The organism is Cytophaga sp. FL35 (assembly GCF_014349235.1).
Lineage (GTDB): Bacteria > Bacteroidota > Bacteroidia > Flavobacteriales > Flavobacteriaceae > Euzebyella.
Map to the genome: position 1 here is coordinate 1 of NZ_JACSOH010000008.1, position 57,671 is coordinate 57,671.

Consider the following 57,671-nt stretch of genomic DNA (forward strand, 5'->3'; position numbering starts at 1 on the left):
GCCGATGGTACTGCTACACCAAGTGGGAGAGTAGGTCGCCGCCTTTCTTACGAAAGCCCCTTCACATGTTGTGAAGGGGCTTTTTTTATGGGGTATACTTAGTAGGAAAGTGGTAATAGGTTGATCTTAATTGCCCCCTCACCATAAAACTTCTTTCTTCTTTATATATTATTGGGTCGCACAAAGTGCTTTTTTCTTATTTTTAACTAAAGTGTATTGAATACAATTCAATTTATACTTAGTTTTAAAGAAGAACAGACAACCAATGAATATAAATTTTGAATTAACCCCAAAGGACTTACTGGGTAAGTGCAATAACCTTTGGACATACTCCTCCCACAAGATTAAAAGCATGCATGCAGGATTACAGGGAAAGAAAGGTTCCCCTGTAGTTACTGTAAATGGTGTTTATGAGCCTAGAAGTTGGACAGATTGGACACAAGGGTTTCAGTATGGGTCCGAACTGTTTCAGTTTGATGCCACTGGCGATAGTTTCTTTCTCAATATTGCTATAGATAATATTAAGAACCAAATGACTTCACATGTAAGCCATTTTGGAGTTCATGACCATGGGTTCAATAATCTTAGTACTTATGGTAATTTATTACGACTACTAAATGAAGGAAAGGTAGATAAGAATGATTGGCTTAAAAATTATTGTCAGTTAGCATTAAAATTATCTGCATCAGTACAGGCCCAAAGATGGACCCACCTTCCGGATGGGGGGTTTATTTATTCCTTTAACGGACCGCATTCCTTGTTTGTTGATACGATAAGGACCATTCGAATATTAGTGGTGGGGAGAATGTTGGGACACGAATCCTCTTCGGAAAACGATGTTCATATCAACTTGTTGGAGCGTGCTTGTCTGCATGGTCTGGCAACTGCAAAATATTCCATATTTTATGGTGAAGGTAGAGATGAGTATGATGAGTGGGGTAGAACGGCGCATGAGGCTATATTTAATACCAATGATGGGAATTTTAGGTCCCCTTCCACGCAACAGGGATATAGCGGTTACTCTACTTGGACAAGGGGTCTGAGTTGGGCAATGCTCGGTTTTGCAGAGCAATTGGAGTTTTTGCAGAGTGTTGGTCAATTGGCAGAGCTCGAAGATATTGGGGGTAAGGACCTAATTATGGAAACGTATCTCAAGGCGGCCAAGGCCACTTGTGATTTTTATATTAAAAATACGGCTAAGGATGGAATTCCGTATTGGGATACAGGTGCTCCGGGTCTTTCTAATTTGAATGATTGGCAAAATGAGAATTCCCAGCCTTTTAATAAATATGAACCTGTTGATAGTTCTGCGGCAGCTATTGGAGCTCAGGGTCTCCTGCGGTTGGGCAACTATTTGAAGGATATAGATAAAGAGAATTCAAAAAGATATATTTCCGCAGGCTTAACAGTTGCCAACACCTTGTTTGACAAGCCTTTTTTGAGCTCTGATACGGGTCATCAAGGTTTATTGCTGCATACCATTTATCATAGGCCCAATGGCTGGGATCACATTCCCGAAGGTAGTAAAATTCCTAATGGAGAGGCGTGTATGTGGGGAGATTATCATGCTAGAGAGTTGGCTTATTATATTCAAGGAATGGCCACTGAATCATATTATTACACTTTTTACAAGGATATTATTTAAATGGCACAAAAAATAACAAGAATAGCCCAGCTCAAGACTACAAAAGACTTCCTTGAACATGCAGAAAGAATAAAGGCAGAACTTCCATTTAAAGAGACATTAGCCTCAAGCGGAACGTCTTCCTTGGGAGCATCAATAAAGACAGCTACAGGATTCAACATAGGCAATAGATTCTGTATCCTTCCTATGGAAGGTTGGGACGGAACCAAAGATGGACTACCTACCGATCATACTAGAAGAAGATGGCACAACTTTGCCATTAGTGGAGCCAAATTGTTATGGGGATGTGAAGCAGTCGCGGTTAGGCCAGACGGAAGGGCAAACCCTCATCAGTTAATAATAAACTCTCAAAATCTTCCGGCATTTAAAGAACTCTACAAAAATCTTCGCAATGACCATCGGGAAAAATTTGGTGATGATTCGGATTTGGTTATCGGATTGCAACTAACCCACTCGGGTAGGTTTTCAGTTCCTAATGAAGATAGGACCAGACAGCCCTGGACTTTGTATGATCACTCCATTTTGAATGACAAATTCAATTTGTCCAAAAACCATCTTCCTATGACGGATGATGAAATTGAAAACCTGATTCAAGATTTTATAAAGGCGGCACAATTAGCCAAGGAAGCCGGTTTCCAATTTGTAGATATTAAACATTGTCATGGATATTTGGGACACGAGTTTTTAAGTGCTAAAACAAGGAAGGGTAAATACGGTGGATCTTTGCAAAATCGACTTCGATTTTTAAGGAGTATAGTAGAAGGCATTAAAGAAACCTCTAATATTCCAGTTGGTGTGCGGTTAAGCGCTTTTGATTTCATTCCCTTTGAGAAGGATAAAGAAAATATTGGAATTCCTAAAACGGTTGAAGGTACCTATGAAGAAGGCTTTGGAGTTAATGGGGACGGTACCTACATTGACCTTACCGAGGTATTCGAGTTACTGGAAGAGTTTGAAAAAATGGGTATTGAAATGGTCTGTATTACCGCCGGAAGCCCTTATTATACCCCACACATCACTCGGCCGGCTATATTTCCGCCTTCCGATGGCTATTTACCGCCGGAAGATCCTTTGGTTGGTGTGGCCAGACAAATTAAAGTCACCGCAGAACTAAAGAAGAAATTCCCCAATATGGTAATCATCGGCTCTGCCTATTCTTATTTACAGGAATGGTTGCCTAATGTAGCCGAGGCGGTTATTGATAATGGCATGGCAGATTTTATAGGCCTGGGGAGAATGGTTCTTAGCTACCCTAATATGCCCGAGGATATTCTACAGGGAAAAACTTTGGTTAGAGGCAAAATTTGTAGAACATTTTCTGATTGCACAACTGCTCCAAGAAATGCAATGATATCCGGATGTTATCCGTTGGATGCCTATTATAAGAAAATGCCCGAAGCTCAAACTTTAAAGGAAATTAAAAAAGAAGTAAGGTTATGAGCAGAAATGTCCTGATTACAGGAGGTTCTCGTGGAATTGGCTTGGGTATAGCCAAAGAACTTGCCAAAAATGGATATCATTTGGCAATCAATGGGGTTAGGGAAGAACATTCCGTAATTGAAGTATTGGAAGATTTACGGCAATTTGGAAGCAAAATTATTTACTGCCAGGGCGATATTTCATCAAATGAAGATCGAATAAAAATTCTGCAACAAATAAAGAAAGATTTGGGTGTATTGCATGTGCTAATAAATAATGCAGGTGTTGCCCCGAGGGAGCGAAAAGATATTTTAGAAATGTCTGTTGATAGTTATGATCGTGTGATGGACATCAACCTTAAGGGCCCTTTTTTTCTTACTCAAGAAGTAGCAAATCAAATGCTGCAGAGTAAAAAAGAGAGGTCGGGTTTTAAGAGCTGTATCGTTAATGTGTCTTCTGTAAGCGCCCATACTGCTTCCATATTTCGTGGAGAATATTGCATGTCCAAGGCAGGCATGAGCATGATGACCAAATTGTTTGCAGTGCGATTAGGAAGGGAAGGTATTCCAGTTTATGAAGTGCAACCCGGGGTAATAGAGACGGATATGACCGCTGCTGTTTTGGAGAAATACCAACGAATGGTACAAGAAGGATTCACATTGATTCCTAGATTGGGTAGACCAGAGGATGTGGCTATAGCTGTAAAGGCTTTAGTAGAAGGTACTATTCCATACGCTACTGGGGAAACGATAAAAATTGATGGAGGAATGTCTATACGAACGCTATAAATATGGTTACTAAACGTAAACGACCACTTTTGATCTTGGATATTCTGGCGGGCTTGCTCTTTGTAGGCTCCTTTACGCCGTTGGTCATTCCCATGGGTAAAACGGAGCCAAACTTTTTGGGCATGCCCTATACGATGTGGATGGGTTTTTTGGTGAGTGTACTTTTCGTGCTATTGGCCTATGGTGTTTCTAGAATTCAAAAAAGAAACGACCATGCTGACTAATTTTTTAATTGCCAGTGCCATCTATTTGGTGGTCTTGATTTTCTTGGTAAGAAGAACCCGGATCAAGGATAAAACTACTTCCAACTATTTATTGGGAGGAGGAAATATTGGTTTTGTTATGGGGCTTTTTACTACGGCCGCTACCCTGTTCAGTGCTTTTACAGTAGTTGGTATGCCAGACTTCTTTAGGACTCATGGCGTTGGAGCATGGATATTTTTAGCGGTATCTGATACCATGATGGTTTACGGACTGATACGCGTGGGAGAGATTTTGAGGAAAAAAGCAAGACATCTTGATTTTAAGGGGATGTCAGGGTTAATGGTCTCTACTTACGGTTCGAAATTTGCGGGTTATGTGGCTTTTGGGGGTGCAGTCGTCTTTTTGATTCCTTATATAGCGGTTCAAATAAGTGGCATATCCATTTTTTTGAATGCAGCATTTCCTGATGTGGTGCCTGTTTGGGTATGGAGTCTTTCCATTGTCGCTGTGATGATAATATATAGTGAAACCGGTGGTTTGCGGGCTATAATGTATAACGATACGCTACAGGGAATCATGCTTTTTTTTACTATCTGGATTGTAGGTTATAATTGTATTGAGCATTTTGGAAGTATCGAAGCGATGTTCGAAAAAGTAGCGAGTGTGAACCAAGAACTTTTGTCCGTTCCCGGACCTAAAGGATTGTTTTCACCCCAGTTTTTTATTATTTCGGCTTTGGCAATTATTTGCCTTCCATTTACACAACCCCAGATTTCAACACGTGTTGTCATAATGAAAAGCAGCTCTTCCTTACGTAAAATGGCTATTGGATTAGGTGTGGTGGCTATATTGGTAATTCTTCCTACCTTATTTATGGGTATGTACGGAGCAGTACTATATCCTGAGGCTTCAACGCAAGATTTTATAGGTCATGTTTTGCTTTACGACCAAGCGGCCGGAATCGCAGCTTTAGGGCTTATTGGATTGGTGGCAGCCGCTATATCTACCTCGGATTCCCAAATTTTTGCATTGGGTAGTGAACTAAGGTCACTTATACACATAGAAGACAAAAAGGCCATATCGATTACTAGGGTTTTTATCGTGGTATTTGGCGTCTTGGCGTTGATTTTTAGTATTGTAAGTACAGAACATTTAGTTTTGTTGGCCCGTACCAGCTTTACGGGTACTGCGATGATGGCGCCCATGATTCTAACGGGTATCCTCAGTTCCAAAAAGCTGTCTCTTCTGATGCCAATATCCACCTTTGCGGCATTGTTATTCTTTGTTTTTTCCAAGTTGGGATGGTTGCCCAGTTCAGTTTTAGGTCTTCAAATCGAACTTGTTCTATTTGGTATTTTGGTTTTGGCGGTAGTTCTTGAAAATTTGGTATTTGGTAAAAAGTTCGCCCCTAAATAAAAAACAACCCTCGGTCGAAACCGAAGGTTGTCCTCACTATTAACTAACTACTCATGTGTAGATGAGTGTTTTTCTAAATTCCTTTGGAATTTAATATCCAGAATTTTGAACTAGATTAGGATTGTTCTGCATCTCCGATGTTGGAATCGGGAATAACAATTCGCGTTCTGATAATGCTTTATTGGGTAAATACGTATAAGTATGACCTACAAAATCTTCCAGCATATTGGTAACAGGGTTATATGCTTTTCTCCATCGGGCCATGTCAAACCAGGTCTTGTTCTCAAAGCTTAGTTCATGAATCCTTTCAATACGAACGGCTTCTCTAAAGGTGTCTTGAGTTAAACCGGCCAAGTCCGGAACTTCCGCACGTTGTCTAACTAAGTTTACAGCCTCGTAAGCATCGGCACTTGGGCCTGAACCGGCTTCATTGGAAGCTTCGGCATACATCAAAAGCACATCGGCATAGCGGTAGATACACCAATTTAAATCAGATTGCGCCGATTCTTCATTGGCTGCAATATCAAAGTGTTTGAATAAATAGGGAGCTCCCAGATTGATACTGTCATTTCTATCCGCCTCTAAAGAATAACTCCTGAAATAGAATTCCTTTTCGTCCGCTCTTTTGTCACCATCCTCATAGGAATCCGCAAATTCGTTGGTAGAGAAAATTCCACCGGTTTGAGCAGAGTATGCAGAAATACCCAGGTTATAAGGCAAAATACCCGGTTGCCAGTTACCGGACTGGATGTTGGCAGCGAATTGAGTCATAAATATGTATTCTCCAGTATTCTTTGTTGCTGGATTATGAAGGTCATCGTAGGAATCGAAAAGCGAAAATACACCGGAATCGATTACTTCTTTCGCCTTATTTGCAGCGAGCTGATAGTTCTCAGTCTGTTGCAATGGATAGCCAGCCATTGTTAGATAGACATCGGCTAATAGTGTTTTGACCGCTCCCATGGATACCCTTCCAGATTCATCCCTCCAAGGTAAGGTAGAGTTTTCCGCCTCGGTAAGGTCGGCCACGATTAAATCGTAAACAGCTTCAGCAGTTGCTTGTTCTGGATACAGATTTTCCGATGTTAAATCAACTGAGCTTGTTATAATAGGAATATTGCCGAACATTCTTACCAGACCAAAGTAATAATAAGCCCTAAAGAATTTAGCTTCTGCCAGATAGTTCTGTTTTTCCGCCTCATCCATATTAATTTCCGGAATTTTCTCAATGGCCAAATTAGCTCTGGAGATTCCTGTATAGTATTCGTTCCAAAAGCTATTTCCGTAGCCATTATCAGAAGTATTGATCAAATCTTTGACCAAATAGATATTAGTGGCTTGTCCTAAAGCGGTATTGGCCAAACCAGTGGCAAATTCTAACATCATCCATGTGCCTCCTCCAAAGCCACTGCTGGTAATAGGAACCAATGGTTCATAAATACCGTTTACAGCACTTTCGGCATGTTCAGCCTTGGTAAAATAGGTGTCACTGGTGAAGTTAGACTCGTCTTCTTCATCTAAAAAGTCACTACAGGCCACAAAGCTGGAAACAGCGGTAAGTACGGCCATAGTTTTTATGAGATTGCTATAAATTTTCATTGTTTTTTCTTTTAATAAATTATAGTCCAACATTTAGTCCTACCATAAATGTTCTTGGTCTTGGATAATCATATAGAGAAAATCCTTGGTCAAAGGCACCACCTCCATTGGAACTTTCTGGGTCGTAACCAGGAAATTTGGTAGATACAAAAAAGTTCTGAACAGATGTGTAAAGTCTTAGACGGTTAAGGTGCAGGCGCTTCACTAACTCGGGTTCAAAAACGTACGACAACATTAGGTTTCTACCTCTTAAGAAAGAAGCATCCTTTAGTTTGCCAGAGTCATTATTGGTATCGTACCCAGCGGCAATTGGTCTTATTTGTGCAATGTCCGTGTCTTGATTGTCCGGCGTCCACGCATTCAGAACGGTAGCGAAGCTATTGGCTATGGTCTGGCGATCTTCCGCAGAGTGCTCATCCCTATACATAATACTGTTACCATATTGGAATTGAAGGTCTACCAATAATTCCAAGTTACCATATCTAAAAGTATTGGAGAACGTACCAAAGCCATCCGGAATACCTTTGCCAATAATGGCCCGATCTTCACTATTGATTGCGCCGTCGTTATTCAGGTCACGATATTTGATATCACCAGGTAAACGGTCATAAATAGCCGCTTGGTCTGCTTCATCGGTATTCCAAGTTCCCTCATCAATATACCCAAAGAATGTACTTAATGATTCACCCTCACGTATTAGAGTAGACCCTAAGAAAATATCGGAACCACCGGAAAGGGCAATCACTTCATTTTTGTTGATTGAAATATTAAAATTAGTATTCCATCCAAATAGTTCGTTGTCCACATTTATGGTATTCAAGTTGATTTCAATACCCTTGTTTTCCATACTTCCAACGTTTCTAAAGACGTTACTAAACCCGCTGGTTGATGGTACAGGTGCGTTTAAAAGCATGTCCGTAGTCAGTTTTCTGTACAAATCAAGTTCAAGAGCTATCCTATTTTGAAATAGTCCCAATTCAAGTCCGGCATCAACTTGCTCCGTACGTTCCCATTTTAGGTCTGGATTGGCCATACGTTCTGGAATGGTATAGGAAGCCCGATCGCCGCTAAAAATTACGGTGCCATTGGTTAAACCGGCCAATGCTCGGTAGGCTGGAATCTCCGAGTTTCCGGTGGCCCCATAACTTGCCCTGACCTTAAGATTGGATATGGTCTCATTTTGAGATAGGAAATCTTCACCTGAAACCCTCCATGCCAACGCTGCCGATGGAAAGAAAGCAAATTGGTTCTCCGGACCAAACTTTGAGGAACCGTCTGCCCTTCCGGTAAGGGTCAATAAATATTTGTTTTTATAATTATAGTTTACCCTTCCAAAGTAGGAATTAAGGCCGTAGGCTATCTTTTCGGAGGTAGGTGTCTGCGGGTTAGATCCTGCTCCCAGATTATTGAATCCGTAAAAATCATCTGCAAAACCTCTGGTTGAGGCAAGTGCAGTAAATTCGTCAATATGCTGCCAAGAAAGCCCTAGCATTGCCGTTAGGGAATTATCGGCATTAAAGTCCTTATTATAGGTTAGGTAATTTTCAAACTGCCAAGAGTTATATCTGCTATTTTCAACATGGGCGGCACCATCGGGTCTTGCAATGTAGCGCAGCTCCCTTCCCCCATAGTAATCATTTCTTTGATTGATAATATTGGTGCCAACAGTGGTTCTTAACTGTAAGTTTTTGTGAAGGGAAATATTACTGTAAAAATTTCCCAATACGGTCTGTGTCTTTAAAAAATACCTACGATCGTTAGCAACCGCCACGGGGCTACCCCCACCTTCCATACCTGGGTAGTCAATATTTGAGCCCCATGAACCGTCTTCGTAGCGTACTGGAATGATAGGCAAAGCCTCGAATACTTGGCGCATGGTGGTAATGCCACCACCTCCTAGTTGGTCAATTTGTTTTTCATTCTGGTCGTTGTAGCTCAAACTACCACCAACTTTTAGCCAGTCGGTAACTTCGGTATCCAAGGTAAATCTGCCTGAATATCTCTTCAACCAAGATTCTACGATAAGACCTTCTTCATCTCTAAAACCCATGAACAGACCATAATTGCCTTTTTGGGTTCCTCCGGTAAAGGAAAGCTGGTGGTTTTGGGTAAAGGAAGTTCTTATGGCTTCGTCCTGCCAATCAGTATCGTAAAGAGGATTTCCTTCCGAATCGAATAACCTTGGGTCCGTTCTTTTGGTGGTTGGGTCTGTATAAGCACCACCAGCCCAACCCGCTGGATCGTATTTTTCGGCATTGGCGTAGGCAATCTCTTCCACTCTTAAGAATTCTTCAGAATTCAATAAGTCTAACTTTTTAGGAAGTGTACCAATGCTAAAATCTACATCGTAATTTAAACGGGTAGACCCAGTTGAAGTACCTCTTTTAGTAGTGACCAAGATAACACCGTTGGCCCCTCTAGCGCCATAAATTGCCGTAGCTGAAGCATCTTTCAATACTTCAATACTTTCAATGTCATTAGGGTTCATATAGTCGATGGGGGTACTGCCGTTAGGGAGATCTACAGCATTTAAGATAACGCCATCGATTACATAAAGGGGCGTATTTGCGATACTTACGGAAGTATTACCACGAATACGAACCACCGTTCTACCACCTGGTCTACCAGATCCCGAGGTAATGTTGACACCGGCTACTTTACCGGCCATTGCCTGGTTTAAGGAAGCCGCAGGTCTTTCTGCCAGTTCTTCTGACTTGACAGAACCAACAGCTCCTGTCAAATCACTTTTCTTTTGGGTTCCATAACCAATGACCACTACTTCATCTAAGTGTGCGGCATCTTCTTGTAATGATACATTTATGGATGGTTGTCCGTCCAAGGCTATTTCTTGACTGGCAAAACCAATATAGGATATCACTAAGGTGGCGTTGGCCGTGCTGATTTCCAGCTCAAAATTTCCGTCAAAATCTGTTTGGGTTCCGTTGGAGGTTCCCTTTTCGATAACGCTTGCGCCGGGGAGTGGCTGACCGTTATTGTCAAGAACGGTACCCGTAATGGTACTTTCTTGATAAAGAACGGAGGTCTCCGAACTCTTTTTCTTGCTCATGGAGGCCACGTTCAAAGACGGGGAGTTTCCATAAGAGGCAGTACACAGGGCCAATGTATATAGGCTCAGGTAATGCTTTTTTAATAGTAGTCTCTTCATAATGTTTAGGATTGAGTTAAATGACTTTGTCAAATAATAATGACAATCCCAAAGTTATATTCGTACACTACCTGAGTCTACCTCTTACATTGCAAATAGTTCTATTTTTTTATCATTGAATTGTAGGAATGTTAAAATATGAATGACAAAAAAGTGTTGTTCGTAAAAATTTAAACTAAAAATTAAGGCATTATTTAAATGGATGTTCTTTTAACAATTCGTCAGATGTATAGAATCCTTGTTTATCCTTTATCTTTTCCCGAACTTTTTTAACCATATCGGGAGTGATTACGGATGCTTCATTACCAAATGAGTTTCTAACAAATGTTAGTACAGAAGCCACTTCTTCATCATTGAGCATACCTCCGAATGGCGTCATAGGAACCTGTCCCGGAAATTTTTTTCCGTTTACCTCAATAGGTCCTATCATTCCTTTAAGTGTCAGTTTTATCAACCTGTCCTGGTTGCCGGTTACCCATTCTGATGCCGCTAAAGGAGGGAAACCTGAACTTTCCAAGCCTTTACCATCTGGTTGATGGCAAGTGGCACAAAATCCTTCACGTTCGTAAATCTCTTGACCTGCTAGCAACAGTTCCAACTCCTTACCTTTTAAACTGGTTTCAATGGTTTCCTTTGGTTCTTCGCCTAAGTTATGATCGTTTAAGTGGGCTAATGCCGCCTCATAGGGTCTTTTCATCCACTGGTCCAATCCTTTTTTACCGGCCTCGGTCACAATAGGAATTCCATCTTCCTTATCCATCCATGAGGCAGCAACAAGAGTAGCCAAACGTACCCTAGGATGGTCATCTTTTGCAGATTGCATTAATAATTTGGCTTTGTTGGGTACTTGGTTTCCACTAAATCTTAAAACGCCAACAGCTGCTGCCCTTGCTTTAAAATCGTCGGCCTCTAATAGAGTCTCCAACAGATTTTGGTCAATATCGTTCAAGCCCCAAGTAACCCAAAGGGCCTCTAAAAGATGATGCTCATATTTTTCATTTTCTTTATCAAGCTTGCTCACCCATTCTCCTAATTTGGTAAGCACTTCGTTTTTATCCCTAGCCCTCAATTCCCTTCGGGTTCTATATCTTGTCCTGTATTCTGGAAGTTTAAGATTTTCCAAAAGTTCTTCTATAGTGGCGCCATCAACCTTGGCAGGAGTAACCAAAGGTTTGGACGGATAGGTCACACGGTATACCCTACCGTGAGCATGATCTCTAAGTGGATCACGGGCATTGTGTTGCATGTGCCCAATGAGTACATTGCTCCAGTCAATAAAGTACAGTGAGCCATCTGGGGCAAACTCCATATCCACCGGTCTAAAATTCTTATCGTCGGAGAAAACCAAGTCCTGTCTGTGCTTGCTTAAATAACCAGCCGAATTAGGGTCATCAACCATGGTGTGTTGTTTGGTTCCCAAGAAACCTATGGTGTTGTTGATCAAAAGGTCTCCTTGAATATTCTCTGGAAAATGACTGCTGGAAACAAACTCTAAACCGGAAGTTGGCCGTACCCTATGCTTGTCCTCAATCAGGTTTTGAGGGTTAGGTGAGGCTTGGCCATATCTAGGTAAGATCGCCCCGGGCATCATCCAAGTCATATCTGGACCACTGGTGTGTGCAAAAAAGTATTGACCCCAGTCATCAAATGCTATACCCCAAGGGTTGGGGATGGACAATTGTGCCGTTCTTTCCAGACGATGTTGTTGGGGACTATAGCGATAAAAACCACCGTTAGTAGCCCTGACCGGGCCGTATGCGGTTTCTACATTTGTGTGTAGAAAAACTCCTTCTCCCATGTAAATGGCCCCGGACGGATCCGTTGTAAACGCGCTGATAGCGTGATGGGTGTCATGATCATCAAAACCGCTAAGGATAACTTCGGTTTCATCTGCTTTGTCATCACCGTCCGTATCTTTTAGAAGTACCAAATTGGTGCCTTGGGATACATAAACCCCCTCCGGGGCAAATTCAAAACCGATGGTCAAGTGTAGTCCATCTGCAAAAACCGTTTGTTTGTCCGCTTTATTGTCACCATTCGTATCTTCAAGGATCAAAAGTTTATCATCCGGTTTGGAATCTCCTGGTTTATAATGGGGGTAGCTGGGCATGACTCCTACCCAAAGCCTTCCTTTGTTGTCAAAGGAAATTTGGACAGGATTGGCCAAATCTGGAAAATCTTGCTCAGAGGCAAACATTTCTACCTTATAACCGGGAGCTACATTAATTTTGGCGAGGGCATCATCCCCATATAGATATTCAGGGGTCCCATTTTTATCGCTTACCTTGTAATTGGTTTCCACTGGAGGAAGTTCCCTGGTCTTGGAATCGGCTGCTGCCAAATCCATTTTTTTGCCATTAAGTGCCTGCCAAATAGCAGTGTCCCTAATAGCGGTCATTTGCTTTATTTTCTCAATTTCATAGGGATAATTATCGGGACCAAAGGGGTCATAACGTCTACCATAGGCATGAACCCCGTTTGGAATCTTAAAATCATTATGCCAGAACCAGTTTTTTTCGTTGACAGCATCCTGTACTAATTTTTTATTGCTATTGGAAGCTTTGTCCGCTCCAAAAATTTCATCGACCAATAAATTAGCCAATTTTTTATAACCAAAATCATTTAATTGAAATCCGTCATTTGTAATATGTTGTTCTGCCGTAGCTATCCAATTTTTACTTGGCTCAAAAGCGTCTACAAACAATACACTATCTTGGGCGGCGACCTCTCTCATGGCATCCGTGTACAGCTTTAGGTTTTTGTTTTCATCTACGCCATTAGGGAGGTCCATTTCATCCGATAAATCTTCAAAAGCAATGGGGGATACCAGGGCTAGTTGAGGTGCGCTTCTGCCATTGTATTTTTGATTTTTGGTATGCTCAATAAAAGCTTGTAATTCCTTCTTGTAATTCTCCAACCCATCTGGGCCGTTAAAAGATTCACTGTATCCAAAAAATGCAATGATAACATCAGCTTCCAGCTCCGTTAGCCATTCATCTTCGGTTGGAAAATGTCCCACACTATTGGAATTGTTCGAAAGTTCGTTTTGGTGGAATTTTTCCGCACCTGGGAATGCCCAAGGCGATTTTCTGGAAGAATGCGGTCTAAAACCTGGGGTATTACCCCCATCTCCCATATTTCTAATGAATAGGGAGTCATGTGGGTAACGCAATTGCATTTCTGTTTCAAAATGACCAAAATGGATCATTCTTGATGCAAGGTTGTTTCCTATTAAGACAATGTGAGAGTTGGGTTCAATTTCAAGCCTAGGACCTTTGTCTGTTTCGCAACTTTGCAAAAAAACAAGGGTCAACACTAAAATTGGGAGTAATCTCGCGGTAAGGAATCTACTTAAAATTTTCATTATTGTTCGGTAACGGTAAAGAGGTTAGAATTAGATTTTTGGTTAGTTTGGTTTCGTTCAATAATGCGGTTTTCGATTAAACTAGGTGCTGTGCTGGACTTGAATTGAAGTATTCTTAAAATCGATAAATTTTCAAACGTTATAGTTGTAAAATTCGCAATCAATAGCTTCAAAAATCACCATATTATTGATTCAAGTTGTAAATTTAAAACACTTTTTCAAAAAAGTTTTGCCTTTTTTTGCTAAAAGGTGGTATTTTTTTGTCATATATTTATCCGAATTTCAATTTTAAGAGAAATTTATGAGTACTCCAAGCATTGAAAAAACACTTACGGCAAAAGAGACTTTTATTTTTAAAGATTTGATAGGCCCTCATTTTAATCCTATTTGGCATTTTCATCCCGAGTTTCAAATTTCTTACATAGCCAAAGGACAAGGAACCCGGTTTGTAGGTGATCATGTGCATAACTTTGTGGAAGGAGATTTGGTGATGACAGGTCCTAACCTACCTCATTTATGGAGGAGTTATGACCCTTATTTTGAACCGGACAGTAACCTGTCCACAAGGGGGCTGGTGATTTATTTTGATCATGATTTATTGAGCAAATCGCTCTTAGGGAGGGAGGAATTTTATACAATTAACAAACTTGTTGAAAATTCTTTTAGGGGTATAGAGTTTTATGGGGCAACCCCCGGCAAAATTTATAAACTACTGATGGAGATTTCCCAAGAGAAGGGGTTTAAGAGAATTCTAAAACTACTTGAAATATTGGACATTTTGGCCCATTGTGCCGATTACTCATTATTGTCCAGCCCTAGTTACGTAAACTCCTTTAAAGGAGGTGATTCTGAAAAAATGAGTATGGTATACGATTATGTCATGAGTAATTTTAGGGAAAAGATCGCTTTGGACGAAGTAGCGGACATGTTGAATATGACCACTTCTTCCTTCTGTAGATATTTCAAGCCAAGAGCCAACAAAACCTTTACAAGGTTTGTAAACGAAATACGAATTGGACATGCCCGAAAGTTACTCTTGGAAGACAATTTTAATATTTCACAAATCAGCTACGAATGTGGTTTTAATGCCCTGTCCAATTTTAATAGACAATTCAAGGCAATTACAGGTTTGAGCCCCCATGAATACAGGAATATGTTCTTAAATATGCAAAACAACGAAAACGATTGAGATGAAAAATAAGGGTGGTCTTTGATAAAATATAGGAACTCTATAAAATTGTTAAACTTTAGATTTGTAAAATTCCCTTAGTTTAGAATAACCATTAAACTTGTTAGGTCAAGGTTCGTGATTTCAGTCCAAGGGAGATTGAAGAAACTGAGACTTTTCAAACGTAATTTTTTATGAAAATAGGAATGAACATGCTTCTTTGGACCAACCATGTTACTGAAGAGCATTTTGGAATAATAGATACTTTAAAGGAAACAGGTTTTAATGGCATAGAGCTATTTTTAGGGGAGGGTGAGGAGCCCCACTACACCAAGCTGGGCAACCATTTTACGGATATTGACATGGGAGTGACAGCTGTAGGTTCCTTATCCCCTGAGCAGAATATTGCAAGTGACAACAAAAGCTATCGTGAGGCGGGTCTGGAAAGGTTAAAATGGACCATAGATGTTGCGGCGGCTGCCAACGTGGAGGTCATTTGCGGTCCATTTCATTCCACTTTTGCATTCTTTACAAGAAAGCCGCCTACCATGGACGAAAAGAAGTGGAGTGCAGAGATGCTTCGCAAAGCAGCCGAATATGCATCTGGGTCAAACATAATTTTGGCGCCGGAGGCCGTCAATAGATTTGAGTGTTACCTGTATAATACCATGCAAGATTTAAAGACCATGGTAGAATTGGTGGATCATCCCAATTTGGGAGCTATGTATGATACACATCACTCCAATATTGAAGAAAAAAATCAAGAACAGGCTATAAAGACCATTGCACCCTACCTTAAACATGTTCACATAAGTGAAAATGATAGAGGTACTCCTGGCAGTGGTCAAGTTGATTTTAATTCGGCATTCAAAGGATTACGGGATATTAATTATGACGGTTGGCTTACCATAGAAGCGTTTAGTACCGTTATTCCAGAATTTGCCAATGCTATCAATGTTTGGAGGGATTATTCCCCTTCAGAGGAAATTTACACCAAGGGCTTCCAACTGATTAAGGAAGGAATGAAAAAATAATACAAACCAAAACCAAAATATACCATGAAGAAGTTATTACCCCTTTTTATATGCATTCTTATGTTCGCCTGTAAGGAGGAAAAAAAAGAACAGGCCCAAGTAGATGAACAGGAAGAGGTAAATGATGGTCCTATTCAATGGCTCACATTTAATGGGGAAACTAATGGAAAAAATGTAGTTCTCATTTCAGGGGATGAAGAATATAGGTCAGAGGAGTCTATGCCACAATTGGCAAAAATTTTGGCTGAACATCATGGTTTTAATTGTACGGTCCTTTTTGCTCAAGACCCTGAACAGCCAGGGTTGGTCAATGCCAATTATGTGAATCATATCCCGGGGCTGGAAGCTCTTGATGACGCCGATTTAATGATAATTTCGACCCGTTTTAGAGCTCTTCCAGATGAGCAAATGAAACATATTGATAATTACCTAATGGCTGGTAAGCCGGTTATAGGTCTAAGAACGGCCACCCACGCCTTTAATTTTAAGGAGGAGGACGTGTCTTCCTATAAGCACTATGGCAACTATTATGAGGGAGAGAAAACCGAATGGGAAGGCGGTTTTGGTAGGTTGGTGTTAGGTGAAAACTGGAGGTTTCACCATGGACATCATAAACATCAAAGTACATTGGGTGTTGTTGTGGATGAGGCTAAATCCACAGGTCTTCTCAACGGAATTTCTGACGGGGACGTTTGGGCCTCTGCAGACGTATATGGTGTTCGATTGCCCTTACCGGGAGATTCCCAACCTGTGGTCTTGGGAAAGGTAATGGACCGCAAGGGAGAATTTGATGAAAATGATATGTTTTTTGGGATGAAACCTTCGGATGATGAGGTAGCCAAAACAAATAATAACGGAGACGATGTGAGTGCTCCTCTAATGCCCGTTGCTTGGACTAAAAGTTATCAACTTCCGGGAGGCAAGAAAGGTAAATCCTTTACTTCAACAGCTTTTTCTGCAGTTGATTTGACCATTGAGGGCACACGAAGACTGGTAGTAAACGCTGCCTTTTGGGCTCTTGACCTACCGGTTCCAAATAATGCTAAAGTGGATATAGTGGGCAGTTATAAGCCAACACAGTTTGAGTTTAGAAAGGATGAATATTGGCCACAAACCAACTTAAGGGTAGAAGACCTAAAATAAAATGGTAAATGGGTGTCAAGCTACGTATTGTAAATCGTTTGCTAATACTAAATTGCCTTGTTTTTGCTTTTTCCTGTAGCGAAAAAATAGAGAGGGAAGTAAAAGAAGTAAAACCAAATGTATTGTTCATTTTGGTTGACGATTTGGGTTTGAAGGACCTAAGTGTTACGGGAAGTTCTTTTTATGAAACCCCAAATGTCGATTCCATTGCAAAAGACGGCATGGAATTCACACAAGGGTATGCCGCAAGTAGGGTTTGCAGCCCATCGCGAGCCAGTATCATGACGGGTAAATTTACTGCAAGACATGGCATTACAGATTGGATAGGTGCCAAAACCGGTACAGCTTGGCGGGAGCACGGGCGACATGATCAATTATTGCCGGCTGAATATGTTCATGCGCTGCCAAAAGAAGATATTTCCATTGCTGAAGCCTTCAAGGTCAATGGCTATAGAACCTTTTTTTCAGGAAAATGGCACTTGGGCGATAAAGGAAACTATCCTGAAGACCACGGTTTTGATATTAATGTTGCAGGTTGGGACAAAGGAAGCCCAATGGGAGGTTATTTCTCACCTTGGAACAACCCTAAGCTCCCCATTAAAAAGGATGGCGAAAATCTTTCGATGAGACTTGCACGGGAGACAGCGGATTTCATAGGGCAAAATAAAGACGTCCCATTTTTTGCATTTCTATCCTTCTATGCGGTCCACGGGCCCATTCAAACTACGCAACCAAAATGGAAAAAATATAGGGATAAGGCCCATAAGCAAGGGATAGCTAAGGAGGGGTACGAAATGGAAAGGGTATTGCCCATTAGAACAGTTCAAGATAACCCCATTTATGCAGGCTTGGTTGAAAGTATGGATGACGCCGTGGGAGTGGTTTTGGAATCACTCAAAACTAACGGTGTAGCTGATAATACTATTGTGGTTTTCACTTCAGACAATGGAGGGGTGGCTTCAGGAGATGCCTTCTCCACTTCAAATTTACCGCTAAGAGGGGGTAAGGGGTACCAGTGGGAAGGAGGGATTAGAGAACCTTTTTTCATAAAGGTACCGTGGTTGGCAATCAAAAGCAAGAAAAGTGATTTCCCTGTTACCGGAGCCGATTTTTTCCCAACCCTTTTGGATTTAGCTCAATTGGAACAGTTGCCTGATCAGCACAAAGACGGGGTGAGCCTTAAACCTATTTTAGAAGGAAAAACACTCAACCTAGAACGTCCCCTATATTGGCATTATCCCCATTATGGCAATCAAGGAGGAAACCCATCCTCCATCATACGGTTGGGAGATTGGAAGTTGATTCATTACTGGGAAAACGATTTTGAAGAACTTTATAATTTGAGGGAAGATCCTAGCGAACAAAATAATGTCATAGGGCAGCATAAGAAAGTGGCACAAAAGTTAAGTAGTCAACTTTTAAACTGGTTGAAAGAGGTAGGTGCCCGACTACCTGAGAAAGACAAAGAGTATAATGCAAATTTGGCGGCCAAGCGCCATCAAAATATGGTGAAAGAAAAAATGCCAGCGTTGGAGAAACAACGAATGGATTTCTTATCCGAAGATTTTCAACCAAATGCGGATTGGTGGGGAAGCATGATTACAGAAGATTAATTTAACAACCATTAAAATTCCTAAAACTTTGAAATCGTTTTTTTACTTAATCACAGTTTTACCTCTACTATTTCTAAGTTGTAAAGAGGAATCTAAACTATCAACTGATTCAAAAGAGGTGTCCAAACCCAATTTTGTATTCCTTTTTGCGGATGACCAAACTTTTGAGAGTATCAATGCCTTGGGGTTTGATGAAGTGTATACGCCTAATCTGGATCGATTGGTGAACAATGGCTCTTCCTTTAGCCATGCCTATAATATGGGCGGTTGGAACGGGGCTATATGCGTAGCTTCTAGAGCAATGATTATTTCCGGTTCCTATATTTGGAACGCCCAAGAGAAAAGCCAAAAATGGGGACAAGGTGATTCCCTTGCAATGAACCAGACATGGAGTCGTTTATTGGAAAAGGAAGGATATGATACTTATATGACCGGGAAATGGCATGTTGAGGCTCCGGCAAAAACCATATTCAACGATGCAAGGCATATTAGGCCCGGAATGCCAGGGGATAGAAGAGGTGAACTGGGAGCCGCAATTAAGAAATGGAAAGAAGAATCCGGGGATATGAAGGATTGGAATGATTATATGCCCATTGGTTATGGCAGACCAACTGGTCCGGAAGATAAGGATTGGTCTCCTACGGATACCCTTCAAGGTGGTTTTTGGGAAGGTGGTACCCATTGGAGTGAGGTCGTAAAGAACGATGCGCTTTCCTTTTTGGACATTGCCAAGGACAAGGACAATCCGTTTTTCATGTACCTGGCTTTTAATGCAACCCATGATCCAAGGCAGGCTCCACAACGTTTTATGGACATGTACCCATTGGAAAATATTAGGGTTCCCGAGAATTTCCTGCCGGAATATCCTTGGAAAGAAGAGATAGGAAACGAGCCCGGGCTAAGGGACGAGGCGCTGGCCCCTTTCCCAAGAACGGAATATGCAGTAAAGGTGCATCGTCAAGAATACTATGCGCTTATAAGCCATATGGATGAGCAAATCGGAAAAATTTTGGATGCCTTGGAAGCAAGCGGAAAAATGGACAATACTTATATCTTTTTTGGAGCCGATCATGGACTATCCGTAGGGCATCATGGATTGATAGGTAAACAAAGTCTGTTTGACCATAGCGTACGTATTCCCATGATGGTCATGGGTCCCAATGTGCCCAAAGGAAAGGTATTTGATCAAGATGTTTACCTTCAGGATATCATGGCCACTACTTTAGAGTTGGCAGAGGTTAAAAAACCGGACTATGTTCAGTTCCATAGTTTTATGGATGTGCTCCAGGGCGATAATACAAAAGGTCATTATTCAGATGGGGTCTATGGCGCTTACACTCAGGTTCAGCGTATGATCAGGAAGGATGGTTATAAGTTATTGGTATTTCCCACGATGGAAAAGGTGCTTCTATTCGATATGAAAAACGACCCCAATGAAATGAATGATTTGTCATCGAGCAAAGAATATTCTAAAAAAGTTGAAAGTTTGTTATCTGATTTGATAGAACTTCAAAAGAAGTACAATGACCCTTTATCCCTTAAATCCATATTGGATAAAGTAAAAATAGAATCTTAAAGTTATGAGGTGTATCGTCTTTTTTATTATGCTTAGCCTGTTTGGCTGTATTGAAGTTGATAAACCAAATAAAACAGAAACTCTAAAACCTAATATACTGTTTATACTGGTAGATGACTTAGGTAAGGAATGGATAAGTGCTTATGGTGCCGAAGATATTGAAACCCCGAATATAGATGCACTAGCAAAAAAGGGAATTAAATTTCATAATGCTTATTCAATGCCACAATGCACCCCTTCGAGAGTAACCCTATTGACCGGACAGTATCCGTTTAGACATGGTTGGGTGAATCACTGGGACGTACCACGCTGGGGAGGAGGAGCGCATTTTGATGAAAAATTGAATCCCTCCCTAGTCAAAAAACTTAGAGATCAGGGCTATAGAACTTGTGTCGCCGGTAAATGGCAAATTGACGACTTTCGAGTAGAACCTGATGCGCTCGTTAAAGTAGGATTTGATGATTTTTGTATGTGGACCGGTTACGAAGCGGGAATCAAAGCGAGTGCTGAACGATATTGGAACCCCTATGTTTTTACAAAAGATGGGAGTAAGACCTATAAAGATGCTTTTGGCCCTGATGTTTTTCGTGATTTTATAATTGATTTCTTAAAGGAAGATACAGTAAAGCCAAGTTTTGTATACTACCCAATGGTCTTGACCCATACTCCCTTTGTAAACACCCCTGATGAAACGGCCGATGATAAGATCGGTAAACACAAGGCCATGGTGCGGTACACCGATAAGATTTTGGGCCAGTTAATTCAATCCCTAAAAGAAAATAATATTTTCCAGAATACCCTGATTGTTTTTACAACCGATAACGGAACCACTAAGACTATTACCGGCGGTTACAAGGGGCGAAAGGTAAGAGGGGGCAAAGCTACCACTGCTGAAGCAGGAATTTGTCAGCCTTTTATAGTAAGCTGGCCTAAAAATATTAAAGGTGGGCAAGAATCCAACGCCCTGGTAGATTTTACTGATTTACTACCAACTTTTATTGACGTAGCAGGTGGTGCGCCGGATGTAGATGGTAAGCATGTAATTGATGGAAAGTCTTTTAAGAGCGTTTTGTTAGAAGGTAGGGATACTTCTCGAGAATGGATTTTAGGTATGGGCGGGGGCAACTTTGCTCGCCTTACCGAAAACGGAGTGGAAAACCAATACAAATTTAGAGATAGAGTTTTAAGGAACAGAGAATACAAGTTATACCTTGATTCTAAGGGTGAAGTAATGAAGTTCTATGATTTAGAAGCAGACCCATTTGAAGAGAATAATATAATTGAAGAGTTAAATACTAAAGCTAGAATTACCAATTTTAATATGTTGAAAAGCGTTGCCGAATCTTTTCCGGATAAGGACAATGACCCTAAATACAATCCTAATCCCGGTCAAGATTGGGATGTTAATATTACCGCAAAAAGCGATTTCTGGAAGTTATAGTTCAACTCGAACAAAAAGTTAAGCCCTATATTTTGACTTATAAACAACATTGGCCACCAAGCCTGAAACAATCAAGAGAATTCCTATGAGGCTGTACATAGTGTATACTTCTCCCAACCACAGAAAGCCTAATATACCGGTAAACAAAACCTCTAGGTATTTTAATGGGGCCACTAAATTGTTGGCTCCAATTTGAAACGCCTTGGTCATAAAATATTGACCAATAAACCCAAATACACCTAAAACCATAAAAAGGGCCCAATCGAGACCAACGGGGTTTTTCCAATAGGGTATGGCCATTAATCCTCCAAATACCGTGGCTGTCAACATAAAATAGTTGATAATGATTAGAGAATGGTCTTGAGTGCCTATTTTACTTATGCTTATATATACCAGTCCGGTAATTACCGCCGCCGCTAGAATCAGCGTCAATCCTATATTGTTGACGTTAGTGTCTAGGCCCTTGAGTATAACAACACCGGTAAAGGATATTAGAAAAAAGAACCATTGAGGTAGCTTTATTTTTTCCCTTAGGAAATAAATGGCGAAAATGGCGGAGAAAATAGGGGCTAGATATCTAAGTGAAACCGCAGTTGCAGCTGAAAGATATTTCATTGAAGCAAAGAATAGGGTCATGGATAGGGTACCGGTAAGTGCCCTGAATATCAATAGTTTTTTCTTGTTCCCTAAAATTGGCAGCTTCATTTTATAAATTAATGCCATTGTGATAATCAAGGAGCCCAATCCCCTAAAGAAAACAACTTGGTATACATCATACTTCAGCAAGTGTTTTACCATAGTGTTCATTATGGTAAAAGCAAGTGTACCAAGGGTCATATACAGCAAAACTTTTTTTAATATCATGAATTTGTGTTCTATATCCTGTTTAAAATAAAATATCCAACCCGAGGTACGGGTTGGATATCAAATATTACTAATGAATATTAAAAAGATTAAACCCCTGGTAGGTCTCCCTCTCCTTTTAAAGGAAGTGAAGAGCTGCCCATTAGATATTTATCCACGTGGTGAGCTGCTTGCCTTCCTTCGGAAATAGCCCAAACAATAAGGGACTGCCCTCTTCTTTGGTCTCCAGCGGCAAATACACCGGGTACATTTGTCTTGTAATCATTTTCAGATGCCTCAATGTTGGTTCTAGCGTCATGCTTGATGCCCAATTGATCAGAAATAGTAGTTTCCGAACCGGTAAATCCGAGGGCCAATAAGGCTAATTCACATTTCCACTCTTTTTCTGTGCCTTCAACCTCAATTAATTGTGGTCTTTGGCCGGGAACTGTTTTCCATTCCACACGAACGGTTTTAAGTGCGGTAAGTTTTCCATTTTCATCGGTTATAAACTCCTTGGTGTTGATCAACCAATTACGTTCTACCCCTTCTTTGTGGGAGCTGGATGTTTTTAGCTGTAAGGGCCAATAGGGCCAAGGTGTGCTTGGTGACCTGTCTCCCGGGGGTTTGGGCATAATTTCAAAATTCACCACGGATTTGGCACCATGTCTATTTGAGGTTCCAATACAATCTGAACCAGTATCACCCCCACCAATAACAATTACATTCTTATCGGTTGCCATTACTTGGTTTTCTACCTTTTTTCCTAGAACCACTTTGGTCTGCTGGGTTAGAAAATCCATTGCCTGAACCACACCATCCGCATCAATACCGGGAATAGGTAATGATCTTCTTTTTGTAGCGCCTCCGGCTAAAACAACCGCATCATAACCCTTAATTTCCTCCACAGGAACATTTTCACCTACATGGGAGTTGACTTTAAACTGAATTCCTTCTTCTTTTAGGATATCCACCCTACGGTCAATAATGCTTTTTTCCATTTTAAAGTTTGGAATTCCATAACGCAAAAGCCCACCGATTTCATCGTCCCTTTCGTATACCGTTACCAGATGCCCAGCTCTGTTCAACTGCTGTGCAGCCGCCAAACCGGCAGGTCCTGAGCCTACAATGGCAACTGTTTTTCCCGTACGTTTTTTGGGAGGAACAGCTTTGATCCAACCTTCGGAAAAGGCCTTTTCAACAATGTTTTTCTCTATATTTTCAATGGATACGGGGTCTTCAATAATTCCCAATACACAAGACTGTTCGCAAGGTGCAGGGCATAACCTACCCGTAAATTCAGGAAAATTATTGGTAGAATGAAGAATAAGGGACGCCTTATGCCATTCTCCTTGGTGAACCATATGGTTAAAGTCAGGAATCAGATTCCCAAGCGGGCATCCACTATGGCAAAAGGGAATACCGCAATCCATACATCTGGAGCCTTGTAAACCTATTTCTTTTTCATTCATAGGTATAGTGAACTCCTTGTAGTGGCCAACTCTTTCTTTTACAGGTGTATAAGCCTCATCCTGTCTTTCGTATTCTTTAAATCCGGTAATCTTTCCCATAATTATGCTATCTGTAATTCTTCAACCATTGGTTCTTCGTTGGCAATACGCTCAAGTGCAGCCTTATATTCCCTTGGCATTACTTTCACAAACTTTTTCAAATTTTCTTCCCAATTTTCAAGAACCTCTTTTCCTCTGTTACTACTTGTATAAAGAACATGATTTTCAATCAAGCCCTTCAATTCTTCTTTGTCTTCTTCTGTAAGTGGATCAAAGTCGACTGTTTCTTCGTTGCAAAGTCCGTTTTTGAACAAGCCTTTTTCATCAAAGACGTAGGCGTAACCGCCGCTCATACCAGCTGCAAAGTTTCTTCCTGTTTTACCTAGAATAACGACTTTACCTCCGGTCATGTACTCACAGCCATGGTCTCCAACTCCTTCTACTACGGCAGTGGCCCCTGAGTTTCTAACGGCAAATCGTTCTCCGGCAATACCGTTGATGTAAGCCTGGCCTTTAACCGCCCCAAAAAGGCAAACATTACCCACAATTATATTTTCCTCCGCCTTGAAATCCGCGGCTTCTGGTTTTTTTACAATAATCTTTGCTCCAGAAAGCCCTTTACCAAGGTAGTCATTAGAATTTCCATGGATGGTGTATGTGATACCGTTAGCACCAAAAACCCCAAAACTCTGGCCGGCAGAACCGGTGAAAGTTAAATTAAGGGTGTCGTCCGGTAGACCCAAATGTCCGTAAATTTTGGATATTTCGTTCGAAACGATTGCTCCTACGGAACGGTCCGTATTATTTATTTTGTAGTCCAAAGAAGTTACCACCTTTCTGAAGATGGCCATGTGAGCATCTTTCAAAATTTGAAAATCAATTACTTCATCCAGATTATGATCCTGTTTTTCTGTATTTCTTAGAACAAGGTTTTCGTAACCTTCCGGTTGGTATAAAATTCCGGAAAGGTCAAGTCCTTTCGCCTTGTAATGGTCCAATACCTTTCTTGCATTTAATTTGTTGGCCTGACCAATCATTTCGTCCATGGTTCTAAAACCAAGTTGCGCCATAATGGACCTAAGCTCATTTGCAACAAAATAGAAGAAGTTGATTACGTGTTCCGGCGTACCCTTAAAGTTCTTTCTTAGCTCTTTATCCTGAGTAGCAATACCTACGGGACACGTATTTAAATGACATTTACGCATCATAATACAACCAGAAGCTACAAGAGGAGCCGTTGCAAAACCAAATTCTTCCGCACCCAGTAGGGCAGCAATTGCCACATCCCTACCAGTTTTCATTTGGCCATCGCATTCTACCACGATTCTAGACCTAAGATTATTGAGAACGAGAGTTTGCTGTGCTTCGGCAAGACCAAGCTCCCATGGTAAGCCCGCGTGCTTTAATGAGGTGAGGGGAGAAGCTCCCGTTCCTCCATCGTATCCGGAGATAAGAACTACATCTGCCTTGGCTTTTGCAACACCGGCTGCAATAGTACCAACACCAACCTCGGAAACCAGTTTTACATTGACCCGCGCTTCTCTGTTGGCATTTTTAAGGTCATAGATCAATTGGGCCAAATCCTCAATAGAATAAATATCATGATGAGGTGGAGGTGAAACCAAACCTACAAAAGGAGTGGAGTTTCTTGCCGAGGCTATCCAAGGTAATACCTTATGACCAGGAAGTTGCCCTCCTTCACCAGGCTTGGCGCCTTGTGCCATTTTTATCTGAATTTCCTTCGCAGAAGATAAATAATGCGATGTTACCCCAAACCTACCAGAAGCAACCTGTTTGATGGCGGAGTTCTTATTATCTCCGTTGGCATCTGGTTGAAAACGTCTTCTGTCTTCACCACCTTCACCGGAGTTGGACTTACCGCCCAAACGGTTCATGGCAATGGCCAGATTTTCGTGTGCTTCCCTGGAAATGGAACCGTAAGACATTGCGCCTGTTTTAAAACGCTTTACAATCTCCGTCCATGGCTCTACTTCCTCCAGAGGAATAGGGTCTAGGTTACTAAACTCGAACAAGCCCCTAATGGTAAGCATTCGCTTAGACTGGTCATTAATGGCCTGTGCATAGATATCATATGATTTTTGGTCACTTAACCTAACGGATTGCTGTAGTTTTGCAATAGTGGTCGGGTTAAACATATGCCTTTCACCATGACGTCTCCATCTATATTCCCCACCAATATTTAAGGCGAGATTTTTGTCAATTTTAGTCTCCGGATAGGCATTTTTGTACCTATGGTTAATTTCTTTTTCAATTTCGTACAATCCCACACCTTCAATTCTTGAGGTAGTATAAGGGAAATATTTCTCCACGAAATCTGAGTTGAATCCTACGATTTCAAAAATTTGAGAACCTCTATAGGAATGTAAGGTAGAAATACCAATTTTATTCATGATCTTAAGAAGACCCTTTCCTATGGCTTTGTTGAAATTGTTTACGGCAACCTGCTCTTCAAGCTCTATAAAGCCATCCTTCACCTGTTGTCTAATAATTTCATTAACCATGTACGGATTAATGGCCGAAGCTCCATAACCGAACAAAGTGGCAAAATGATGTGGTTCCCGAGGTTCCGCGGATTCTATAATAATATCAAAGTAGGAACGCTTTCTTAACCTGTTCATTTGGTGATGAACAAAGGAGCATGCCAACAGACAAGGGATGGGGGCTAAACCTTTTTTGGCTCCCCTATCAGAAAGAATGATAATATTCACACCTTTTTCAACAGCATCGGTAACTTGCTCAATAATTTGGTCCAGACCTTCTTCCAAACCGTTCATTCCGCGCTCTACTTCATAGAGCATACCAATAGTTTCCGCCTTAAACCCGCTAATTCCTATACTTCTGATTTTTTCCAAATCGTCATTGGAAATAACCGGATTTTGGATTCTAAGTTTGGAACATTGCTCTGGAGTAATGTCAAAAATATTCTTATCGTGACCAAGTGCTAGACTGATATCCGTAACCACTTCTTCCCTAATACCATCTAACGGAGGGTTGGTAACTTGGGCAAACAATTGCTTAAAGTAATTGGGAAGTAATTGTGGTAAATCTGAAAGTACCGCAATAGGAGTATCGATACCCATGGATCCCAAAGCTTCTTTTCCGTTTTGGGCCATTGGCACAATTACTTCTTGAATGTCTTCAATAGTATAGTTGTAAAGTCTTTGCCTTGTGTTTACATCAATGGTTTCAATAGGGCAGGTATCATTGGTGTAATCTACATCTTTAAGTTGCAAACTTTTTTCCTTCAACCATTTACGGTAAGGTCTTTCCGAAACTATTTTTGCTTTTATTTCTTCATCGTCTATGATGCGACCTTCATTCATGTCCACCAGGAACATTTTTCCTGGTTCCAATCTACCGTGATACGCAATATCTGAAGGGTCCAGGTCCACTACACCAACTTCAGAAGACATAATCAACTTTCCGCTTTTGGTAACCGTATATCTTGAAGGTCTAAGTCCATTACGGTCTAGTAGTGCCCCAATATAATCCCCATCTGTAAAGGGTACGGAGGCTGGTCCGTCCCAAGGTTCCATAATACAGGAATTGTATTCATAGAAAGCCTTTCTTTCATCAGACATAGTAGCATGTTTCTCCCAAGCTTCCGGAATGGTCATCATCATTACCTCTGGTAGCGAACGCCCTGTTAGGGTCAATAATTCCACGGACATGTCCATGGAGGCCGAATCTGATTTTCCAGGTAGGATAATAGGAAATAGTTTTTCCATATCCTCTCCAAAAATTTCAGACTTCATAATTTCTTCACGAACCCGCATTCTGGAAACGTTTCCTCTTAAGGTATTGATTTCCCCATTTTGACATAAAAACCTAAAAGGTTGTGCCAGCTCCCATGAAGGCATGGTGTTGGTTGAGAACCTCTGGTGTACCAACGCCAGTCTTGTTACAAGGTCCGGTTGTTGCAAATCCGTAAAATAAGGCCCAATATCTTCGGGCATGATGATACCCTTATATATTAAGGTTGTGTTGGAGAGACTACATACATAGAAATAATCTGCCAAAGAGATTTTAGATTTTCTAATATTGTGTTCGGCTATTTTTCTGGCAGCATAGAGCTTAGCCTTAAATACGTTTTCCTCAAGATCTTCTTGAGCAATAAAAACTTGTTGGATGAGAGGTTCGGAAGCGGCCGCAATTTCCCCTAATTGTGAAGAATCCACAGGAACTGTTCTCCAGCCCAGAATTTTCAGGCCTTGATTTTTTATTTCTTTTTCAAAAGTTTCCTTACAGTAAATAAATTGGTTTCCGTTTTTTGGAAAGAAAACCATACCTACGGCATATTGGCGTTGCTCAGGTAATTGAAAATCACAGACTCTTTTAAAATAATCATGCGGTATATCAATTAACAATCCTGCACCATCACCCGTTCTTCCATCTGCACTTACCCCTCCACGGTGTTCCAATTTCACAAGAATTTCAAGGGCATCGTGAATAATCTGGTTAGACTTTTCTCCCTTTAAATTACAAATGAATCCGGCACCGCAGTTTTCGTGCTCAAATTCCGGTAGGTACATACCTTGTCTCTTCATCGTCATATATTATCGTATTTCCTCAAAAATAACTTTTTTGATGCATTATTAATAGTGATTTTGGGGTAATCGAATAAAAATCCAACGTTTTGAATTAAACGTTAAATAATGTTTAAATATGGATTATCCACCCCCTAAAATTATCAGAATGGTAAATTTAGCTCAAAAGAGTTGGCTTTTAAAGTTTTTGAGGGGTGTGCTTGTCTAGAATTGTTCTTTTGTAACATATTGCCCTAAAATTATTAGGGTTATAATTTTTGAGATGTAGGTTAATGAGTAAAACACCCTCCTGTTGTGAGGGTGGGTAATTAAGAATCACTTTGTTTTGTCGCTAATTTCTGAGAATTGACCTTGAAATTACAATTTTCTGTATCTCTGAAGTACCTTCGTAGATCTGTGTGATTTTTGCGTCTCGCATGAGTCTTTCAACATGGTATTCCTTTACAAATCCGTTTCCTCCATGAATCTGCACGGCCTCAACCGAAGTTTCCATGGCTACTTGAGATGCGTAAAGTTTGGCCATTGCACCTGATAAATCATAGTTTTTTCCTTGATCTTTGTCCCAAGCGGCTTTGTATACCAGGTGTCTCGCTGCTTCTATTTGGGTATGCATATCTGCTAGTTTAAAGGCAATGGCTTGATGATTGGCTATTTCCGTTCCAAAAGCCTTCCTTTCTTTGGAGTATTTTAGAGCAAGTTCGTAAGCCCCTGCAGCTATACCAAGTGCTTGGGCAGCAATCCCAATACGCCCACCGGAGAGGGTTTTCATTGCAAATTTAAAACCAAAGCCGTCATCGCCTATTCTGTTTTCTTTAGGGACCTTAACATCATTAAAGTTTAAGGAATGCGTGTCGCTTCCTCTTATACCCAGCTTATTTTCTTTTGGGCCAATCTCAAACCCGGGCATGCCCTTTTCAACAATGAGCGCGTTGATTCCCTTGTGACCTTTTTCGCGATCTGTTTGAGCAATTACCAAATATACCTCGGCAGTACCTCCATTGGTAATCCAGTTTTTGGTTCCGTTTAGAATATAATGGTCGCCATGGTCAATGGCCGTGGTCTTTTGTGAAGTAGCGTCACTGCCCGCTTCAGGTTCAGATAGGCAAAATGCCCCTATAATTTCACCGGACGCTAGCCTGCTTAAATACTTTTCTTTGTGCTCTTTGGAGCCAAAGGTTTCCAATCCCCAACAAACCAAGGAATTGTTTACGGAAACCACCACAGAGGTAGAGGCATCGACCTTTGAAAGTTCTTCCATGGCAATTACATAAGAAAGGGTGTCCATTCCGCTGCCGTTGTATTCTGGGTCTGTCATCATTCCCATAAATCCAAGCTCGCCTAATTTTTTGATTTGTTCTTTGGGAAAAATTTGATTTTCGTCTCGTTCGATTACGCCGGGCAAAAGTTCATTTTGAGCAAAATCCCTTGCTGCTTGGCGAATCATTTCATGCTCTTCGGAAAGTGAAAAATCCATAGTTGTTGTTGAGTTTTAGGGGGTTGTAAAACTTGTGTTGAGACACTGGTATTGCGGGTATTTTTTACCCTGCTTTGAAATATACTGCTTTTTTAACAGTATTTGTTAAATATACGGAATACGCTGGCAAATTTTTATATTTGTCGGGCATCAATAAGAAATTGATTAAAAGAAAAATTATGAGACAGCATTAGCCCCGCAAGGGGGGATTTAAATTTTGGTTTCGCACGTTGATAATCAATATACATTGTCTTATAATTTTAAATCAATTAAATGAAAGAATTACTTCAAACCTACGAAAATAAATCGCCTGAAATTGTCTTTAACTGGAAGGACTCCTTAACCGAAGCTGAGGGGTGGACGGTTATTAATTCCCTTCGTGGCGGAGCTGCAGGAGGGGGCACAAGGATGCGGGAAGGCTTGGATATGAACGAGGTGCTGTCCTTGGCCAAGACTATGGAAGTAAAATTTACTGTATCGGGTCCACCCATTGGTGGGGCCAAGTCAGGCATAAACTTTGATCCCAATGACCCTCGAAAGAAAGGAGTTTTGGAAAGATGGTACCATGCCGTTTCCCCGCTTTTAAAAAGTTATTACGGAACCGGAGGGGATTTGAATGTGGATGAAATTCACGAAGTAATACCTATTACCGAAGATGCGGGGGTTTGGCATCCTCAAGAAGGTGTTTTTAATGGGCACTTTAGACCTACCGAAGCAGATAAAATTAACCGTATAGGCCAATTGCGGCTTGGGGTTATAAAACCTATAGAAAACAATACGTATTCGCCAGATACATCAAGAAAATATACGGTGGCCGATATGGTTACTGGATTCGGCGTTGCAGAAGCGGTACGTCATTATTATGATATCTACGGGGGCACGGTAGAAGGGAAACGTGCTGTTGTGCAAGGTTTTGGAAACGTTGGTGCTGCGGCAGCCTATTATTTGGCCCAAATGGGAGCAAAAGTGGTTGGAATTATTGACCGCGCAGGCGGCTTGATAAAGGAAGACGGTTTTTCTTTTGAGGAAATTAGGGCTCTTTATTTGAATAAGAAAGGCAATACCTTAAACCCGGTAGCGGGAGAACTATTGCCTTTTGAAGAGATAAACGAACGAATATGGAATTTGCCCACAGAGATTTTTGCACCATGTGCAGCCTCACGCCTCATAACCAAGCAGCAGATAGAATCTATGATTCAAAGTGGTTTGGAAGTAGTCTCCTGCGGAGCCAACGTCCCATTTGCGGACAAGGAAATATTCTTTGGTCCTATTATGGAATATGCAGACGGCAAAGTAAGTCTTATCCCGGATTTTATCTCTAATTGTGGTATGGCTCGAGTTTTTGCATACTTTATGGAAAAACGTGTGGCAATGGATGATGAAATGATATTTAATGATACCTCCAATACCATTAGGAAGGCAATTTTAAATATCTTTAGCCAAAATCCTTCGCCAAAAAATATAAGTAGAACAGCATTTGAAATTGCACTAAAACAACTAATATAAACCAAATAGAAAATGGAAACAATTCTCATCATTGTATTTATTGTGGGTTATCTGGCGATAACCATGGAACATAACCTAAAAATTGATAAACTCATACCCGCATTGGCAATGATGGCCCTGTTATGGGCGATAATCGCCTTGACACACATGGATGTGTTTGAGGTGAACACGGCGCTAAAGGAATTGGAGCCTACTCATATTGATGAAATATTGCTGCATCATTTAGGTAAAACCGCCGAAATTCTGGTATTCCTTTTAGGTGCCATGACTATTGTAGAAATCATAGATTATTTTGATGGTTTCGCCACCATCAAAGGCTATATCAGAACTAAGAGTAAGCGAAAGCTGTTGTGGCTGTTTGCTATTTTGGCATTTGTGTTGTCCGCTATTATCGATAACCTTACGGCTACCATTGTATTGGTTACTATCCTTCAAAAGGTCATTAAGGAACGCGATACCAGATTGTGGTTTGCCGGTTTGGTAATCATCGCCGCAAATGCTGGTGGGGCGTGGTCGCCCATTGGAGACGTTACCACTACGATGCTATGGATCGGTAATAAGGTAACTGCACCTTTATTGGTGGAACATGTGCTTCTTCCTTCTATTGTTTGTATGGTGGTACCTGTTTTACTTGCTAGTAGGTTTTCAGCTTTTAGCGGAGAAATTGTGACCGATGTAGAGGCTGAGGAAGAGCCAAAATCCAAATATGGTTCAATTATGTTGTATTTAGGGTTGGGCGCCATTGTATTTGTACCCTTCTTTAAGACCATTACCCATTTGCCTCCGTATGTGGGTATGATGCTTTCCTTGGCCGTTGTAGCAACCTTTGCCGAGATTTATAGTAATTCTAAATTCAGTCTTTCCACAGTAGATGGTGAGGGGCATGATACCCAAGGGCATCACAGTCCCGTTCATGCATCCTTATCTAAAATCGAGATGCCAAGTATTCTCTTTTTCTTAGGGATTTTAATGGCTGTTGCAGCCTTGGAGTCACTAGGTATGCTATTCCATTTTGCGGAAAGTTTAGAAGCTAACTTGCCAATGATGGGAACCGAATCTAAAGGTGAGTTGGTCTCGGATTTGGTAGTACTGATATTAGGTATAGGATCGGCCGTGATTGATAATGTTCCTTTAGTGGCAGCGAGTATGGGAATGTTCTCAGTTCCTGTAGATGACCCGGTTTGGCACTTTATCGCTTATTCTGCCGGTACAGGTGGTAGTATGTTGATTATTGGATCTGCTGCTGGAGTTGTTGCCATGGGAATGGAGAAAATTGATTTCTTTTGGTATTTGAAGAAGATTGCTTGGTTGGCATTTGTTGGATTTATCTCAGGAGCGATTGTTTTTGTGCTGATAAGAAATTTTATCCTACACGCATAATTTAATCGACAAAACATCGTTATAGAGGCAACTGTAATAACTAAGAATTCTATGATGCTATTTCAAGATGCGGCACAAGACCCCGCAATTGGTGATGCTATGTCTGAGGAGAAGACCTTGTCTGTAATAGATTTGATCTTTAATGGAGGTACGGGTAGTGTATTGATAATCACTGTGCTGTTTATTCTTCTCTTTGTGGCATTGTATATTTATTTTGAAAGATTGTTTGCAATTAAGGCGGCTTCCAAAATCGATAAGAATTTCATGAATCAAATCAGGGACCATGTTACCAATGGTAAGTTGGAAGCGGCTAAACTGCTATGTGCCCAGACAGATTCACCGGTAGCAAGATTAACCGAAAAAGGGGTTTCCAGAATTGGAAAACCCTTGGACGATATCAATACCGCCATTGAAAATGCCGGTACCTTGGAGGTTTATAAGTTGGAAAAAAATGTAAGTATACTTGCAACTGTTGCCGGTGCCGCTCCTATGATCGGTTTCTTGGGAACGGTAATCGGTATGATTTTGGCTTTTCATGAAATGGCTACAAGTGGCGGACAGGCAGAAATGGGTTCTTTGGCTTCAGGTATTTATACGGCCATGACTACTACAGTTGCAGGTCTTATTGTTGGTATTATAGCTTATATTGGATATAATCACTTGGTGAACCGTACTGATAAAGTAGTTCATAAAATGGAGGCCAATGCGGTAGAATTCTTGGATTTGTTGAACGAACCATTATAATTCGGCGGTATGAAGTTAAGGGGTAGAAATAAGGTAAGTCCTGATTTTAGCATGTCTTCAATGACAGATATTGTATTTCTGTTGTTGATATTCTTTATGCTAACCGCAAATTCTCCCAATGCCCTGGATTTATTACTGCCAAAGGCAAAAGGGAAATCTACCAACACACAGAATGTTTCCGTGAGTATTGATAAGAACTTACAATACTTTGTCAATAATGAACGGATCAACGGAGAATACATTGAAATTGAACTAAAAAAAGCACTGGAAGGGCAAGATAAACCTACAATTATCCTAAGGGCAGAAGAAAGCGTGGCCATTAAAGAGGCCGTAAACGTTATGGATATTGCCAATAGGAACAATTACAAGGTTATCTTGGCCGTGCGACCCAATTAATGTTCTTTCTAGACACGAGACACAAGAAGAAATCCTTTACGCTTACCACTTTTCTGCTAAGCGTGCTCCTACTTGTTATGTTTTATATTGGTCTTACCTATATGGATCCTCCTGAGGAGAATGGTATTACCGTAAATTTTGGAACGATGGAATTTGGCAGTGGAAACGTTCAGCCAAAAGAACCTATTCGCTCCGAACCTTTGGATACGCCTCCCGTTGAACCAACAGAACAAGAACAGGTTGTGGAAGAAGAGGTAATTGAAGAGGTAGCCGAAGAAGTACCGGAAGAAGCCATAGCAGAGGAAGCCCCTGCCGAAAAAGTCTTGACGCAAGATAACGAGGAAGCGATTCGTATGAAGAAAGCGGAGGAGGCTAAAAGAAAGGCTGAAGAGGCTGAAAAGCAAGCTAAAAACAAGGCAGCCGAGGCGGAGGCACGTAAAAAGGCCGAAGCGGAAAGAAAAGCTCGTGAGAAAAGGGAAGCTGAAGAAAAAGCCAGACAAGAACAAGAAGCGAAAAAGAAAAAATTGGATGCTCTTATAGGCGGTATCAGTAAATCTGAGGGAACCGCTTCGGGAAGTGAAGGGGATGATAGTAGGGCCGGAGATAAAGGTCAGCCGGGTGGTGACCCATATGCGACCAGCTATTATGGTGCACCAGGTTCCGGTAGTGGAACAGGTGGTTACGGGTTGAACGGACGCTCTTTAGTTAGCAAAGGCCAAGTAAAACAAGAGTGTAATGAAGAGGGTAGGGTAGTGGTTAAAATAGTGGTAGACCGTAATGGGAATGTGGTTAGCGCCACTCCGGGTGTCAAAGGTACCACCAATAACAGCCCTTGTCTTTTGGATCCCGCCAAAAAAACGGCCTTCAAGCATAAATGGAATCTCGATTCCAATGCACCCAGTCAACAAGTAGGTTTTGTAGTGGTGAACTTTAAATTGGGAGAGTGACCTATCAGGAGACCCTAGATTGGATGTTTGCGCAACTTCCAATGTATCAAAATCAGGGAACAAAAGCTTTTAATGCAAAACTAGAGGGAGTCTTATCCTTTTCTGATTACCTTGGTAATCCCCACACAGCTTTTAAAAGCATCCATGTGGCCGGTACCAATGGTAAGGGCTCTAGCAGTCACATGATAGCCTCCATACTTCAGGAGGCAGGTTATAAAGTTGGGTTGTACACATCGCCTCATTTAAAGGATTTCAGAGAACGTATTCGAATTAATGGGAACCCCGTTACAAAACAATTTGTGATTGATTTTATTGGTCGTAACCAGCCGTTTTTTGAAAATAAGCATTTATCCTTTTTTGAAATGACCGTGGGTATGGCATTTGATTATTTTGCTAAGGAAAAGGTAGATGTGGCAGTAATTGAAGTAGGGTTGGGAGGTAGGCTCGATTCCACAAATATCATTACTCCTTTAGTGTCCCTTATTACCAATATTGGCTATGATCATACAGATATGTTGGGCGATACATTGGAAAAGATAGCCTATGAAAAGGCAGGTATTATTAAAGAAGGAGTTCCGGTGGTAATCAGTGAGTTTCAAGAAGAAACCCGACCTGTTTTTGAAAAGGTGGCCAAAGACCGAAAGTCTCCTATTGTTTTTGCCGAAGAGTTAAAGTTACCCGATTACCGCACCTCCCTTCTTGGGGATTATCAAACCAAAAATATTAAGGGGGTGTTGGCCGTAGTTAAAATTTTAAAGGACACTCTCAAAATATCCGAAGCGCATATTAAAAACGGACTCGCAAGAGTTACAGAGAATACCGGGTTAATGGGGCGCTGGCAGGTTCTTTCGCAAGAGCCTATGGTCGTATGCGATACGGCACATAATAAGGAGGGACTAAGTATCATCATGAAGCAGATTGCAAAATACTCTTATAGTCATTTACACATGGTAATGGGTTTTGTGAAGGGAAAGGATTTAAACGGCATTCTTCCTTTACTACCCAAAAATGCCACCTATTATTGGTGTCGCCCTAATTTGGAAAGGGGACTTCCCGTGGACGAATTATTTACTCAATCTTTGAACTACAATTTAAATGGGAAGAAATTTTTATCTGTAGAAGATGCTTTTAATGATGCGGTAAGTTCTGCGAAAAACATTGATTTTGTGTACGTTGGAGGAAGTACTTTTACGGTAGCTGAAATTCTTTAAATTTTATTCTTTTTTTTCTTTGGGAATCAATAAAAGCATTTTATATTTGCACACCTTTTTAGGGCAATTAGCTCAGTTGGTTCAGAGCACCTCGTTTACACCGAGGGGGTCGGGGGTTCGAATCCCTCATTGCCCACCAGAAAAACCGGACTTTTTAAAGTCCGGTTTTTTTATTTTCTGGGCTTCTGTTTTTTAGTTTTCTCCCAAAATAACGTCTATATTTTCATTGGTTTTCGATAGTTCTGCGGCTTTTTCTTTGGACACCTGAGTTCCCCAGAGATACACCCTTTTTAAGCCAGCCATTTGTTTTAATGTCTCAATACTGCTATCGGTAACACCCTCATTATTATAGAGGTTTAGAGCTTCTAAGTGATTAAGGTTTTTTAATTGCGTTACTCCGGCATCCCCTACCGCTGTTTTTTCTAACTGAAGACGGGTCAAATTTTTAAATTTTCCCACTTCTGAGAGCATTTCGTTAGAGATATTGGTGTTGCCCAACGATAGCCAAGTGATATGGTCTTTAATGGGTTCTAACGAGTTTATTAACTCCGAACTTAGTTCGTTTCCTGAGTACTTAACATCCAAAAGATTGTTATCACCACCCAAAGATTTGATGGTAAATCCTTTTTTCGAAATATCAACTATGGCAAGGCTGTCTGCTGGTTGAACACTTACCTTTTCATAATAGGGTTTTGGGCTGGTGTCAATTCCGTAGGTACGTAAAAAAATTGCTGACATATCTTCGGAAATGTTCAATTGACTCAGTCTTCCGTCAAAATCTGCACCTTGGTCAATCCACCATTCCACCGTTTTAATCTCATCGTAGGATAACACTTTGTTCGTTGGGGGCATGAATTTTACACTGCTTTGTGGCAAGGTAATTCGCTTAAACAATTCGCTTTGCCCAACATTACCACCTTTAATGACCACTTCGTTATTGCCAATTTGCATCATAGAATCAGGATGGCTCATATTGAGCCCTCCGCGTTTGATATCGTCATTATGACAGGCAAAGCATTTTTCCTTAAAAATGGGTTCTATCAAATCGGCATATACCCTTATCGAATCTGTATTTAAGCTTAGTAGCTTTGTGTTATCAGCAGCCTCTTTTTGTAAAATTCTTTTTAAAGGATCTGGAGCGTATTCCGCCAGATAGGTCTCTCCATGGGTAAGATTGCCTCCTTTATGGCCTTCAACGGACAGAAGCACCAACAGTACTACATTAAAGGTGTGATGCACCCAAGTAGGAATAGTTTTTGGTTTTCTTTTGATCCACCATCCTGCTAAGGCGATAAAAATAAGAGCGATACCCAACCACCGGTGAGAAAATAATAACTCTTCTTCATAAAGCCCGGTTTCCCCCAAATACCACCCCGTTACGGCAGCACCCAGAGCACTCAGTGCGCCCAATAGCCAAGCAAACGGAATTAAACTACTCTCCAAGTCCTGCTTTGTAAAGCGCCTATACCACTCAAGTGCTATGGCCAATATCAAAAACCCGATGGGTAGATGTACAAATAGAGGGTGGAACCGGCCCAGAAACGTTGTGAATTCTAACGCAATCATAAAATAGCTGTTTCCGGATTAAACCCTATTTAGTTTAATAGGGTAGGTTTTACCAGAGTTCCATTGAGGTACATATAGGTTGCCATCGTTACCTACCAGCACATCATGAGGGTTTTTAAAGGTTTTTCCATCGTAGGTAGGCTCTGCAAGAATTCCTGAACTATAATCGGGGGCGCTCCCTCCGGGTAGCGAAACAATTTTGTTGTTCGAATCCAGAACGGCAATCATACCGTCATAGGTATCCCATGTTTTAGTGACGATTACCGCGAAATAGATGTTTTCGCCGTGAATCACCGGCCTGCATATTGAGCATCCTGGTAGTTTGATGGTCTCCAAATGTTCGCCATCAAGTGTAAATCTTTTGAATTCTTGACTGGCGCGTGACGTAATCAACAGGGTTGGGTTCGAGGCATCACGCGTGTCTAAGGTGATACCGTGACAGCAGTTAAATTTGTCTTCCCCGCTTCCTTTGCCACCAAAATGGTTCAAATAATTTCCATCGGCATCGTAGTGAATAATATAATTTTCGCCATACCCGTCGGCAATATAAAATTCTCCATTCGGCAAAATAGTGGTTTCAGTAGGTTTGAATTGGTCGTCAGAAGTGTAGCCTTCTACTTCTTTAGGGCGGTCCAAAGTCATGATGGTCTTACCGTCGATACTGGTTTTGGTGACTCTGTGTGAATCGGGGTCCGTAATGAACAAAAATTGGTCACTGTTTTCTCCCATAATAGATAAGCCGTGAGCACCTGGAAAAGTAGTTCCCCATGATTCCAAAACTTTACCTGATTTGTCATAAACAAGAACGTTGTTGTTATTGGCTCCTGTAGTAGTCATTAAAATTCTACCTTTACTGTCCATAACCATTTCATGGCAATCGTTCACAGGAATTTTGGTCGGGTCTTGAATACCCCATTCTTGGTCTACCCTATATTGAAAATCTCCATGACCGACCAGAGCACCTTTTTTCTTTTTATGGATGATACCAAATGTATAGGAGGGAGCCATTAGACTAGCACCGGAAACAATACCAGTAGCTTTTATAAAATTTCTTCTTGAGTTTTGAGCGGATTTCATTTTTATGATAGTTTGGATTAAGCTAATATTTCTTTTACGACATGGCCGTGTACATCTGTGAGTCTAAATCTACGACCTTGAAATTTAAAGGTTAATTTTTCATGGTCGATACCCAATAAATGCATAAGGGTGGCCTGAAAATCATGAACATGCACAGGGCGTTCGGTTACGTTGTAGCCAAAATCATCCGTAGCGCCTAGAGTAAAGCCTTTTTTGATTCCGGCCCCGGCCATAAAAATAGTAAAACACTTGGGGTGATGGTCACGCCCGAAATTATCTGGGGTAAGCTTTCCTTGCGAGTAGTTGGTTCTTCCAAACTCTCCTCCCCAAATAACGAGAGTGTCCTCTAACATTCCCCGTTGTTTTAAATCTTTGATCAAGGCGGCGGTGGCCTGGTCGGTATCTTTACACTGCACTTTGATGGCATTTGGAAGATTACCATGTTGGTCCCAACCTTGATGATAAAGCTGAATAAATTTTACGTCCCTTTCGGCCAATCGGCGAGCTAAAATACAGTTGGCGGCAAAAGTGCCGGGCTTTCTGCTGTCTTCACCGTACATGTCATAAATATAATCGGGTTCGTCTTTTGTATCCATTATTTCCGGCACAGACGTCTGCATTCTAAAGGCCATTTCATATTGGGACATTCTGGCCAAAATTTCAGGGTCACCAATATCTTGATGATTCATTTGTTCCAATTTTTGAAGTTGGTCCAGTTGTTCGCGTCTACTTTTTTCGGTGATACCAGGTGGATTGTTCAAATATAGCACTGGGGCTTTTCCGGCCCTAAACTGGACTCCTTGGTGTTGGGAAGGCAAAAAACCGTTGCCCCATAACCGGGAATAAAGAGGTTGACCGTATTTATCCTTTGTGACCAACACCACAAACTCCGGAAGGTTTTTATTATCGGTGCCGAGACCGTAACTCACCCAAGATCCAATAGAAGGCCTTCCCGGAAGCTGTGATCCGGTTTGTAAAAAGGTAATGGCCGGATCATGGTTAATAGCCTCCGTGTACATGGATTTTATAAAACAGAGTTCATCTACGATTTTGGAGGTATGGGGCATTAAATCACTCATCCAAGCACCACTATCGCCGTGTTGTTTAAAGTTGAAAATGGTGCCAGCCAATGGTAAAGTAGCTTGGCCTGATGACATCCCTGTAAGCCGTTGTTCCCCTTGTATACTTTTAGGTAAATCTTGCCCCTGCATTTTATTCAGAAGGGGTTTATAGTCAAAAAGGTCTAGCTGAGAAGGCGCCCCACTTTGAAATAGATAAATCACCCGTTTCACTTTAGGCGGAAAATGCGGAGTGCCCAAGGCACCGCCGTTCAGCGACGGGGAGGTCAACGATGTTTGGTTACCGAACAAATTCATTGGGTCGAGCATCGACGCCAATGAAAGCGCTCCCATACCCAAACTTGTTTTGGTAAGAAAGTCTCGTCTTGAGTAATTTTTATTTTCGTGGTGTGTACACATGTTTGGATTAGTTTTTAATCGGGTTTGGTAATCATCGCTTCATATACGCTTCGTCATGATTTAGCATGGTATTGGCCACCATGGTAAGAGCCGCAACCTGCATCGGGTCATAGGATTTGGCAATTACTTTTTGGCCTACTGATAGTAGTTCTTTTGCTTCTTGCGGATTTTCAGTAAACCTTTCTGCTTGACTTTCAAAAAGCTCTTTGAAAATTTTACTTTCCTCGGTTTTTGGTTTTCTGCTTACCGCCAGCCTAAAGCCATAAGCGATTTGATCTTCAATATTCTTTCCTCCTTCCGAAATCATGCGAGTAGCCAAAACTTTGGAGGCTTCCACAAATTGTGGGTCGTTCATGAGTACCAAAGCCTGTAAAGGGGTGTTGGTATTTTCACGTTTTACGGTACATACTTCCCTTGATGGAGCGTCAAAAGCGGTCATTGCGGGATGGGGTGAAGTTCGCCTTACGAAGGTATATAAGCCTCTTCGGTAAATACTGTCGCCTCCTGATTCCTTATAATGCAATAGTTTGTGCGAGAAACTGTTTTTTTCTATCCACAAACCCTTGGGCTGATAAGGCTGTACACTTTTGCCGCCTACCGTTTTGGAAAGCAAACCGCTTGCTGCAAGTGCGTTGTCACGAATCAATTCGGCCGGTAGCCGGTAACTGTTGGTTCTTGCAAGATAAATATTGGTAGGGTCTTTTTCACGCATTTCTTGGCTGGTAATCGAGCTTTGTCTATAGGTGTGCGACATGACTATTTTTTTCAATAGTTTTTTTACATCCCATCCGTTTTCAACGAAGTCTACCGCGAGCCAATCGAGTAATTTTGGGTGCGTAGGAAGCGAGCCCTGAACCCCAAAGTCATGGGGAGTGGTCACCAATCCTTTTCCGAAAAGCATTTGCCAATACCGGTTGACAGCAACCCTGGCAGTTAAGGGATTGTCTTCGGAAAATAACCATTGCGCCAATCCTAATCTGTTTTTGGGAAAGTCTTCGGGAAAATCGGGTAGCACTTCGGGTGTACCGGCCTCCACTTCATACATGGGTTGGTCATATTCTCCGCGGGAGTAGGCATAGGCTTTTCTGCGTTCAGGCATATCTTCCATGACCATTACTTCCAGAACTGGCTTCATCTGTTCTATCCACTGATTACGGAGTTCCTTCAGCTCTTTTTCGAGACCTTGTACGTTTGGGTCAAGAGTAACCCAATAGTCACTGGAAGCATCGGGTTGGATACCTGTTTCTTCTGAATTTTTGGCAAAGTTTTGAATTTCTTCTGGGGATAGGGTTCTTGCATACAGCCAGATATCATCCAAAGCCCCTTTAAAAATTCCATATTCGCCCGTAAATGCGCGGTAACTTTTGGCGACTTTTACCGGTCTTCTTTCAATGCCATGAATAGCGGACTGAAGGGTTTTTATGGATTTGGTCAGTCGGTCGTAGGCAATTTCACTGTTGGCTTTTTTTCCATCTAGATAAATCTTCAAACCGGATGCTTTTCCTGAGCCGTCATAAGTGAAGGCAGCGTGCCTCCATTCATTTTTTCTTATGGAATCCTTAGAACGTAAATGAACGTAATTGTGCGGTAGCGAATGAATCAAGCGAACATTTATACGATTGAGGCTATCTAAATAAAAATCCCAACCGCTCCAGAAATTATTTTTCTGTCCTGAAGTACCCAATAACTGTTGTGTTTTGTCTTTTTCCCGTTTGGTAGTGTTCACCCAAAGGGCTGCGGAGAATTTATCCGTCCACTCGAAATTGGGAACTTCATCAAGGTTAAGTTCATCGTACTCGCCAGTGAAAACAAAAGCCTTTCCCTTTTTACCATCGATTAATTCAGGGGCTTTGGCAGCCGTTGCAGTTTTATTTCCATCGGCAATTACACCCTTTCCAGTTTTGTTCAGGCGGTCTAATGGATAATGACCTATCAAGCTATTTTGCTTTGCGGAACTGGGGAGTTGTTTGATGTATTTATCTAAATCACTTAGCTCTTTTTTAGTAAGTTCTAGTTCCTTTACCTTTTGTTCGATAGATTTTTCCAGCTGTGTCAATTCTTTTGATTCCTCTTCATTGGGAAGCGCTAAAATTGGTCCGTAGTTTCCGTCATCCCCGGTCATCCCCAATTCCTTCACGTTATTGAAGAAGGCGGCCATTTGAAAATAGTCTTTTTGGGAGATAGGATCGAACTTATGATCATGACAACGGGCACAGGCAACCGTAAGACCCATCAGTGCGGTACCTACCGTTTCAGAGCGGTCCCAAACGTAATTGAGTCTAAATTCTTCTTCTATTGCTCCACCTTCAGCTGTCATTGGGTGATTTCTATTGAATGCGGTGGCCAATTTTTGCTCCGTGGTTGGATTGGGCATTAAATCTCCGGCCAGCTGCCAAGTTACAAATTGGTCGTACGGCATGTTTTTTATAAAAGCATTTATAACCCAGTCTCTCCAAGGCCACATAGAGCGCCAACCATCTGCATGCAAACCATGGGAATCAGCGTATCTTGAAACATCCATCCAGTCTAATGCGAGTTTTTCGGCATTGGAGTCTCTGCTGAGCAACTCATCCACTACTTTTTCGAAGGCGTTAGAACTTGAATCGTTCAAGAATGCATCAAGTTCCTCTATGGTAGGGGGCAGCCCCGTTAAATCCATGGTTACCCGTCTAAGTAATCGTTCTTTATTGGTTTCTGGTGAGGGGGCAAACCCTTTTTGAAGTAATTGGTCCTGGACAAAATAATCAATCTCGTTTTTAGCTAAATCAACATTGTTCAATTTCGGTGGAGTAGGTTTTTCGGGTTTAGCAAAGGCCCAATGAGGTTTCCATTCGGCCCCTTGTTCTATCCATTTGACAATCATGGCCTTTTCCCTTGCCGAAAGGGAGAGATTGGACTCGGGTGGGGGCATCAACGTTTCGGGGTCGTCACTTAGAATTCTAACAACAGTTTCGCTTTGGGCTGGTCTTCCGGCTACAAACGCGTGATTGCCGCTGCTTAAGGATTCAAAAGCATTTTCTTCTAGGTCTAGTCTTAAATCGGCATGTCTTGTACCAGGATCTGGTCCATGGCAAGAATAACACCGATCGGAGAGAATAGGTTTTATATGAAAATTGAAATCTATATCCTGTGGTAAATCGTTGTAAGCAACTTCAACATCTTCGGGCATTTTTAAGGTACAGGAAGTTAGTGCCAACAACGAGCAGATAAGTATGGTAAAACGTTTGAGCATGGTTTGGTGTAATGGATTTCTAAAAATACCTTTTTTTGCTCAAATTTTTCGAGTCTACAACAGATAAGACCATTTGTTATAGAATTAAAGATATGGATACATCTTGGACAAAGGGTTTCAATGAAAGAGGTCCCCTTTATTTTTCATTTTTAGAATCGGAAATTAATTTTACCTTTGCCCAGCTTTTTGGGTTATTAGCTCAGTTGGTTTAGAGCGCTGCCTTGACAGGGCAAAGGTCACTGGTTCGAATCCAGTATAACCCACATTTTTATTTCCTTCAACTATAATAGGTCCAAAATTCTTTCAAGGGCCATTCCGCGAGATCCTTTAATGAGTATTAGGCAATTCTCAGCTAGTTTTAATGTAGGCCAGTTTTCTGAAAGTGAATCGAAAGTTCTAAATTGATGAATATTGGTATTTGTGGTCGCAAAGTTTTCGCCTACCAGAAACGACTGTTGAAAATTCATTTCTTTGACCAAATCCGCAATTTCTTGGTGTTCTTTTTTAGCTGATTCACCTAACTCGAACATATCACCTAAAAAAACAATTTTGGTGTCCCCTGCCATTTGTTGAAAGTTTTCCAAAGCGGCTTTCATACTAGTGGGGTTCGCATTGTAGGCATCAAGTATAATTTGGCGGTCACCTTTTTCTAGAATTTGTGAGCGGTTGTTATTTGGGATATATTCCTCCAGCGCTTCTTTGATTTTCTCCGGGAGAACATTGAAATATTTCCCAATAAGGGCGGCGGCCGCACAATTAGTAAAATTGTAACTACCTATTAAATTGGTTTGAATTTTAAGATTTTCAAGTTGCAGTCGAACAAAGGGCGAGGCACCTAAGAAATCGATAATGTAGTAATCTTTATTTTGGGTGCTAAACCCATATTTTTTGATGTAAGACTCGAGCTTATTAAGTTGGATGGGGTCATCAGCATTTAAAAAAACCGATTTCTTGTTTTCTGTTAAATATTGGTATAGTTCGCTCTTTCCCTTAATAATACCCTCTACACCGCCAAAACCCTCTAAGTGCGCCTTGCCAAAATTGGTGATATAACCAAAATCTGGTTGGGCTATGGAACAGAGAAATTCAATTTCTTTTTGATGATTGGCTCCCATTTCTATTATGGCCATTTCAGTATCTTCCTTAATGGATAATAGCGTTAATGGAACACCAATGTGGTTGTTAAGATTGCCTTTAGTGGCAATAGTCTTGTATTTTTTAGAAATGACGGAATGTATCAATTCCTTGGTGGTGGTTTTTCCATTGCTTCCCGTGAGACCAATAATTTGCGCCTTGGATTGTTTTCTATGGTATTGGGCAAGCTCCTGTAATGTTTTTAAAACATCGGCCACAAGTATGTATTGGTTGGATATGGCAAATTCCTGTTCATCGACAATAGCCAGACAGGCACCTTTTTCCAATGCTTGTGATGCATATTTGTTGCCATTGAAATTGATTCCTTTAAGGGCGAAAAAAATACATCCCTTGGTAATTTTTCTCGTGTCTGTGCAAACTATAGGGTTTGCTAAAAATTGTTCGTGAATTTGCTGTATTTCCATGGAAGTAAATGTATAAAAAAAGTCCCGGAGCAAATTGTTCCGGGACTTTCATTTTTCTTGTATATCAGGCTTATCTCACCTTTTTTCCTCTAGGAGTTTTGTTCTTGGTTTTTGATTTGGAACCAACTCTTGACATGGCACATCTAAATCCGATATAATCCGTTGCCATATATTGTGGCAAATATCTTCTTTGCGCAGGGTCTAGCCAATAAGCTCTATCTCTCCAGGATCCACCTTTATAAACCCTTACCTCGTCATTGATCAAGGTAGTTCTGTTGTTGGATTTGTCGTACTGGCGAATTAAGTTACCTTCTTCATCCCTTTCCACTTTATGTGTGGGGGAGTTGTACATTTTAGTTTGATCTTCCTCTTCTTCGTCACTAAATCTGTCAAAGAACCTTGAAGAGCCCGGGTCACCATCTCTGTACCCTCTGTTGTCACTTGTTGAGAAGTTGGTTCTCAAATAAGTTTCTTCTTCTCCTACAGGCACCATTGCAATCTCACCAGGAAGGTTTACCGCAACTACTTTTCCGTTAGGTAATGTGTCATATACAATAGAATCTCTAAGTACATTTACTTTTCCATCCTCTCCAATAGCGGTCTTCATATAAATGTTTCCTCTATAGTAGTTGAAATCGCTTATTTCGTCATCAACAATAGGTCTATATACATCTGCAACCCATTCTGCAACGTTACCGGCCATGTCATAAAGACCAAGGTCGTTTGGTTTGTATGACATTACTTCTGCAGTGATATCGGCACCGTCATCAGACCACCCGGCAATACCGCCGTAATCTCCTTTTCCTTGCTTAAAGTTGGCCAATTGGTCACCACGTCCTACACGTTGTCCATTTCTGGTGTAATCACCATCCCACGGGTATTTTTTTCTACCTCTGTAGTTATTGTATTCCCTGTTGCCTTGGTTGGCCTGTGCAGCATATTCCCATTCTGTTTCAGTTGGTAAACGGTATTCTGGCATAATCACACCGCTACTTCTTTTCGCAAAACTGCTAACACTATCCTTTTTCATTTTACCTTGTAAGGAATCTATCTGCCCATTATAAACGGATTCTGGTCTATTTAGGTAAGCTTCTGTGCTAAATGTTCCGGCAACTTCACCGGTAGCGGCTTTATATTTGGCATCTTTTGCCAAATAACCCTCACGCTCCAAATAAATTTCGTTCACACGGTCTGTTCTCCACTCGGCAAATTGTGTTGCCTGGATCCAGTTGACACCTACAACAGGATATTCTGCATAAGCAGGATGTCTTAAATAGTTGTTGGTCATGGTTTCATTAAATCCTAAACGATTACGCCAAACTAAGGTATCAGGCAAGGCACCTTTGTAAATATTGGCATATTGAGGATTTTCAGGAGGGTAGACGCTTTTAAGGTAGTCCAAGTATTCCAAATACATTACGTTGGTGACTTCCGTCTCGTCCATGTAAAAGGATTGAACATGCTGTGCGGTTGGGGTATTGTTCCAATCGTGCATAACATCATCCTGTACTTTACCTTTTGTAAAAGTTCCGCCTTCAATAAATACAAGACCTGGAGCTGTTTCTTGCTCCTTAAAATCCGTATTGTATTGGAAACCACCTTCGTTGGCGTTTATTTTCCATCCTGTGGCTCTCGACACGTTTTTGGAAGATCCGGAATTTTTACAGCTGGTGACCGTAAAACCTCCTGCAACCACTGCACAAGAAAGTACAACTTTGATAAACTGTTTCTTCATAATTAGGACTTGAGTTCAAATGGTTCGCTTACGTAATGATATCAGGCGAAATTTGTATTTTGATTAATTATTAGTCTTAACTTTCGGCATATAAAACGGGGTTTTAACCATAATATTTTATAGCCAAATAAAATATTTTCAAACTGTTTGGAAGCTTATTCGCATTGTTAGTCAGGCTTCTCTAAAAAGCATAACGGAGCATTTTAAGATATAGTATAGGTGTAATCATTTCTTTATCTCTTACATACTTTACTTTGTTGCGAAAATTGATTTTTATTAATGTGAGGGGTGCAAAGTTAGTGGTTCATCTAATTTATTTGCGTCTTACCTATAATTTAAAATATTTTATGGGTGTCATATAAGATATGTCTTATTTGCCCGTTTACATGTACGACATCTATACTTTTGCGTTTAATGGCAATATTTGGATGTTGACTTACTCTAAAAATGACCGACTTTAATTTAGCCTAAGAAAAATGAAAAGATTTTCAGTACTTATTTTGCTGTTTTTAGCTTGCAAATTATCCGCACAGGAGGCAAGTGATCGTGTAATCACAACGGCGGTACCTTTTTTGAATATTGCTGCTGATGCCAGGGCTGCTGGAATGGGGGATATGGGAGTGGCTACTTCTTCAGATGCTTTTGCCCAGCAATGGAATCCCGCAAAGTTCGCTTTCGCCGAAAGAAAAATGGGAATAGGACTTGGATATACGCCATACTTAAGCAACACAGTTTCGGGTATTGGCTTATTGAACGCAAGCTATTTTAATAAGATAAACGAACAAAGTGCGTTTGCCGTTGGTTTGCGTTATTTTACCTTGGGTGATATCGAATTAAGACAAACTTTTGATGATCAGGGAAGTATTGTTAAGCCAAATGAATTGGCTTTGGACGGTTCTTATTCCCTAAAGTTAAGTCCTACGTTTTCCATGGCTGTAGGGGGGCGTTACATTCGCTCTAACCTGAAATTTCAAGCAGATGCCAACATAGATTCAAAACCTGGTAGCACGTTTGCGGTTGATGTGGCAGGGTTTTATCGCTCAAGGGAAATTGCTTACAACAGTTTTGACGGTCGTTGGAGAGGTGGATTCAATATTTCAAATTTAGGGGGTAAAATTTCATATGACGAAAATGGTCAGAAGAACTTCATCCCAGCTAATATGAGGTTAGGTCTTGGGTTTGACTTTATTCTTGATCAAGATAATACCATTGGGTTAACAACTGAATTTAATAAATTGTTGGTGCCTACACCTCAAGATTTTGACGGTGACGGGGATTTGGATGCTGCCGATAATGATGAATACCAGGATATTGGATTTTTAAACGGTGTGTTTAAATCATTTGGCGATGCTCCGGACGGCTTTAGTGAGGAGTTAAAAGAGATGACTTGGGCTTTGGGAGCTGAGTACACGTATCAAGATGCGTTTATGTTCCGTACCGGGTACTTTAATGAAAGCGATGTCAAAGGATTTAGAAAATATTTTACCTTGGGTGCCGGATTTAGATTTAAGTCTGCCCAGATTGATTTGTCCTATCTTTTCTCTACTTCCCAAATTACCAACCCAGTGGAAAATACATTAAGGTTTTCCCTGACATTTAATTTAGGTGAAGAATTTTATAATGATTAAAAAGACGATACTTTTTTCAATGTTATAATGAAAGCCTGCATCTTGCAGGTTTTCGTAGTTTTAGAAGATATTTAAACTATTATGCGTAAACATAAGATAGCTTTTGAACTGGAAGTGTATGATTCTCAGCAAGAATTGAATGAGGAGGATGCATCCTTGATGAAACAAGCCCTTTTTGCAAGGAACAATGCGTATGCTCCATATTCAAATTTTTTTGTAGGGGCAGCCGTTCTATTGGAAAATGGGGAAGTAGTATGTGGAAATAATCAAGAAAATGCCTCATATCCGTCTGGTTTGTGCGCTGAAAGAGTGGCCATATTCCATGCTGGTGCAAATTTTCCCAATGTAAAGATCAAGGCTGTTGCAATTACTGCTGCCTCAAAAAATATAAAAGTAGAAAGTCCTGTAGCTCCCTGTGGCAATTGTAGGCAATCTCTAAAAGAGTATGAGGTAAAACAAGAGGCTCCCATAAGCTTGTTGTTAATGGGTGAGAGCGGGGAGGTCTATAAATGCAGTTCCGTAGCGGATATACTTCCCCTGGGTTTTGATAGTTCCTATTTGGGATAAACCCGTTTAACTGCTTTTTTTGAAAGTGTTTTCTGAGTTTTTAGCCTGAACTTTTTTCCAAGTATTTGAATCATTGTAAATTCTAGGTAACCTTTTATCGCAATTTTTTTCATCTAATAATTTAATATGTATTTTTGCTTTTCTTGTGCGTTCCGGGAAGCTTAGGAACTTCAAGATGTATCGGAATCCAATTTAAAAAGCATCAATGAAAAAAATTACCAAGGAAGTATATCTAAAGTGGTACGAGGATATGTTGTTTTGGCGTAAGTTTGAGGACAAACTGGCGCAAGTTTACATTCAGCAAAAAGTGAGAGGGTTTTTGCATTTGTACAATGGACAAGAGGCCGTGTTGGCCGGTTCGTTGCATGCAATGGACCTCACTAAGGATCGTATGATCACTGCTTACCGTAACCACGTTCAGCCAATAGGTATGGGTGTGGACCCAAAAGCCGTTATGGCGGAGTTATATGGTAAAGTTACTGGTACATCAAAAGGTATGGGCGGTTCCATGCATATATTCTCAAAGGAACATCGTTTTCACGGTGGCCATGGTATTGTAGGTGGTCAAATTCCTTTGGGCGCGGGAATGGCTTTTGGAGATAAATATTTTAAGAGGGATAATGTGACCCTTTGTTATATGGGCGATGGTGCCGTAAGACAAGGTTCATTTCACGAAGCTATGAACCTGGCAATGCTTTGGCAGTTACCTGTAGTATTTATTTGTGAGAACAACGGATATGCCATGGGTACCTCGGTCGCCAGAACCTCTCATTCAACAGAAATTTGGAAATTGGGTCTTGGTTATGAAATGCCCTGTGGCCCGGTTGATGGAATGAATCCGGTAACAGTTGCCCAAGAAGTGAGTAAGGCAATTGACCGTGCACGTACAGGTGGCGGACCTACTTTCTTGGAAATGAAAACGTACCGTTACAGAGGTCACTCAATGTCTGATGCCCAGCACTACCGTACCAAGGAAGAAGTGCAGGAATATCAAAAGATCGACCCAATTACCCAAGTATTGGATATAATCAAGGAGAATAAATACGCAACGGACGAGGAAATCAAGAAGATTGATAACGATGTTAAAAAACGCGTAGCGGAGTGTGAGAAATTTGCCGAAGAGTCAGATTTTCCACCAGTACAGCAGTTGTATGATATGGTCTACGAAGAGGAAGATACTCCATTTGTTCAACATAAATAATAAGTAGTTAAATGGCAGAAATTATAAGCATGCCCCGATTGAGCGATACCATGGAAGAAGGTACCGTGGCCAAGTGGTTAAAAAGCGTTGGCGATAAAGTTGAAGAGGGCGATATACTGGCTGAAATTGAAACGGACAAGGCCACTATGGAATTTGAGTCCTTTTATGAAGGTACATTGCTACATATTGGTATTGAAGAAGGAGATGGAGCACCGGTAGATTCGCTTTTGGCAATTATAGGTGATGAGGGTGAGGATATTTCCGGTTTGCTGAATGGCGAAGGTGGAAGTACTTCTGAGGAAGCAGAAGTTGAAAACGCTTCAGAGGAATCTTCGGCAGATGAGGACGAAACTCAAGAAGAAGGTGGTTCTGAAATTCCTGAAGGGGTCGAAATTATAAAAATGCCCCGTTTAAGCGATACTATGGAAGAAGGTACTGTGGCTTCCTGGTTGAAAAAAGTGGGTGATACTGTTGAAGAAGGGGATATCTTGGCGGAGATTGAGACCGACAAGGCTACTATGGAATTTGAATCATTTTATTCCGGTACCTTATTGCATATAGGAATCCAAGAAGGAGAGTCCTCTCCAGTGGATGCTGTGTTGGCCGTTATTGGCCCTGAGGGTACTGATGTGGATGCGGTGCTTAACAGTAAGCCTTCCTCGGGTAAGAAAAAAACCAAAGCAGATACTCCTAAAAAAGAAGAAGATTCAAAGTCTTCCAAAGAAGAAGGTTCCAAACCTGTAGGAGATGGTAAAAGAATTTTCGCTTCTCCGTTGGCCAAGAAAATCGCTGCTGATAAAGGTATAGATTTGGCAAGCGTTTCCGGTTCTGGTGACAATGGTAGAATCATTAAAAAGGATATAGAAAATTATAAGCCCGAGGCTAAGGCCGAGCCAAAAGCTGCTAGCGATTCTGGGGCAGCTACCAGTAAATCCGTAGCTCCTGTGAACTTACCAGTGGGTGAGGAGAGCATAGAAGAGGTGAAAAATTCTCAAATGCGTAAGGTTATCGCTAAACGCCTTTCGGAATCCAAATTCAGTGCCCCCCATTATTATCTTACTATAGAAGTAAGTATGGACAATGCCATGGCTTCCAGAAAGCAAATAAACGAGTTGCCAGAAACTAAAGTGTCCTTTAATGATATGGTAGTAAAGGCTTGTGCCATGGCACTTAAAAAGCATCCTCAAGTAAACACTACTTGGAACGGTGATACTACTAAATATAACCATCATGTTCATGTTGGTGTGGCGGTTGCCGTAGAAGATGGATTGGTGGTTCCGGTATTGAAGTTTACCGATCAAATGTCCCTTTCCCAAATTGGTGCTTCCGTAAAAGATTTAGCAGGTAGGGCAAGAACTAAAAAGCTTACCCCTGCAGAAATGGAAGGCAGTACTTTTACAGTATCTAATTTAGGTATGTTCGGTATTTCGGAATTTACTTCTATTATCAATCAACCTAATTCCGCCATTCTTTCGGTTGGTGCAATCGTACAAAAACCAGTTGTGAAAGACGGGCAGATTGTAGTAGGTAATACTATGAAAGTAACTTTGGCATGCGACCATAGAACGGTTGATGGTGCCACAGGTGCGCAATTTTTGGCAACATTGCGTTCGTATCTAGAGAATCCGGTAACAATGCTGGCTTAGACGAACTATAAATTTTTTAAAATTGGGCATCTCGTTTTTTTCGAGATGCCTTTTTTAATTTCTAAATTGTAGCAAAATCTTTACTATGAAAAATGGAATTCTTTTGATGGCAGGTCTTTTGGCCATAGCATGTGGTTCTACCAAAGTGGAGGAATCCGTCACTTTGCAAAGCGGGGATGCCGTAAAATTTAATCGTGCCCTCATGGACGTGCCTAAAAAGGCCAGTGATTTGGAGGGAATTGCCAAAGCTTCAATTTCCCAAGTTAATTTTACAAGTGCTACGGAGGTTTCTTCCATTATGAATTTTTTGGCTTCAGATGAACTTGAAGGAAGAGATTCGGGAACCGAAGGAATTACCAAAGCGGCAGAATACATTGAGACCAATTTTAAAAATAATGGGGTAAAGCCCTTTTTTACAAGCTATAGAGATACCTTATCCAATTTTGAAAAGCCGGCATTTAATGTTGTTGGTTGGGTAGAGGGAAATGACCAGCAGCTTAAAAACGAATACATTATTATAGGGGCACATTATGATCACATAGGTTTGATTGAGCCGGAAAATGGAGATAAAATTGCCAATGGGGCCAATGATAATGCCTCAGGTACCACCACGGTAATGGAATTGGCCCGTTACTTTGGAAAGAACAGAACCAATAAAAGGAGTTTGCTATTTGTCCTGTTTAGTGCGGAGGAGAAAGGACTTCTTGGGTCTAAACATTTGGCTCAGAAACTAAAGGATAGTTCATTAAACTTATATGTTCTTTTGAATTATGAAATGGTAGGCGTTCCCTTGGTGGGTAAAGAATATCTCACCTATCTTACCGGCTACGAACAATCTAACCTTGCGGATGTAGTCAATAGTTATTCCGTTGCCACCTATACCGGATTTCTACCAAAAGCCAAGGAATTCGGACTTTTTAAGAGATCAGATAATTATCCTTTTCATGAAGTATTTGGGGTGCCTTCCCAAACATTTTGCACTTTTGATTTCACTAATTACAATTATTATCACAAAGTAGGTGATGAAGTATCCGAAATGGATTTTGATCATATGGCAAAATTGATTAACCAGAGCATACCCGTTATTGAAGGGGTTGCCAATTCTCCACAGAAAGAAATAAAGTACTACTAATGGCGAATGTAATTATAACCGGCACAAGCAGGGGAATAGGATTTGAGTTGGTAAAGCTATTTGCTGCAGAAGGACATCAGGTATTGGCTTTGTCAAGAAACGATCGGCCGGTAACTGAATTGAAACTTGCAAATGTTACCTCTTTTTCTTTTGATTTGGCAAAAACCTCAGATTTAGATAAGCTTGCAACGTTTATAAGTGATGAATGGGAACAGGTAGATATTCTTATTAACAATGCCGGTAGTTTGCTTAATAAACCTTTCTTACAAACCTCCTCTGAAGAATTTGAACAAGTGTATAGGGTAAATGTCTTTGGGGTTGCCTCCGTGACCCAGGCGGTTCTTTCAAAAATGCCAAAAAATGGGCATGTGGTGACCATTAGTTCTATGGGCGGAGTGCAAGGGAGTATGAAATTTCCTGGGCTTTCTGCCTATAGTTCCAGTAAAGGTGCCGTTATTACCTTAACTGAGTTATGGGCAGAGGAGTTTAAGGAATCCGGTCCTTCATTCAATGTTTTGGCACTGGGAGCGGTACAAACAGAAATGTTGGAAGAGGCTTTTCCGGGCTACAAAGCTCCTGTTACCGCTGTACAAATGGCTTCATATATCAAAACTTTTGCCCTCACCGGAAATGAACTTTACAACGGCAAAATGCTTCAAGTAAGTAATAGCACACCTTAAATTACGGTAAATAAACGGTCCAATATAGTCAAGGTTTGTTCCGTGGCTCTATCCGGGGTAAGCGAGGTATCCGAAATTCCGGAAACTACCTTGGTGATATTATGGTCGATCATTCCGGGTTGCGACCAAGAGCTTCTTGGAGCTGCAGTAAGGTAGGCAGAAAAGTTATGGTGGCCAGAGCCTGGCCTTTCTCCAATAATGTGTACAATGGCCTTATTAATAGAAGATTTTTGGTCTTCTCCATACAATATTTCGCCACAGGCATAACCTGCGCGTACGCGACCATGTTTTATGATAATATTCTCTTTGTTTACCGAATAGTCCTTGTTTGTAAGTTGTTTTTTCAGCTTGGACAGGTAGGGCAATAAATGACCATCATCCATTAAGGCCAAAGGATTGAGTCCGTCTGAAATTATAAATTGAATATCCGGAACATTATTTTTCCATTTTGCTTTTAAATCTGTTAAAACAGATATGGCTTCGGAAGTAAGTTTCTCCCCGGATTCTGGATGGTACACATAATCCTGTCTATCCTTGGAACTAGTGATAATGGGTATGGCTGCAGGAATCGTTTTAATAAAAGTGTCTGTCATATTGCTCCATAAACTTTTCTTGGCGTCTTCATAAAGCCACCTAACTTGCTTTTCCAGTTCTGGTTCTAGGTTCCAAATATGTTCTCCAAAACCTTCAGAAATGGGTACACCACGTTGTCTAATTCTTTCAATACTATTTTCCCCTTCCTTTTTTATTTCATAATAATCTCTTTGGTCTCCTTTTGCTTGGCAATATTTAAAATAAACCCATGTAGGATTTCCAAAGTTAGCTGTTGGTTGACCTTTGTGATCAATAATTTCTATGTCTTTAAAAAACTGCCACATGGCGTCATTAATCTTATAACCAAATTTTGCCCTTACCCTAACATGGTCACTAAAAGAGGTGGTCAAATAGCTGAGCATGGGGTCGTTTTTGGTAGGCAAGGCCATTAAGTAAGCCGGGTTTGCTGGCATTATTTGGTCTATACACCAGTCTAGGTCATCTAGACTGACATCCATGTGCAAGGTGGAACAAACATCAAGCCCAATAGTTAGACCATGTAGTTTTCCCATGACAATATCTTCCAAACAACATCTCACCAGTTGTTCCTTACTTTTAAAAACCTCTGGGCCAATAAATCCGGCAACATCGTTTACGTGCACCCAAGGTTTCTGAGTGTCCACGTTTTGTTCCTTGAACTGTAAATCAAGGGCTCGCAAAAATCCGTATTTTCTTGACTCATGCAACACCATGTCAAAACCGGCCCCATGACCGTTAGTAAAATCGGCGCCTTGCCCGGTTTCCGCATATAGCCCATAAAGCCCGGTACGATTTTTAACGTGATTATGCATTTTTTCAATGCTGAGGTCAAAGGTGCGGTTGGCATTAACGGTTCCTGCTAAACTTTGAAACCAAATTCCGGTAGTTCCGGGTTGTATTTTTTCAACCTCCGCCTGAACATCAATGTGTGAAAGAACACAATTAGACATGGTTTTTTCCAGGCCAAATACCTTTAATACGTCAAATAAGGTTTGTTCAATTTTGGCTACCGATTCAACCTCACTACTAACGGGATTAGTTCCTAAAACCAAATCGCCCACGGCATATGACCAAGCATTAAATACCTGCCAAATTATATCTTCGGGGTTATCTGTAGGGGAGTTGGGTTGTACCCTGGCGCTCAAATATCCCTTACTTCCAATTTTGCTGTTCTCTAGCGGATTAAATACTTTTTGCCCAACACCAATAAGTTCTTCATTGGTCATGAGCTTTACGAGACATCCGATACAATCACTCGTAAGTTCGGGCATGATTGCTTTTATTTCCCCTTCATCCTTAATTAAAGTAAATTCTTTGAGTTCGGTTAGCGTCCAATTGCCTATAGATGTTGATTCTTTAGTGGTTTCTTTGATTAATCGATATAAATCATCCGTATAAACACTTTGATGGTCCAGTTCAGAAATGGAAGTGTTACCAAGTAGTTGTCTCGCTCGTTCTCTAGATATTATATCTTTAGCTGCAACTCCCAAACTAGCGTCCCCTTCCTTGAATTCATTGGCAGCCCCAATTATTTTTTGGTATGCGGTAAGGTTAAAGCTTCCGTGTTTTCTCTTTATGTATTCAAAAATAGTTTCCTTGGGTTTGATAGTATCGATAGTAACACCGGACGTAGGTAATGGTGAAAAGTTCTTTGGGGAATCTTGAGTTTGTGGCCAAAGGAAGGTTCCTGCTCCCAATAGCCCCATCTTGTTTAAAAAATCTTTACGGCTTATATGATCCATAGGAATATAGATTTATGGGGTTGTGATAAGCTGAGTCTCCACAAGTTAAAGATTTTTATTGAAGCCTTGCATTGATATAACCATTATTTAAAGTTCTTCCGTTATTTTTGTGAGCAGTGCATCACGTTTTAAATAAATATTTGCCCGAAAGGGCCGTGCCTTCCTGTTTTGAGCTGATTCAGAAAACCGGAGTGCATTTAAAGATTGTGAACGAACGGGTTACCAGACACGGTGATTACCGAAGAATGTCTAATGGAAAGCATCAGATTACCGTCAATGCTACCTTAAACAAATATCGGTTTTTGATTACCCTCGTTCATGAGATTGCTCATCTAGTGGCATTTGAGAAATATGGGAGAGGAATAAAGCCCCATGGTATGGAATGGAAACGAACTTTTCAATATTTAATGCTTCCTTTCATACGGCCAGAAGTATTTCCTACGCAACTTTTGCCATTGTTGGCCAATCATTTTAAAAATCCAAAGGCAAGTAGTAGTACAGATGCAAAACTGTCTATTGCGTTGAAACAGTTTGATACACAACAATCAGATAAATCCTACGTTTTTGAACTGCCTACCGGAAGTATTTTTAGACTATACAACGGTAAACTATATAAAAAAGGGAACAGAAGGGTCAAGAGATACGAATGTGTGGAGATTTCTACAGGAAGAATGTATCTTTTTCAGCCCAATGCTGAAGTAGAGTTAGTAGATTCGTAAAGGAATCTTTGAAATAAATTGTTGAATGTAACATAAAGTTATATTTGAACGTACTATTAATAAATATGAACCTAGGGGCAATTAAAAGGTATCACTCAACAAACATGCCCTAAATCCAAACAACTATGAATAAGAATTATTATGCAGTCCTAATGGCCGGTGGTGTGGGATCTAGATTTTGGCCTATTAGTACCTCCTCTTATCCCAAACAATTTCATGATATGCTTGGTACGGGAGATACGCTTATTCAAAAAACTTTTAAGCGCCTAAATAGATTCGTACCAACGGAGAACATTCTTATACTCACCAATGAGCGTTACAATGATTTAGTGTTGGAGCAATTACCAATGGTAGAGCAATCTCAAGTAGTATTGGAGCCAGCCATGCGTAATACGGCACCCTGTATCCTGTATGCCGCGCTTAAAATACAGAAAATGAACCCGGATGGGGTTATGATCGTAGCTCCTAGTGACCATTGGATAGAAGACGAAGAAGCCTTCGCTAAAGATGTAACCACCTGCTTTGAAAAATGTGAAAAGGAAGAAGTGCTCTGCACCTTGGGTATAAAACCATCTTTTCCCAATACGGGTTTTGGATATATCGAGTTTGATAAAAATAGTGGAGAGGGTCTTAAAAAGGTGCATCAATTTAGGGAAAAACCAGATTATGAAACCGCAAAGGAATTTCTCGCACAGGGTAATTTTTTATGGAATGCAGGTATATTTATGTGGAGTGTAGAGACAATTGTCAATGCCTTTGAAAAGTACCAGCCACAACAGTTTGAGTTGTTCGATTCTGGAATGAGTTGTTATAATACTCCTGAGGAAAGGGAATATATAAAGGAGAATTATCCAAAGGCAGAAAATATTTCCATTGATTATGCCATTTTAGAGAATTCTAAGTCCATTTATGTACTACCTGCTACTTTTGATTGGAATGATTTAGGAACTTGGGGCTCTCTATACGATAAATTGGATAAA

General features: G+C 40.9%; 39 protein-coding genes and 2 tRNA genes (1 of these 41 running past the window's edge). 27 read left to right on the forward strand and 14 right to left on the reverse strand.

What is annotated here, in order from left to right:
* Positions 1-265 precede the first annotated feature (265 nt).
* The 5 genes from BIZ36_RS08205 to BIZ36_RS08225 are packed head-to-tail and all read left to right on the forward strand — an operon-like array spanning position 266 to position 5,472.
* The gene (locus BIZ36_RS08205) at positions 266-1,645 is read left to right on the forward strand and encodes a glycoside hydrolase family 88 protein (protein ID WP_187457408.1); all 1,380 of its coding nucleotides are present in this window, start codon (positions 266-268) and stop codon (positions 1,643-1,645) included.
* Positions 1,646-3,085: an oxidoreductase gene (locus BIZ36_RS08210; RefSeq protein WP_187457409.1), complete on the forward strand. Its 1,440-nt coding sequence runs from the start codon at positions 1,646-1,648 to the stop codon at positions 3,083-3,085. It begins immediately after the preceding gene.
* Positions 3,082-3,852 (forward strand): 3-ketoacyl-ACP reductase, encoded by a 771-nt coding sequence (locus tag BIZ36_RS08215; RefSeq protein WP_187457410.1) that lies wholly within the window; start codon positions 3,082-3,084, stop codon positions 3,850-3,852. Before BIZ36_RS08210 ends, BIZ36_RS08215 begins: the two co-directional genes overlap by 4 nt.
* A gap of 2 nt (positions 3,853-3,854) precedes the next feature.
* Complete coding sequence (locus BIZ36_RS08220) at positions 3,855-4,076, forward strand: hypothetical protein (RefSeq protein WP_187457411.1); 222 nt, start codon at positions 3,855-3,857, stop codon at positions 4,074-4,076.
* Positions 4,066-5,472, forward strand: a complete 1,407-nt coding sequence (locus tag BIZ36_RS08225) for a sodium:solute symporter family protein (RefSeq protein ID WP_187457412.1) — start codon at positions 4,066-4,068, stop codon at positions 5,470-5,472. Before BIZ36_RS08220 ends, BIZ36_RS08225 begins: the two co-directional genes overlap by 11 nt.
* A 90-nt stretch (positions 5,473-5,562) precedes the next feature.
* Here BIZ36_RS08225 and BIZ36_RS08230 read toward each other — a convergent pair whose 3' ends face one another.
* From BIZ36_RS08230 to BIZ36_RS08240, 3 genes are all read right to left on the reverse strand, one after another.
* Positions 5,563-7,071 carry a RagB/SusD family nutrient uptake outer membrane protein gene (locus BIZ36_RS08230; protein ID WP_187457413.1) on the reverse strand — a complete coding sequence of 503 codons (1,509 nt, stop codon included), beginning with the start codon at positions 7,069-7,071 and terminating at the stop codon, positions 5,563-5,565.
* 19 nt (positions 7,072-7,090) lie between these two features.
* On the reverse strand, positions 7,091-10,237 hold the full coding sequence (locus BIZ36_RS08235) for a SusC/RagA family TonB-linked outer membrane protein (RefSeq protein WP_187457414.1): 3,147 nt from the start codon (positions 10,235-10,237) through the stop codon (positions 7,091-7,093).
* Positions 10,238-10,427: 190 nt separating this feature from the next.
* Positions 10,428-13,601 carry a PVC-type heme-binding CxxCH protein gene (locus tag BIZ36_RS08240; protein WP_187457415.1) on the reverse strand — a complete coding sequence of 1,058 codons (3,174 nt, stop codon included), beginning with the start codon at positions 13,599-13,601 and terminating at the stop codon, positions 10,428-10,430.
* 301 nt (positions 13,602-13,902) lie between these two features.
* Between BIZ36_RS08240 and BIZ36_RS08245 the strand changes: the two genes are divergently transcribed.
* The 6 genes from BIZ36_RS08245 to BIZ36_RS08270 all read left to right on the forward strand — a co-directional run bounded on the left by BIZ36_RS08245 (position 13,903) and on the right by BIZ36_RS08270 (position 21,576).
* On the forward strand, positions 13,903-14,790 hold the full coding sequence (locus tag BIZ36_RS08245; RefSeq protein ID WP_187457416.1) for an AraC family transcriptional regulator: 888 nt from the start codon (positions 13,903-13,905) through the stop codon (positions 14,788-14,790).
* Between the two features lie 173 nt (positions 14,791-14,963).
* Positions 14,964-15,803: a sugar phosphate isomerase/epimerase family protein gene (locus BIZ36_RS08250; RefSeq protein WP_187457417.1), complete on the forward strand. Its 840-nt coding sequence runs from the start codon at positions 14,964-14,966 to the stop codon at positions 15,801-15,803.
* A gap of 24 nt (positions 15,804-15,827) precedes the next feature.
* Positions 15,828-16,946: a ThuA domain-containing protein gene (locus BIZ36_RS08255; RefSeq protein ID WP_187457418.1), complete on the forward strand. Its 1,119-nt coding sequence runs from the start codon at positions 15,828-15,830 to the stop codon at positions 16,944-16,946.
* An 8-nt stretch (positions 16,947-16,954) separates the two neighbouring features.
* Positions 16,955-18,559 (forward strand): sulfatase, encoded by a 1,605-nt coding sequence (locus BIZ36_RS08260; protein ID WP_187457419.1) that lies wholly within the window; start codon positions 16,955-16,957, stop codon positions 18,557-18,559.
* A 28-nt stretch (positions 18,560-18,587) separates the two neighbouring features.
* Positions 18,588-20,135, forward strand: coding sequence for a sulfatase family protein (locus BIZ36_RS08265; RefSeq protein ID WP_187457420.1), 1,548 nt, complete (start codon positions 18,588-18,590; stop codon positions 20,133-20,135).
* Positions 20,136-20,139: 4 nt separating this feature from the next.
* A complete protein-coding gene (locus BIZ36_RS08270; protein ID WP_187457421.1) occupies positions 20,140-21,576 on the forward strand; it encodes a sulfatase family protein in 1,437 nt (478 codons plus the stop codon).
* Between the two features lie 18 nt (positions 21,577-21,594).
* Here the strand turns inward: BIZ36_RS08270 and BIZ36_RS08275 are convergent, their stop codons facing one another.
* The 4 genes from BIZ36_RS08275 to BIZ36_RS08290 form a co-directional block, all read right to left on the reverse strand.
* Positions 21,595-22,440: a DMT family transporter gene (locus BIZ36_RS08275; protein ID WP_187457422.1), complete on the reverse strand. Its 846-nt coding sequence runs from the start codon at positions 22,438-22,440 to the stop codon at positions 21,595-21,597.
* Positions 22,441-22,529: 89 nt separating this feature from the next.
* Complete coding sequence (locus tag BIZ36_RS08280) at positions 22,530-23,990, reverse strand: glutamate synthase subunit beta (RefSeq protein ID WP_187457423.1); 1,461 nt, start codon at positions 23,988-23,990, stop codon at positions 22,530-22,532.
* Positions 23,991-23,992: 2 nt separating this feature from the next.
* A complete protein-coding gene (gene gltB / locus BIZ36_RS08285; RefSeq protein WP_187457424.1) occupies positions 23,993-28,498 on the reverse strand; it encodes a glutamate synthase large subunit in 4,506 nt (1,501 codons plus the stop codon).
* 331 nt (positions 28,499-28,829) lie between these two features.
* Positions 28,830-29,972, reverse strand: a complete 1,143-nt coding sequence (locus BIZ36_RS08290) for an acyl-CoA dehydrogenase (protein WP_187457425.1) — start codon at positions 29,970-29,972, stop codon at positions 28,830-28,832.
* 273 nt (positions 29,973-30,245) lie between these two features.
* Between BIZ36_RS08290 and BIZ36_RS08295 the strand changes: the two genes are divergently transcribed.
* The 7 genes from BIZ36_RS08295 (at position 30,246) to BIZ36_RS08325 (ending at position 36,295) form a co-directional block, all read left to right on the forward strand.
* Positions 30,246-31,478, forward strand: a complete 1,233-nt coding sequence (locus BIZ36_RS08295; RefSeq protein WP_187457426.1) for a Glu/Leu/Phe/Val dehydrogenase dimerization domain-containing protein — start codon at positions 30,246-30,248, stop codon at positions 31,476-31,478.
* 12 nt (positions 31,479-31,490) lie between these two features.
* Positions 31,491-32,858 carry a sodium:proton antiporter NhaD gene (gene nhaD, locus BIZ36_RS08300; protein ID WP_187457427.1) on the forward strand — a complete coding sequence of 456 codons (1,368 nt, stop codon included), beginning with the start codon at positions 31,491-31,493 and terminating at the stop codon, positions 32,856-32,858.
* A gap of 51 nt (positions 32,859-32,909) precedes the next feature.
* Complete coding sequence (locus BIZ36_RS08305) at positions 32,910-33,602, forward strand: MotA/TolQ/ExbB proton channel family protein (RefSeq protein ID WP_187457428.1); 693 nt, start codon at positions 32,910-32,912, stop codon at positions 33,600-33,602.
* Positions 33,603-33,611: 9 nt separating this feature from the next.
* Positions 33,612-33,998: an ExbD/TolR family protein gene (locus BIZ36_RS08310; protein ID WP_187457429.1), complete on the forward strand. Its 387-nt coding sequence runs from the start codon at positions 33,612-33,614 to the stop codon at positions 33,996-33,998.
* Positions 33,998-34,945 carry an energy transducer TonB gene (locus BIZ36_RS08315; protein WP_187457430.1) on the forward strand — a complete coding sequence of 316 codons (948 nt, stop codon included), beginning with the start codon at positions 33,998-34,000 and terminating at the stop codon, positions 34,943-34,945. The genes BIZ36_RS08310 and BIZ36_RS08315 overlap by 1 nt, the downstream gene beginning before the upstream one ends.
* Positions 34,942-36,156: a bifunctional folylpolyglutamate synthase/dihydrofolate synthase gene (locus BIZ36_RS08320; protein ID WP_187457431.1), complete on the forward strand. Its 1,215-nt coding sequence runs from the start codon at positions 34,942-34,944 to the stop codon at positions 36,154-36,156. Before BIZ36_RS08315 ends, BIZ36_RS08320 begins: the two co-directional genes overlap by 4 nt.
* Before the next feature lie 61 nt (positions 36,157-36,217).
* Positions 36,218-36,295, forward strand: a tRNA-Val gene (locus tag BIZ36_RS08325).
* Positions 36,296-36,348: 53 nt separating this feature from the next.
* Here the strand turns inward: BIZ36_RS08325 and BIZ36_RS08330 are convergent.
* Genes BIZ36_RS08330 through BIZ36_RS08345 form a run of 4 tightly spaced genes read right to left on the reverse strand, consistent with a single transcriptional unit; the run spans position 36,349 to position 43,509 of the window.
* Complete coding sequence (locus tag BIZ36_RS08330) at positions 36,349-37,722, reverse strand: c-type cytochrome domain-containing protein (RefSeq protein WP_187457432.1); 1,374 nt, start codon at positions 37,720-37,722, stop codon at positions 36,349-36,351.
* An 18-nt stretch (positions 37,723-37,740) separates the two neighbouring features.
* Positions 37,741-38,799 (reverse strand): NHL repeat-containing protein, encoded by a 1,059-nt coding sequence (locus BIZ36_RS08335; RefSeq protein ID WP_187457433.1) that lies wholly within the window; start codon positions 38,797-38,799, stop codon positions 37,741-37,743.
* A 17-nt stretch (positions 38,800-38,816) separates the two neighbouring features.
* Positions 38,817-40,277: a DUF1501 domain-containing protein gene (locus BIZ36_RS08340; RefSeq protein ID WP_222937315.1), complete on the reverse strand. Its 1,461-nt coding sequence runs from the start codon at positions 40,275-40,277 to the stop codon at positions 38,817-38,819.
* Positions 40,278-40,308: 31 nt separating this feature from the next.
* On the reverse strand, positions 40,309-43,509 hold the full coding sequence (locus BIZ36_RS08345) for a DUF1553 domain-containing protein (RefSeq protein ID WP_222937316.1): 3,201 nt from the start codon (positions 43,507-43,509) through the stop codon (positions 40,309-40,311).
* Between the two features lie 188 nt (positions 43,510-43,697).
* Here BIZ36_RS08345 and BIZ36_RS08350 point away from each other — a divergent pair.
* Positions 43,698-43,772 (forward strand) — tRNA-Val (locus tag BIZ36_RS08350).
* 18 nt (positions 43,773-43,790) lie between these two features.
* Here BIZ36_RS08350 and BIZ36_RS08355 read toward each other — a convergent pair.
* Positions 43,791-45,068, reverse strand: coding sequence for a UDP-N-acetylmuramoyl-tripeptide--D-alanyl-D-alanine ligase (locus BIZ36_RS08355; RefSeq protein ID WP_187457435.1), 1,278 nt, complete (start codon positions 45,066-45,068; stop codon positions 43,791-43,793).
* Positions 45,069-45,138: 70 nt separating this feature from the next.
* Positions 45,139-46,803 carry a gliding motility lipoprotein GldJ gene (gldJ, locus tag BIZ36_RS08360; protein WP_187457436.1) on the reverse strand — a complete coding sequence of 555 codons (1,665 nt, stop codon included), beginning with the start codon at positions 46,801-46,803 and terminating at the stop codon, positions 45,139-45,141.
* A 476-nt stretch (positions 46,804-47,279) separates the two neighbouring features.
* Here gldJ and porV point away from each other — a divergent pair, with 476 nt between their 5' ends.
* From porV to BIZ36_RS08390, 6 genes are all read left to right on the forward strand, one after another.
* The gene (gene porV / locus BIZ36_RS08365; RefSeq protein WP_187457437.1) at positions 47,280-48,431 is read left to right on the forward strand and encodes a type IX secretion system outer membrane channel protein PorV; all 1,152 of its coding nucleotides are present in this window, start codon (positions 47,280-47,282) and stop codon (positions 48,429-48,431) included.
* An 81-nt stretch (positions 48,432-48,512) separates the two neighbouring features.
* Complete coding sequence (gene cdd / locus BIZ36_RS08370) at positions 48,513-48,998, forward strand: cytidine deaminase (protein WP_187457438.1); 486 nt, start codon at positions 48,513-48,515, stop codon at positions 48,996-48,998.
* A gap of 205 nt (positions 48,999-49,203) precedes the next feature.
* Entirely contained in the window at positions 49,204-50,199 is a 996-nt protein-coding gene (gene pdhA / locus BIZ36_RS08375; protein ID WP_187457439.1) for a pyruvate dehydrogenase (acetyl-transferring) E1 component subunit alpha, read from the forward strand.
* Between the two features lie 11 nt (positions 50,200-50,210).
* A complete protein-coding gene (locus BIZ36_RS08380) occupies positions 50,211-51,845 on the forward strand; it encodes a pyruvate dehydrogenase complex dihydrolipoamide acetyltransferase (RefSeq protein ID WP_187457440.1) in 1,635 nt (544 codons plus the stop codon).
* Between the two features lie 85 nt (positions 51,846-51,930).
* Positions 51,931-52,977: a M28 family metallopeptidase gene (locus tag BIZ36_RS08385; protein WP_187457441.1), complete on the forward strand. Its 1,047-nt coding sequence runs from the start codon at positions 51,931-51,933 to the stop codon at positions 52,975-52,977.
* Entirely contained in the window at positions 52,977-53,657 is a 681-nt protein-coding gene (locus BIZ36_RS08390) for an SDR family NAD(P)-dependent oxidoreductase (RefSeq protein WP_187457442.1), read from the forward strand. The genes BIZ36_RS08385 and BIZ36_RS08390 overlap by 1 nt, the downstream gene beginning before the upstream one ends.
* On the opposite strand, the gene eutB is transcribed toward BIZ36_RS08390, so the two are convergent.
* The gene (eutB, locus tag BIZ36_RS08395; protein WP_187457443.1) at positions 53,654-55,972 is read right to left on the reverse strand and encodes an ethanolamine ammonia-lyase subunit EutB; all 2,319 of its coding nucleotides are present in this window, start codon (positions 55,970-55,972) and stop codon (positions 53,654-53,656) included. The two genes, BIZ36_RS08390 and eutB, sit on opposite strands and share 4 nt — an antisense overlap.
* A 140-nt stretch (positions 55,973-56,112) precedes the next feature.
* On the opposite strand from eutB, the gene BIZ36_RS08400 reads away from it, so the two are divergent.
* A complete protein-coding gene (locus BIZ36_RS08400; RefSeq protein WP_222937317.1) occupies positions 56,113-56,691 on the forward strand; it encodes a SprT-like domain-containing protein in 579 nt (192 codons plus the stop codon).
* Positions 56,692-56,816: 125 nt separating this feature from the next.
* Positions 56,817-57,671, forward strand: the 5' portion of a protein-coding gene (locus BIZ36_RS08405) for a mannose-1-phosphate guanylyltransferase (protein WP_187457445.1). The gene runs 225 nt beyond the window's last position; the window shows 855 of its 1,080 coding nt (coding positions 1-855); it begins with the start codon at positions 56,817-56,819; the stop codon falls past the right edge of the window.

What these genes read in the sequence shown, in the direction of transcription:
- BIZ36_RS08205 (WP_187457408.1), top strand. Translation starts at nt 266, where the DNA reads ATGAATATAAATTTTGAATTAACCCCAAAGGACTTACTGGGTAAGTGC.
- BIZ36_RS08210 (WP_187457409.1), top strand. Translation starts at nt 1,646, where the DNA reads ATGGCACAAAAAATAACAAGAATAGCCCAGCTCAAGACTACAAAAGAC.
- BIZ36_RS08215 (WP_187457410.1), top strand. Translation starts at nt 3,082, where the DNA reads ATGAGCAGAAATGTCCTGATTACAGGAGGTTCTCGTGGAATTGGCTTG.
- BIZ36_RS08220 (WP_187457411.1), top strand. Translation starts at nt 3,855, where the DNA reads ATGGTTACTAAACGTAAACGACCACTTTTGATCTTGGATATTCTGGCG.
- BIZ36_RS08225 (WP_187457412.1), top strand. Translation starts at nt 4,066, where the DNA reads ATGCTGACTAATTTTTTAATTGCCAGTGCCATCTATTTGGTGGTCTTG.
- BIZ36_RS08230 (WP_187457413.1), bottom strand. Translation starts at nt 7,071, where the DNA reads ATGAAAATTTATAGCAATCTCATAAAAACTATGGCCGTACTTACCGCT.
- BIZ36_RS08235 (WP_187457414.1), bottom strand. Translation starts at nt 10,237, where the DNA reads ATGAAGAGACTACTATTAAAAAAGCATTACCTGAGCCTATATACATTG.
- BIZ36_RS08240 (WP_187457415.1), bottom strand. Translation starts at nt 13,601, where the DNA reads ATGAAAATTTTAAGTAGATTCCTTACCGCGAGATTACTCCCAATTTTA.
- BIZ36_RS08245 (WP_187457416.1), top strand. Translation starts at nt 13,903, where the DNA reads ATGAGTACTCCAAGCATTGAAAAAACACTTACGGCAAAAGAGACTTTT.
- BIZ36_RS08250 (WP_187457417.1), top strand. Translation starts at nt 14,964, where the DNA reads ATGAAAATAGGAATGAACATGCTTCTTTGGACCAACCATGTTACTGAA.
- BIZ36_RS08255 (WP_187457418.1), top strand. Translation starts at nt 15,828, where the DNA reads ATGAAGAAGTTATTACCCCTTTTTATATGCATTCTTATGTTCGCCTGT.
- BIZ36_RS08260 (WP_187457419.1), top strand. Translation starts at nt 16,955, where the DNA reads ATGGGTGTCAAGCTACGTATTGTAAATCGTTTGCTAATACTAAATTGC.
- BIZ36_RS08270 (WP_187457421.1), top strand. Translation starts at nt 20,140, where the DNA reads ATGAGGTGTATCGTCTTTTTTATTATGCTTAGCCTGTTTGGCTGTATT.
- BIZ36_RS08275 (WP_187457422.1), bottom strand. Translation starts at nt 22,440, where the DNA reads ATGATATTAAAAAAAGTTTTGCTGTATATGACCCTTGGTACACTTGCT.
- BIZ36_RS08280 (WP_187457423.1), bottom strand. Translation starts at nt 23,990, where the DNA reads ATGGGAAAGATTACCGGATTTAAAGAATACGAAAGACAGGATGAGGCT.
- gltB (WP_187457424.1), bottom strand. Translation starts at nt 28,498, where the DNA reads ATGAAGAGACAAGGTATGTACCTACCGGAATTTGAGCACGAAAACTGC.
- BIZ36_RS08290 (WP_187457425.1), bottom strand. Translation starts at nt 29,972, where the DNA reads ATGGATTTTTCACTTTCCGAAGAGCATGAAATGATTCGCCAAGCAGCA.
- BIZ36_RS08295 (WP_187457426.1), top strand. Translation starts at nt 30,246, where the DNA reads ATGAAAGAATTACTTCAAACCTACGAAAATAAATCGCCTGAAATTGTC.
- nhaD (WP_187457427.1), top strand. Translation starts at nt 31,491, where the DNA reads ATGGAAACAATTCTCATCATTGTATTTATTGTGGGTTATCTGGCGATA.
- BIZ36_RS08305 (WP_187457428.1), top strand. Translation starts at nt 32,910, where the DNA reads ATGATGCTATTTCAAGATGCGGCACAAGACCCCGCAATTGGTGATGCT.
- BIZ36_RS08310 (WP_187457429.1), top strand. Translation starts at nt 33,612, where the DNA reads ATGAAGTTAAGGGGTAGAAATAAGGTAAGTCCTGATTTTAGCATGTCT.
- BIZ36_RS08315 (WP_187457430.1), top strand. Translation starts at nt 33,998, where the DNA reads ATGTTCTTTCTAGACACGAGACACAAGAAGAAATCCTTTACGCTTACC.
- BIZ36_RS08330 (WP_187457432.1), bottom strand. Translation starts at nt 37,722, where the DNA reads ATGATTGCGTTAGAATTCACAACGTTTCTGGGCCGGTTCCACCCTCTA.
- BIZ36_RS08335 (WP_187457433.1), bottom strand. Translation starts at nt 38,799, where the DNA reads ATGAAATCCGCTCAAAACTCAAGAAGAAATTTTATAAAAGCTACTGGT.
- BIZ36_RS08340 (WP_222937315.1), bottom strand. Translation starts at nt 40,277, where the DNA reads ATGTGTACACACCACGAAAATAAAAATTACTCAAGACGAGACTTTCTT.
- BIZ36_RS08345 (WP_222937316.1), bottom strand. Translation starts at nt 43,509, where the DNA reads ATGCTCAAACGTTTTACCATACTTATCTGCTCGTTGTTGGCACTAACT.
- BIZ36_RS08355 (WP_187457435.1), bottom strand. Translation starts at nt 45,068, where the DNA reads ATGGAAATACAGCAAATTCACGAACAATTTTTAGCAAACCCTATAGTT.
- gldJ (WP_187457436.1), bottom strand. Translation starts at nt 46,803, where the DNA reads ATGAAGAAACAGTTTATCAAAGTTGTACTTTCTTGTGCAGTGGTTGCA.
- porV (WP_187457437.1), top strand. Translation starts at nt 47,280, where the DNA reads ATGAAAAGATTTTCAGTACTTATTTTGCTGTTTTTAGCTTGCAAATTA.
- cdd (WP_187457438.1), top strand. Translation starts at nt 48,513, where the DNA reads ATGCGTAAACATAAGATAGCTTTTGAACTGGAAGTGTATGATTCTCAG.
- pdhA (WP_187457439.1), top strand. Translation starts at nt 49,204, where the DNA reads ATGAAAAAAATTACCAAGGAAGTATATCTAAAGTGGTACGAGGATATG.
- BIZ36_RS08380 (WP_187457440.1), top strand. Translation starts at nt 50,211, where the DNA reads ATGGCAGAAATTATAAGCATGCCCCGATTGAGCGATACCATGGAAGAA.
- BIZ36_RS08385 (WP_187457441.1), top strand. Translation starts at nt 51,931, where the DNA reads ATGAAAAATGGAATTCTTTTGATGGCAGGTCTTTTGGCCATAGCATGT.
- BIZ36_RS08390 (WP_187457442.1), top strand. Translation starts at nt 52,977, where the DNA reads ATGGCGAATGTAATTATAACCGGCACAAGCAGGGGAATAGGATTTGAG.
- eutB (WP_187457443.1), bottom strand. Translation starts at nt 55,972, where the DNA reads ATGGATCATATAAGCCGTAAAGATTTTTTAAACAAGATGGGGCTATTG.